The sequence below is a fragment of the Methylobacterium phyllosphaerae genome, from assembly GCF_001936175.1.
GTDB classification, from domain to species: domain Bacteria; phylum Pseudomonadota; class Alphaproteobacteria; order Rhizobiales; family Beijerinckiaceae; genus Methylobacterium; species Methylobacterium fujisawaense.
The window spans coordinates 2,771,597-2,821,741 of the sequence record NZ_CP015367.1; the positions used below are offsets into that span (position 1 = coordinate 2,771,597).

The window sequence follows — 50,145 nt, forward strand, 5'->3', positions numbered from 1 at the left end:
CGCGCCGCCCGGCGAGCAGCAGATCACCGTCGACCTCGCGCCGCTCATGACGGATGCGACCACCGAAGCTCCGGCGGAGCAGCAGATGAGCCAGGAGGCCCCGCCGGAGACGAAGCCGGTGGACGCGCCGCCCGACGAGGCCGTCCAGCCCCCGCCGCCGACCGAGATGACCGAGGTCAAGCCGGAGGACACCCAGCCGGTCGAAGCGCCGGCGGAGGCTCAGCCCGTCGAGGCGCAGAACCAAGTGATCACCTCCACGTCGGAGGCGGCCGAGCCGCTGGCGGCGCCGCCCACCGAGGTCGCCAAGACCGAGGAACCGCCGAAGCCCACACCGGACCCCGCCAAGCTCAAGGCGGAACGGGAGGCCAAGCTGCGGAAGATCCGCGAGGAGAAGCTCCGCGAGCAGAAGCGCGAAGAGGCGCGTCAGGAGCGCCTGGAGGAGATCCGCGAGGCGAAAGCCAAGGCCGCGCGCGAGGCGAAGGCGCGTGAGGCCAAGGCCCGGGCGGGCGCCGAGCGGAGTTCGGCCTCGGCCTCGCGTCAGAATGCGGTCGGCCGGGCCGCCGCAGGCAACGATCCGAGCGCCATGCGGCAATGGCAGGGCGCGATCAGCGCAGCGATCCACAGCCGGATGAACGTGAACGCGGCCGTCGGAACCGGGGGCGGGACCGCGGTGGTGCGCTTCACCGTGATGCGCTCGGGCCAGGTGACGGGCGCGGGCCTGGCCCGCTCAAGCGGGATCGGCCAGATCGACAGCGCCGCCCTCGCGGCGGTGCGCGGCAGCATGCCGGCGGCGCCGCCCGGTGTTACGCTGTCGAACCTGACGGTCTCCATCCCGCTTCGGTTCGGCGTGCGCTGATCGAACGACGATCGGGGCCGACATCTCTCGTCAGAACGCGGACCCGGGCCGCATGGACAGGTGGACCCGCACGAAGGGTGTGCGCGGCCAGTCCCGACCGTCGATCCGGATTCGCCATCGGCGTCGCGGGCATGCTAAAGCCTTCGCGAAGCTGCTCTCCTTGCGCGCCTGACGGCGGTGCGGGAGGGCGAATGATCCGGCCTTGCCCTCCGCCCGTCGAACAGGCCGGACCCGCTCAGACACCGTCTCGCGCAGGATGCGTCGGGTCGGATCCGTCGAGCCGGGGTGAAAGGGACAGGATGAGCGACGAGACTGAGTTTGACCTCGACGAGGTGAATGCCGTCCGCGACGCGGAAGCGGAAGCGAAGACGCGTGCCGAGAATCGCGCCGAGCGTGCGGAACGTGCGGAGCGCATGGCGCGCGAAGGCGCCCAGGCGATGGCGGAGCATCACGCGGCCATCAAGGCTGTGGATGAGCGGACGCTTCGGTTGCGCTCGCTGCGCCTCGCCAAGGAGGCCGCAGACGCGCAGGCCAAGGCGGCCGAGAAGGAAGCCAAGGCGGCCGCCAAAGGCTCCGCGAAGAAGGCCGTGAAGAAGGCGGCACCGAAGAAGACGACCGCGAAGGATTAGGGGTCGATGGCCGAGGACCGCAACCGCCGCCGCTTCACCGATCCGCGCGCGACCGCCGAGGCGGCTTTCCGGGCCGCCACGACCCCGAAGCCGGCTGCCCCGCCGCCGCAACCGGCCGCACGGCCGACGACGATCCCCGGCTCGCGGGAGGTGGTGAGCTTGCGTCTCGACAGCGCCGTGCTCGCGCATTTCCAGAAGGACGGGCCGGGCTGGCAGGACCGCATCAACGAGGCGCTCAGAAGCCTCGTCCCGGCGGACGACGCCTGAATCGTCCATTTGATCGGAGGGCGGCCGGGTCTCAGCCCGGCTTCGGCCGGTCACGCAGGATCCGGTTCACCGCCCGGTCAAGGGCGGACAGAAAGGCCGATCGGTCTGCGCGCGAGAACGGCTTCGGCCCGCCCGTGATGGTTCCGGCTTCGCGCAACGATTGCATCAGGTCGCGTGTGGCGAGCGCGAGGCCGATCCCGGACTCGCTGAACGGCTTACCGGTGAAGGCCAGAACCGTGGCGCCGGCTTTCACGCAGCGCGCAGCCAGCGGAACGTCGGCGGTGAGCACGATGCTCCCGGGCCCCGCCCGCGCGGCGATCCAGTCATCGGCGGCGTCGAGTTCCGAACCGACCACCACGCGCTCGATCCAGGGCTCGCGCGGGAGATTCAGCACGCTGTTGGCGACGACGTGGACGGTGAGGCCGTAGCGTGCGGCCACCCGGTAGGTCTCGTCCTTCACCGGGCATGCATCGGCGTCGAGATAGATCGCCGGGCCGGTCGGGGTGGCACGCGTCGGGTCGCTCGTGGCAGCGCTCATGACCGGGGCACGACCTTCGAGATGAAGCCCGCCAAAATCAGAAGCACACCCAGGCCGAACTGCCAGCGCTCGATATCGCCGCCCACCGACAGCACGATGGCGCGGCCGAAGACCACGACCCCGATCAGCGGCAGGCCAAAACGGAGCGCCATCTTGACGGCGATCAAGGTATTGGCGCGGGCGGCGCTGACACGGGCCATCAGCGGGCGACCGCAGCGCGGCGCGGCGCCAGATCCGCCACGGCGGCACTCTCGACAGGACCACGCTCCAGCGTCGCCACGGACAACGGCGCGCCGCGGCCGCGGAGGGCATGGGCGCCGAGAGAGCGCGCCCGGACGCCGGCTGGCAGGCGCGGAAGACGGCCGAGGAGATCCTGCGAGATCAGGATGCCGACCCCGAGCGGGCGGCACAGGGCCTCGATCCGCGACGTCACGTTCACGGCGTCGCCGAAATACGCGATCTTGTGGCGGTCGACTCCGACTTCGGCCGTGACCACCGAGCCGCCATGCAGCGCCGCCCGCAGCCGCGGCACCGTCCCGAATCGGGTGGTCCAGGCCGCGGCATCCGCCTCGATCCGGTCGAGCACGTCGAACAGGCAGGTGATGCAGCGCGCGTCCTTGAGGCCGCGGGCCATCGGCCAGGTCACCATGGCGAGATCGCCGACATAGTCGTCCACGGATCCGCCGTTGCGCCGCACCGGCTCGGCCAGCGTCGCGAACACGGCCCCGAGATACTCCTGGGCGCGCAGGTCCCCGTGCGCCTCCGCGAAGGCGGTGGAGCCGACGACGTCGAGGAACAGGAAGATCCGCTCCTCCGCCACCGGCTTGTGGTAGCGGCCGATCATGAAGTTCACGAACACCTCGCCGCCGATCAGATCGCGCATCCGGATCACGAAGACGAGGAGGCCGGACACGGCCAAGGCGTAGGCGAGGACCCGCGCGGTCATCCGGGTCGCGGTCGTCAGATCGTCCGGTGTCAGGGCGAAGGCCCAGACGACCAAGCCGCCGAGGGCGTTGCCCGCCATGATCATCAGGACGTAGGCGAGTTCCGCGGCCAGCACGTAGAGCCACGCCGGCAGGCGGCGGATCCGCGTCTGCAGGCCGGCCAGGATCAGCCCGCGGTCGAAAGCCAGCACCGTGGCACCCATGCAGAGGCCGTAGGTGAATCCGGCGAGGGGAGAGGCGCCAGCCGCGAAGATGATGTTGTAGAGCAACCCCGCGCCGGCCGCCGCCAGCAGGATCAGACCCCAGAATATCCGATGGGCCGGCAGCATCGACACATCTCCAGCATGGCCACTGACGGACCGGGTGTCGTGTGGCCGGGCGCGGCGGCGCCCTGCGGGAGGCGCAGGCTCGGCATACCCGCGCCGCCTGACCTCGAGCCTGGGCCTAAAGTTTAGCGTCGCGGAAGGCCGCCAGCCATTGCTCAACGCCCCAAGATGGCGCGAGTAAGGCGTGCCGGGGAGTTGAACGGCGGACCCATGACACGTCGGCGGCCCGATCCCGACCGGATCGCCGTCAGCAACCCCTGTGACAGCGAAAAGGGAGCGCTGCCATGTATGCCAGGAGCTTCGGCGCGATGCGCGTCTCGGTCCCGGTCATCGGCCAGGGCACGTGGCACATCGACAGTTCGGACCGGACGGATGCGATCCGCGCGTTGCGGGCCGGAATCGACGCCGGCATGACCCATATCGACACCGCGGAGATGTACGGCGACGCGGAGGCAATCGTCGCCGCCGCCATCGCGGATTGCCGCGAGGAGGTCTTCCTCGTTTCGAAGGTGGTCCCTGGCAACGCGACGCGCCGCGGCGTGGCGCGGGCCTGCGAGGCTTCGCTCCGACGCCTGCGGACGGATCGGCTGGACAGCTATCTGCTGCACTGGCCGGGCCAGCACCCCCTCGAGGAGACGATCGCGGGCTTCGAGGATCTGCGCCGGGCGGGCAAGATTCTGTCCTGGGGTGTCAGCAATTTCGACGTCGAGGATCTCGACCGCGCCCTCGCCATTGCGGGGCCGGACCGGATCGCCTGCAATCAGGTCCTCTACCACCTGAACGAGCGGGCCATCGAGCATGCCGTGCTGCCCTGGTGCGAGAAGCACGGCGTCGCGATGGTCGGCTACTCGCCCTTCGGCAGCGGCGACTTTCCCGATCCGGCCAGTGCTGGCGGCCGCGTCCTGGCGGGCATCGCGCAGAGCCATGGGACGACGCCCTACGCCGTGGCCCTCGCCTTCCTGACCCGGCTGCCCGGCACCTTTACGATTCCGAAGACCGGTCGCCCGGACCGGGCCATCGAGAATGCTGGCGCGGCGGACCTGCATCTCGGTGCGGCCGAGATTGCCCTGATCGACGCGCATTTCCCTCGGGGGCCACGCCCCCGGATCCTGCCCATGCTCTGAGCCGCGGGCCGGCTCAGGCCCGCATCGCGAGGGTCGGGGGTGCGCGCGGCGGTGCGGCCCGCACCCGATTGCGGCCGGCCTTCTTGGCGGCATAGAGGGCCGCGTCCGCCGCCGTGAAGAGGCCATCGGGCGGATCCCCGCTGGCCGGATCGGCGGAGGCCACGCCGATGCTGACCGTGGCGCTGCCGCCGACGTCCGGAGCATGGGGGATCCCGAGGCTCACCACCGCGCGGCGGATGCGCTCCGCCGCCGCCCCCGCCGCCGTCGCATCGAGTCCCGGCAGCAGCGCGACGAATTCCTCGCCGCCGATCCGGAAGCTCAGCCCGCCGGTATCGAGCGTCTGCTGCAGACACAGCGCCACCGCCTTGAGCACCTCGTCGCCGCGCTGGTGGCCGAAGCGGTCGTTGAACTGCTTGAAGTGGTCGGCATCGACGATCATCAGGGCCAAAGGAGTCCGCAGTCGCGCGGCACGGGTCCACTCCACGGCGAAGTGTTCGTCGTAGCTGCGCCGGTTCGGCAGCCCGGTTAAGCCGTCGGTCCGGGCGAGCACCGCGAGTGCAGCATTCGCTTCGCGCGTGGAGGCCTCCGCGGCCGCCCGGCGACCCACCTCCCGGTGAAGCAGAACCGTCAGCCCGAAGGTGAGGACGCAGAGACTGAGGATCAGGATACCGACGATCGCCGCCTTATAGATCCAGACCTCACGGATGCTGTCGACATCCGTAGCCACCGTCACGATCAGCGGCAGGTCGTCGAGATTCGCGAAGCTGTAGACCCGGTCAACGCCGTCCAAGGCCGACCGTCCCTGAAACTCGCCGCGGGCATGCGCCTGATAGAACGCATGGGCCGGACTTGCACGGATGCTCTGCCCGAGCAGTTGCGGCCGGGCCGGCGCGCGGATCAGGAGCGTCCCGTCCCGATGGAACACGTTCAGGGCGATACCGTCATCGAAGCGCAGCCGGTCGAAGAGCGCCCGGAAATGCGCGAGTCTGATCGATCCGTACACGATCCCCGCGAAGGAACCGTCTGCCGTCTGGATCCGCCGGGTCATGCGGATAATGCTCTCCCCGGTCAGACGGGACTGAGTCGGTCCAGTAAGGATCAGACCCGCATCGGGATTGGACTTATGGATCTGGAATTCCGGCAGCGTGCTCAGGTTGGGCCGGTTCTGCAGGTTGGGATCGCTCGTCAGTTGGACATCACCCGCCGCATCCGTGACGGTGATCGGACCGAGACCGGAGCCCGCGACGGCGGTGTCGAACACGGCCAAGCGTCTGAGTTCCGGGTCCAGAATTATGATATCCGCGCGGTGCGCCAAGCGCGCGGAACTCTGCAGGGAGAGATCGTAAACCCGCAGGCTGTGGCCGACCCCCTCCTCGATCACGGCCAGAAGGTTCGCAGCGTTGCGGCGCGCATTGTGCCAAGCGACATCGCGCAGATCGAGGCAGAGATAGACCCCGAGCAGCGTCAGGCAGAGCAGCAGGCACGTGCCCCCCAGCGCGATCAGACGCGAGGCGCGATCGGCGAGGTGGACTCGGATCGCTGTGGCAGTCGCGCGCGGGACCATGGGCTCGATCGGGTTGCCGCCGGCCCCGGCAACCGGAGAGCGGACTTGCTATCGACCCGAATTCTGAGTCCCGAATATTGAAAAAGGAGTTATTTTAGGAATTAAGAAGCGTCCGATTTGCGCCAATATAGATCAATCGGCACCAGGTCTGTAAGTGCTGCCGCGTCAAGTCAGCGGTCAGCCGGATTTCGAGCACCGTCGATCAGGCCCGCGATGGGGTGGCGAGCGCCGGGCCGTCACCGATCGGCGGGGTCAGTCGCCGATCCCGAACAGCTTTTCGATGAAGTTGCGGTCATCCTTCTGAGCGCGCCGCGCCGGGGCGGACTGGCGCGGCGCGGGTGCCTCCGGTTCGCCCAGAATCTGCCCGAGGAGCCCGCCCGGTGCAGGCGGCGCGGCACTCGCCACCGAGGCGGTCGTCTCCGGCTGCCTGCGCCAGCGGTTGAGGCCGGGGAGCGGGACCGGAGTCTGCCCCTTCAGCGCCTGGGTCATATACGACTTCCAGATCTCCGCCGGCAGATTGCCGCCGGTGACCTTCTTGGTCAGCTCGCCGTCGTCGTTGCCGAGCCAGACCCCGGTGACGAGGCTGCCCGAGAAGCCGATAAACCAAGCATCGCGGTAGTCCTGCGTGGTGCCGCTCTTGCCCGCCAGGTCCCAGCCCGGGATGTCCGCCTTCTTGCCGGTGCCGCTGACGAAGACCTCGTGCATCATCGCATTCATCATGCCGTCGGCATTGGCATCGATGACCCGGCCGAGACCGTTGTCGGAGCGCTTGTACAGGACCTTGCCGCCCTGGCTCTTCACGGCGGTCACCACGTAGGGGATCACGCCGGTGCCGCCGTTGGCGAAGGCCCCGTAGGCGCCGACCATCTCCAGCAGCGTCACTTCGGACGTGCCCAGGGCGATGGAGCCGTTGGCCTGGAGCGGCGAGGTGATGCCGAGCCGCTGGGCGGTCTGCACCACGGTCTTCGGGCCGACCTCCTGGCCGAGCCGCACCGCGACGGTATTGAGCGAATGGGCGAGCGCCGTCCGCAGGGTGACAGGCCCCTCGTACCGGTGCGAGTAGTTCTCCGGGGCCCAGTTGCCGATCCGGACCGGCGCGTCCTCGCGGACCGTGTCGGGCGTGGCGCCGTGCTCCACGGCAGCGAGGTACACGAAGGGCTTGAACGAGGAGCCGGGCTGGCGCTTCGCGGTCGTGGCACGGTTGAACTGGCTCTGGGCGTAGTCGCGCCCGCCGATCAGCGCCCGGATCGCGCCGTCGGGCCGCATCGAGACCAGCGCGCCCTGGCCGACATTGAAGCGCGCGCCCTTGGCGTTGAGCTCGTCGGTGAGCACCTTCTCGGCGGCGGCCTGGAGGACGGGATCGACGGTCGTCTGGACCGTGATGTCGGTGTCGAACTTGCCGACGTAGTCGTCGAGCACGTCCATCACGAGGTCTGCGACGTAATTGGCCGAACCGCCGCCGCGGGCATTGGTGGGCTTCGCCGGCTGGGCGAGCGCCACCTTCACGTCCTGCGGCGCGGCGAAGCCGAGTTCCTGCATCGCGGCGAGCACCTGGGCGGCGCGGGCCTGGGCGGCCGGGAGGTTGCGGTTCGGAGCGAGCCGCGACGGCGCCTGAACGAGGCCGCCGAGCATCGCGGCCTGCGCAAGGCTCACCTCCTTGGCGGGCTTGCCGAAATAGCGCTGCGCGGCCGCCTCGACGCCGTAGGCGCCGGCGCCGAAATAGACACGGTTCAGGTAGAGCTCGAGGATCTCGTCCTTGGTGTACTTGTGCTCCAGCCAGAGCGCGAGGATCGCCTCCTGGATCTTGCGCGAGGCGGTCCGCTCCTGCGTCAGGAACAGATTCTTGGCGAGCTGCTGCGTCAAGGTCGAGCCGCCCTGCGCGACGCCGCGCCGGGTCAGGTTCTGACCGATGGCGCGCAGGATGCCGACCGGATCGACGCCGAAATGCTGGTAGAAGCGCCGATCCTCGATCGCCACGAAGGCGCGCGGCAAGTAGGGCGGCAATTCCTTGATCGAGACCACCCGGCCGCCGGTCTCGCCGCGATTGGCGAGCAGCGAGCCGTCGCTTGCCAGGATGGCGATGTTGGGCGGCCGCTTCGGCACCGCGAGCTGGTCGATCGGCGGCAATTGCGACGCGTGGTAGGCGATGAGCCCGGCAAGCCCGATCACCCCCCAGAGACCGAGGACGACGGTGCCGTAGACGATGCGGCCGAGCCAGGACCGCCGGCGTCGGCCGCGACCCGAGGCCTTCGCCCGCCCGGTGGTCCGCGCCGGCGCCTTGTTCGGCTGCCGCGCTCCTCCGCCGCCCGATCGCTTCGCCACGCCGTCTCCTGCCCCCCCGGGACGGTCCTCCCGGGACAGGCGCAGATCGAGTTCGCCGCGATCCCGGACACGCCCCTCGGGCACGTCGAAGTTCGGCTCAATCCTGCCCCGACCCTTGGCCATGCATCCCGTCTACGAATGTTCCGCCGCAGCGCGTCTGTCGGGCGCGCCGCAGGACGGTTTCCGCACGCTAAATGCGGCGGTTTAAGGGGCCGTTATCGAAGCGTTCGGCGCCCGTTCCCCATCCCGCGCGCCGATACGCCCTAGCGTTGGGCAGGAGGCTGGACGGCCGGCGCGCCGAGCACCCGTCGGGCCTCCGCGAGCAGCACGGAATGGCGAGCCGATTGCGGACCTGAATCCGGCGTCTCGCGGCCCAGCCGGGCGATGCGCGACCGGAACAGGCGTCGGCGCAGGCCGAACCAGCCGATGCTCATCAGCAGCGCCTGAAGCACGAGACGGACGGCCTCCGTCCGCTCGCGCTCCTCGGCGACCACAGCCGAGAGCGCCGCCTCGCGGCGAAGGGCAGCCTCCAGCTCCTCCCGGACGGCGGCGCGGGCCGCCTCGTCCTTGCGCGCCGCGTCGAGCTGGATCCGGCATTCCTGCAGCGCGCTGAGCAACAGAAGCTCCTGCGCGGACGCATCCCTCATTAAGGCCTCCTGGGGCGCCCTATCCCGTTCGACCACGGGTGGCTCCGCCCGATCATCGTCATGGCGGTGCCAAAACAGCCCGCACAGATCCGTGCGCGACGCCATAGCGAGCGCGGCCGCTGGCCGGAAGCCGCCGACCGGATTATTCGGCACGCGGACCGCGACGCAATGGGGAATCGGGGACGTGCAGATTCGGATCGCTCTGGCCTTCGGAGCCATCATGCTGGGAGCCGGCACGGTGATGCCCGCGCCGGCCCGGGCCTATCAGCTCGACACGGTGTATCTGGTCGGCTGCGCCCAGGAAGGCGGCGTCTGCCGGATGCCCTACGCGACCAACGTCTATTACGGCGTGCCCGGCCGGACCAACGGTCGGCCGTTTCCTCAGGGCGGCGCCGTGCCCTGCAACAGCCAGACCTTCGGCGATCCCGCACCGGGCCAGGCGAAGAGCTGCTGGTACGCACCGCGCATCACTGCAGGCGGCTCTGGCGGTGGCGGCTACGGCGGTGGCGGCTACGGCGGTGGCGGGTACCGGAGCGACGATTACGACGACCGGCGCGACGCCTATCGCTATGGCCGCGACTACGACCGGCCGCGCGCACGCCGCTCGTACGACGACGATTATGGGCCTGGGCCGCGCCGCTACAGGGATGATCCGGACGACTATTGATCTCGATCTGAGAGCGCAGGCAAGGGATCGTATTTGCCCTGTTAACCCCCATCCGGCATCGTCCCGGACCGCGGAGATCGTCTCCGCGGGCCCGCGGGTGCGGATGGGGGAGTCGATGAGGGAGAATCGCCGCGGCGTCTTCCGGAAGAACGCCTTCACCTTCGGCGCGGTCCTGCTCGACGGCGGCGAAGTCAGTTGCCTGGTCTGGGACGCGACCGAGGTCGGCGCCCAGATCGAGGTCGACGGCGATCATGTGGTGCCGGACCGCTTCCCGCTCCGCGTGAGCGCCGGCGCCGAGCCGCGCGCGGCGGCCGTTGCATGGCGGCGCAGCCGCCGGATCGGCATCGCCTTCGAGGGCTGAAGCCGCCCGTCTCAGGTCGCCTGCAGGACCGGGCGGGTCCGGGACTCCGACCCCACGAGCCGGCACCAGCGCGGCCGCACGAACAGCAGATCGAGCGCCGTGCCGCGAACCAGCCGCTCCAGGACCAGCGGCAGCAGCACCGCCACGGTCATGACGATGAGGCTTGCAAGTCCGATATCGGCGATGGCTCCGGTGCGCACGAGAATCTCCCGGGTCGCCGCCATGGGTAGCGAAAAGGCGAGATAGATCACGATCGAGCGCTGCCCGCAGGTTCGGACCGCCTCGGCGATCGGCCCCCCGACGCGGCCAAGGAGCGACGCCGCCACCACGATCGCGAGCGCACCGGCGGCGCCGAGAGCGAGGCTCACCAGCGGCAGGCTGGCGAGGGTCGGGTGATTCGGAAGGCCCGACGGAGTCAGCGCGAGCCAACCTTCCACGAACGCCCATGCGGCGAGGCCGCACAGGGCGAGCCGGACCCGGTGCCGGGCCGCGTCCGCGAGGGCGAAGATGCGGCCGGCGAACAGATAGCCGGCGACGAAGAAGACATATCGGGCGCAGAACTCCTCGATGAGGGTCGACTCGCTGCGGATGTCGGCAATCTGCAGCACGGCGGCACCGGCGAGCAGCACGGCGTCGGGCACGCGGCGCAGAGCCTTGGTGACGACCGAGAACACCGCGAGCAGATAGATGAACCACAGCGTCGAGTAGGGTTCGATCAGGGCATGGGCGAGATGCGCCGCGAAGGCCGTGGGGCCGTCATCGCCGGCGATCTTGCCGTATCTGGCGGCCGACTGGATCACGAGCCAGAGCAGGTAGAAATAGGCGAAATGGACCACCCGGCGGTCGGAGAACAGGCGCCAGTCGCGGTCGATCACCCGCCCCATGAACAGGCCGGACAGAAGGAAGAAGTCCGGAATCCGGAACGGCTTCGCGAAGGCCACGACCGGATGGAGGAAACCTTCCCCGCCCATGGCGTCGCCGGTGCCCGTGACGGAATGCATCATGACCACCAGGAGGATGCAGATCCCCTTGGCGATATCGACCCAGGCGAGCCGATCACCCGTATCCCCGACCCCGGCCATCGTCCCACCCTCGCGATCGGAGGGATCCTGGACCGATTTGGGTTGACGGCGATGAACGTGATCGCCGCAACCTGCGGATGTGACGAACGGTCGGTAAACGCCGGCGGTCAGACCTTGCGCCGCGCCGACCGCCGCGCGCGGGTCATACGCGTCGCGGCGTGAAAATCGTCCGGCCGGCCGCGCACCCAGGCGAGGAAGCGGGCTATCTCCGGATCGGTCCGCAGGGCTTCGAGATCGGCCAGGCGCTTGGCGATCTCGGCCTCACTGTAGCGTGCATGGATCGCCGAGTGGCAGATCTGGTGCAGGCGGACGGTACCGCGATGGGTTCCGCCCTTCAGCTTCGGGGTGAGGTGATGGAGGCTGGAGCGAGCGCCGTGCGGAATCGGGCGCTCACAGAGCGGGCAGACCGGCTCGGGCCGGCCCTGCGCACCCGGTGCGTCCGGATCTTCGGCGCTCCAGCGCTGCGAGCGCCGTCCGACCACGCGCCCCCCTCTCCTATCCTTGCTGATCGACCGGCTGCGGGCAGGTCGGACCGACACGCTCTCTGAACAACGCCTCGGCCTCTCGGTCCCGGCCCCCCAGGATGGACACGTGGTCGCCCGGGATCACGGCGATCCGCGCCCGAGGGCCGGCTGCTGCGGCGAGGCTTTGCGCCAACTTGAGCGGCACCACCGTGTCGTCGCGTCCCTGCACGATCAGAACCGGCGCAGTTCCGCCACGGATGCGCGTGTCCGAGCGGTATGTGTCGCGCAGGAGCCAGATGGGGACTAGCGGGACATGCAGCCGCACGGTGTGGATCATCGAGTCGAACGGGGCCTCCAAGTAAAGCCCGATCGTCGGCACCCGTTCGGCGACTGCGACCGCGACGGCCGCCCCCAGCGAATGGCCGTGCAGCAGGATCGGCGCATCGGGCGCCTGTGCTCGCGCGGCGTTCACGGCCGCCAGGCCGTCGCGGATCAGGCCGTCTTCGCTGGGGCTGCCGGTCGAGCCGGGATAGCCGCGATAGGCCACGGTCAGCAGACCCCAGCCGCGCGCCCGCCACGGCTCCGCGGCGAAGCGCTCCGCGTGCGGTTCCGGGCGGGATCCATTGCCGTGGAAACTGACGATGACGCCGCAGCCCGGCCGCGGCGGCCGCCACAGTCCGTGCAGGGTCTCGCCATCCGAGGTCGCGACCGTGATCGTCGCGACCCCGGGCGGCACCGGCCAGGGTGTCGGCGGGCTGAAGGCGCCCGGATAGAGGAAGCGGCGCTGTCCGAGGGCGAGCGCGGCGCAGGCCAACCCGCAGAGCAGGAGCACGGCGAGCAGGAGGCCGGCGAGGAGTCGCATGCGATGCGGGGGAGGCCGTGGGGTTGAGAAGCGGATACGTTCGATCGAACGGTTTTCGGGATGTGTTTTCTAGGGCGCCCGGTCAGCATTGACAAAGCCGTCCGCGCGCCTGAGTCTGGAACCGTTCCGAGGGGAGCCCCGCAGGGGGCTGAGATTGGGCACGCTGCCCTGACCCTTGAACCTGATCCGGCTCATACCGGCGGAGGGACGGGAACCTGCGGTCGCATGTCGCGCGGCCCCATCTCATCTCGGCCATCGCGTGGACCGGACTGCTCCAGCACGAGGAGAGGCCCACGATGAACGCACCCGTTCTCCCCAAGGATGTGAAAGGCAGCCCGGAGACCGTGACCACGGGTCCGGTGACCGGATCGCGCAAGGCCTATGCGAGCCCGGCCGGACGGCCGGACATCCGCGTCCCCTACCGCGAGATCGTCCTCTCCGATCCGAAGGAGGAACCGGTGCGGGTCTACGACCCGTCGGGCCCCTACACCGAGACCGACGCGCGGATCGACCTCAATGCCGGCCTCCCCGGCGTGCGCGAGCCCTGGATCGCGGCCCGCGGTTACGCGGCCGTCGCCCCGCGGGCGGTGAAGCCCGAGGATAACGGCTTCGCGGGCGACAAGCTCGTGGCCCCCTGCCCCGCCGAGCGGACCATCCGCAAGGCGGCCCCGGGCCAGAGGGTGACCCAGTACGAGTTCGCCCGCGCGGGGATCATCACCGAGGAGATGATCTACGTCGCCCATCGCGAGAACGTCTGCCGCGAGAAGATGCTCGCGGGCGCCGAGGCCGCACTCGCCGACGGCCAGAGCTTCGGGGCCTCGGTCCCGCCCTTCATCACCCCCGAATTCGTGCGCGACGAGATCGCCCGCGGCCGAGCGATCATCCCGGCCAACATCAACCACACCGAGCTGGAGCCGATGGCGATCGGCCGGAACTTCCTGGTCAAGATCAACGCCAACATCGGCAACTCGGCCGTGACGTCCTCGGCCGCCGACGAGGTCGAGAAGCTCGTCTGGTCGATCCGCTGGGGCGCCGACACGGTCATGGACCTGTCCACCGGCCGCAACATCCACAACATCCGCTCGTGGATCATCCGGAACAGCCCGGTCCCGATCGGCACGGTGCCGATCTATCAGGCGCTGGAGAAGGTCGGCGGCGACCCGCTCAAGCTCGACTGGGAGGTCTTCAAGGACACGCTGATCGAGCAGGCCGAGCAGGGCATCGACTACTTCACCATCCATGCCGGCGTGCGGCTGGCCCACGTGCCGCTGACCGCCCGGCGCGTCACCGGCATCGTCTCCCGCGGCGGCTCGATCATGGCGCGCTGGTGCCTGGCCGGGCACCGGGAATCGTTCCTCTACGAGCGGTTCGACGAGATCTGCGACATCATGCGGGCCTACGACGTGTCGTTCTCGCTGGGCGACGGCCTGCGCCCGGGCTCGATCGCCGACGCCAACGACGCCGCCCAGTTCGGCGAGCTGGAGACGCTGGGCGAGCTGACCAAGGTCGCCTGGGACAAGGGCTGCCAGGTGATGATCGAGGGCCCCGGCCACGTGCCGATGCACAAGATCAAGGTCAACATGGAGAAGCAGCTGAAGGAGTGCGGCGAGGCGCCGTTCTACACCCTCGGCCCGCTGACCACCGACATCGCCCCCGGCTACGACCATATCACCTCGGGCATCGGCGCCGCGATGATCGGCTGGTTCGGCACCGCGATGCTCTGCTACGTCACCCCGAAGGAGCATCTCGGCCTGCCCGACCGGGACGACGTGAAGACCGGCGTGATCACCTACAAGATCGCCGCCCACGCCGCCGACCTCGCCAAAGGCCACCCGGCCGCGCAGCTGCGCGACGACGCGCTCAGCCGCGCCCGGTTCGACTTCCGCTGGGAGGACCAGTTCAACCTGGGCCTCGATCCGGATACGGCCCGCCGCTACCACGACGAGACCCTGCCGAAGGACGCCCACAAGGTCGCGCATTTCTGCTCGATGTGCGGGCCGAAATTCTGCTCGATGAAGATCACGCAGGATCTGCGCGCCGAGGTGCTGGCGATGGAGGAAGCCGGCGAAGTCGTGGGCGCGTCGCCCGCGATGTCCAAGGCCGAGGCCGAAGCCGGCATGCGGGCCAAGTCGGAGGAGTTCCTGGCCGAGGGCGGCAAGCTCTACGTCGACGCCGCCGAGTGAGGCCAAGGCACGCCCGGTCCGATCCGGATGCGGGCGTGCCGCCGTTCCGCCCCGGCGTTCCACCGCACGGGGCCTCAATGTCGAGGACCGCTCCGGGTCGGGCGCCATTGGTACCGCGCATCGCCTCACGCATCTGATCCGCGGCGATGCCGACGGCGCGCGGGGTGCCCAGTTCGACGATCGGGGCGCAAATCCTTCTCTGATCCGCCTGGACAGAGCGGAGCGCTTCCAGTCGCAGGCGCTTCCTGTCAGGTGCCCCGTAGCCGCCCGACGCAGCCTTGCTGAGCAAGCGGGTATCCCGAGCCTGAAAATGGGCACCGGATGCAGCACTGCGGCTGCGCATGCGATCACGATGATGCGGGCGCGTCCGACGTCGACCGGTGCGCGCCCGTGGATGGCATGGAGCCGCGCAACGATCTTGCAGCGAGGCTTGCGGACAAACGGGTCACGCTTCCCCGATCGTCTCCGGTCGCCTGCACGGCGAGCACCCGCCTCGCGATGGCGAGCATCGGAAGATACCTGCCTGAACCGCACTCCGGACGACACGGGATGGCCCGCGGTACCGTGGCGACTGAATGGATCAGATGCCCGACGAGCCGCCTCTCGGGGAGAAAGCCGCACGGATTTGTGTCGCAACGCTAACGGGATGTTCATCGCATCTCGGACCGCGAGCCACCATCCGGTGGATCGCCTGCTGCTGTTAACCGCTGGTTAGGCAGCCGCCCGTCTCAATCCTTCGATCACAGGATCGCAGGAGACCGGCCATGGAGATCCGTCCGCTGACACCCCCGACGTCGGGGCCGCAGGGCCTCGACGCCCTAGGCGCGACGGCCGCCGCCGCCGTGACGCAGGAGGCCCCCGTGCCCCAGAGCACATCCGCGCCCCTCGAACCCGCGGTGAAGCTCGACATCGGCGCAAACGGCGGTAAGGCGCGCTACATTCAGGATCCGGACACGAGCACGATCGTCTTCCAGGTGGTTGATCCTGCGTCCGGCAACGTGATCGATCAACTCCCCAGCGAAACCGCTCTGCGCAATCGCGCTTACGATACCGCCCGCGGCACGCAGGGGGCACAGACAGGCAGCCTCTCCCGCGTCGCCTGAACGCCGTCGGTCAGACGCGTAGCCAGCGGCCCGACGCAGCGGGCGGGGCCCGGGCTGAACCGCGCCAGGGACAGGAGAGCCACCAGAGCAAGCCGCCACGCGACGAGGAGGCTGTTCTCGACAGGCGGCGCCGGGGCCGGGATTCCGATCGACCGGCTTCGAGACAACGAGCTCACTGCCGTCCAAGGCACACAGAAATCGCGCTGATTCGCGCGCACGGCCATGCAGGGGTCGGATGCCGGGCCGCGAAATCGGGGATCCAGGTCAGCGCCTCCACCGGATCGCAAGGCGTATCCGAACCCGTCGCGCCTTCGCCGGGCAGCACAAGGAAGATCGCCCTCGGAACCGTGATCCTTTTATGTGCCGCGGACAGTTCGCGTGAGATTTTTCGGGCCTCGTAGCCGCTTTGAGAGGTTCCCATGCGTTTGACGCCATCGCCGTCGAACTGCTAAACGGTCGGCGCACATGAGGGCTTGGGACCGGTCGCATCGACCGTCGTCAACGCCGGATCCGGACCAGTCATGTGGGCGGGCGTAGTTCAGTGGTAGAACGTCAGCTTCCCAAGCTGAATGTCGTCGGTTCGATCCCGATCGCCCGCTCCAACTAACGCGCTGAAGCATCAGCCTTTCTGACAGTCTACCGCTGATCTCGCGTCCCCCATCGTCCCCCATCGCGTCCCTTATGGTTGTTCGGTGCCCGTTCCGGCTTTCCGGTGCGCCGCGCGCAGCGTCGCGACCGCGCGGGATTTGCCGACGGCGCCCCGCGAGTAGCGCAGGGTCGTGGCGAGCTGCGCGTGCGCGGCCGACGAGCGGATGGCGTCGAGATCGGCGCCCGCGTCCTCGGCCTCGGTGATGGCGCCGGCGCGCGCATCCATGTTCCAGACGCCGTCCGGCACGCCGGCCGCGCGCGCCACGATCCGCCACTCCCGTCCGTAGGCCGATTCGGCGTAGGGGCGCCCGGCGATCTCGTCGACGATAAGCGGGCCGACGCGCTGTGCCGGCGGCACCCGCGCCAGCAGCGCGGTCACGAGGGGCGAGAGCTTAAGATCGTGCGCGGCATAGGCACCCGTCTTCGTGGTCGCTTTCCGGAGCACGAGATCCGCGGCGAGATCCGACCACGTCAGGCCGTTCTTCCAGCGTCGCCCGTTGAGGACGATGCCGGTAGTCCCCTCGCCTTTCGGGATCGGCTCCCATTCGCCGATCACGTCCTTCTGGCGCAGCACCGCTTCGAACTGGATCGCGGTGCCGAGCGCCAGCGACAGACGGTTCATCTCCAGAGCCGTCGCGACGAAGGCCTCGACGTGGGCAAGCTCCATCGCGATTCTGCGCCGCGCCGGCTGCTTGAAGCGGGCGCGCGCCAGAATCTCGTAGAGCCGCGCGCACTCGGGTAGCTCGGCCATGATCCCGAACGCGAACAGCTCGCGCAGCTTCTTGATGATGCCGTAGGCGCGACGCACCCGCTCCGGAGCGCCCGGCGCCTTCGGTTTCTTGGCCGCGTCATACCACCGATAGAAGTCGCCGATCTTGAGGGCGGCCAGCGAACGGGTGCCGAAGGCCTTCTCGATCAGTGTCAGGGTGTAGACGTCCTTATGCTGCGTGTTGTGCTTGAGCCGTTTGAACGGGCTCGCCTCGTCGGTTTGGTAGCGGCGCGACAGGCCGAGGATCGTGCCGTCGAACCGCGCGTCGGGCTGTCCGCGGTTGGCCGACCACTGCAGCATCTCAGCCTGGAGCCTGAGGCAGGCGGCCTCGATCAGGAGGCGGTCCGCCGGGTCGTCGAGGCTGTAGGGCAGACGTACGTTCTCCGGGCGGTAGCCGGCTTTCACCAAGTCGCTGCGGGCGCTCCAGTACAGGCGCCGGCTCCCGTCGCGATTCGGCTTCGATTTGAAGCCGGGAGCGTTGAGGTCAGAGGGCATCGAGGTTCTCCACCCCGTCGAGGGCGGACGCCTCGACGGTGGTGAGACCGTAGCGCTTGCGCCAGAAAGCATCGACCGCCGGCCAGAAGCGCCCGCCCATGACGGGATCGATCCTGGGCAGGCCGGCGCGCTCCAGCACCAAGGCCTTGGCGGCCCACTCGGACGGCGACTGACTGAGGCGGCGCGCGACCTCAGCCTCGCAAGGGAACAGGCCCTGGCGGCGGTGCGCGGCGGTGCGAGCGGCAGCTTGTGCCATGGTCTACCGCCCTCCCCTCTCGATCAGGCGCTCATCCGCGAGGTGCGGCCGACGCGCCAGGATCGCGGCCGGCGAGCGCCAGGACCGGCGCCCGGCGCGCTCGGCCACGTCCTCGGCCCGGAACCCGGCCGCGAGACGATTGAGCAGCCGCCAGACCTTGAAGCGGGTGGCCGTCACCCGGTCGTGGCGCAGGGCCATGAACAGGTCGTACAGCTCGGCCCCACGCTTGGCCCGGCGGTTGTTGAACGCCATGCGGCAGCGGTCGGAGCAGAACTCGGCCTCGGCGTTGGCGCTCGTGTGGAGCGTGCCGCACTCCAGACAGGCGCGGGGCTCCGGCGTGGGGGCGAGCTGATCGACGGACGCCTCCGGCGCAGCGTTCAAACGGACGGCGATCATGGCTGCGCCTCGCCGTTTAATCGGCCCGGCGGCGACAGGATCAGCCGCGTGCCTTCCCAGGTCAGGCGCACGCCGCCGGCCGGCTCGGCGAGCCGCGCGATGCGGGCGGCCTCGCGCTTCGACACCGCGGTGCGCACCGGCTCAGCCACGCCGGCGTAGGCCGGATCGAGGTGGAGGCAGATGAGATCCGCGCGGTCGATCGCGCGCGCGATGACGTCACGCACAGCGCGCCTCCATCTCGGCCTCGACGTAGAATCCGCGCTCCTGAAACCAGCGCAGCATTCGCGCCGCCTGCTTGCGGGCGCTGGCGTCGCGCGCTTGAACCGCGAAGCCGTGCTCCATCATCGGCAGGAGCAGCGTCACGGCCTCCGCCATAGAGCTGCCCTCGGCAAGGCTCAGGACGTCGCGCGCGAGCAGGTCTTCGAGCCAGTAGTAGTAGACCATGCCGAACTTGACCGAGGACTGATCCTCGAAGCCCATGGCGCGGATGCAGGACTGGCAGAGATCGGCGGTCCGGCGCAGCAGGCGCGAGCGGGGGCCGATGGCCAGCCCTACGAACGGTTCGCTGCATCCGGCGATGATGAGGTCGCGGAGCTGCTTCGTCTTGGCCGCGATCTCGGCCTGCGCCTCTACCGGATCCGGCGCATCCGGATCGGGTCCGAACACGTCGGCGAAGACGAGAGCGCCAACGAGCGTCGCTGGGATCGCGAAGGCCATACGGTCGCAATCGGTGAGGTACGCGGGCGGGACGTAGCCGGCCGCGATGCGGCGCTTGCGCTCACCCATGTCCCGCCTCCGCGTGCTTCCCATCGTCGACGTCGGTGCAAGCCGGGCAAAGGTGCTCGCCGGCCTCAGTGACGGACGGGCTGTCGAAGGTCACGACCTCGCGCGGGGCGATGTACAGCTCGCCACCGCGCACGGCGTCGGCAGCTAGATCGTCGAGATCCCAACCGTTCGGGATCGGATCGCCGCGTTCCATGACGACGCGGAAGTCCTTGCGGCAGCGGTCGCACTCGAAATGCGCGAGGACATGCTTGAGGGTCATTCCGCCACCTCGTCCGCATCAGGATCGCCGTAGAGGCGCAGAGCACGGCTGAAGTCGCGACGGCCCGAGCGCTTGAGATCGCGCAGCCACTGGCGGTGTTCGTCGTCACTCGCGGCCTTCGCCAGCTCGAAGTCGGAGATCTTCGCCTCGCCTGGCGGCCAGCCGAGCCAGGACAGGTAGCCGGTCTCCGGATCAGCCCAGGCGCAGACCCAGGTCTCACCGGACGGCTTGTGCAGGAGGGCGTCGCCTGTGCGGAATGGCGGCTTCTCAGCCATGACTCTCGCGCTCCTCGCGCACGGTGACGATCTCGGCTCCGGGGAAGCGCGCCAGGACCTCGCGGACGAACGGCTCGTCGGTGACCCGGCGCTTGCGGCGGTCCTGATCGGACCAAACCCGCGCGCGGCTGCACCACTTCGGGGAGCAGCGGTGGGGCTGGAGCGGGTCGCCGCACTGCTCGCAGCGGGCTTTCAAACGGGTGCTCATCGCGACACCTCCCCACGGGGAAGGTGGCAGCGGCGCTCGATCTCCGGCAGCGACCGGTCCGCGTCGCGATGGTCGCGGCGCATCACAGCCTGCCAGTCGCGCACGGAAGTGCAGAACCACCCGCTCGACGGGCCGTAGGCTTCTACCTCGATCGGGCCGAGAGCCGGTGTCGTCGCGATGGCGAGGGCGGTGCAGGCGAGAGCGGCGCGGACGATCACAGGAGCGCTCCCTCGGACACGGCCGGGGGCCTGATGATCCCGTCGACTGGCTTGCCGGCCTTGATTCGGATCTCTTCAATCGAGGCGACGATCTGCACGCGACCGCGCTGCTGCGCATCGAAGTAGCTGGCGCCGTAGCGATCGGTCTCGACCGCGCCAGCTTGGATCGCCAGAGCGCGCTTGCTCTTGACGATGTCGAAGTGGATCCACGAAGCGTCGCGGTGCTTGCCGAACGACAGGGTCGGATGACCCTGGATCCATTTCCGGGCGACGCCGATGCGGTCGACCATGGCCAGCAGATCATCGAGGCTGTCGGCCCAGAGATGGCACATCATCATTCGGCCGAACGGGAAGATCGGCTGGTCGACGTAGCAGGCCATCAGATGAGCCTCGCTACGGTGAGAATGACGCCGCCCCAGCCGTTCGATAAACGCCACGGGCGCCCGTCCGCGGCGAGATCCGCGTCCGCTTTTTCAAGGCTGCGAGCGAGGCGGCTCTCGCATTCCTCGCGGTACTCCCGCATCTCCTGAGCGCGCTTGGCGACCCACTCGGGCGACCAGCCGCGCACCGTCTCGGTCGAGCTGGCAGCCACCTCATCAAGCCAGGACGCCAGCATCGCCGGGAGCTTGGAACGGTCGAGCGTGGCAACCACGTTCGTCGTGCCGTTCTCCTCGTGGTCGCCGAGGAAGTAGACGTAGGTGGGCGGCGGCGCGCTCATGCGATCCGCGCCCCCGCCACCTCGATCGCCGGCACTTGGTAGCCGCTCTCCCGCCGCGCCCGGATCGCCTGGGCCTGCGCCACCAGCATCCGCCCCTCGACCCGGCCGGGCGGCAGGATCTCGGGCACGTGGTCGAGGCCGCCGATCAGGCGCCGCGCATCGTCGCGGTAGGCCTCGATCTCGGCCTCGGCAAATCCCGCCGCGCAGAGATCCGCGTAGGTGCAGGCGCCGGAGGACGCCTCCTGGCGCTGCATCACCTCGGCCATCAGCAGCACGCGGGTGATGCGGTTCTCCGCGGCTCTGGCGGCGCGAACCTGGGACGGGGACGGCATGGACAAGGACTCCAGGATGACGAGATCAGGGGAGGACAGGACGGCCGGCCGTCAGAACGGGATGTCGTCGTCCATCTCTTAGCCGGGGCGGTTCGGGCTGCCGGCCGGGATCGCGGGGCGAGATGCGCCGCCGGACTGGACGGAGCCGGGCGCGCTCTCGCGCGAGCGGGTCGTGCCGTAGCTGTCGGGATCGGGCGCGGGCCGGCGCTCGCTGTCGTCCAGCAGCGTCATCTCGCCGGCAAATCGGCGCAGTACGATCTCAAAGGCGGTGCGCTCGACGCCGTCGTTGCCCTGGTACTTGCGGCTCTGGATCTGACCTTCGAGGTAGACCTTCGAGCCCTTCTTCAAATACTGCTCGGCGATCTTGCCGAGCCCGTCGTTGAAGATGACGATGTTGTGCCACTCGGTGCGCTCCTTGCGCTCGCCGATGGTCTTGTCCTTCCAGCGCTCGGAGGTGGCGAGGCCGAAGCTGACGACGCGATCGCCGGCTGTCGTGTGGCGGACTTCGGGATCGCGGCCGAGCCGGCCGATGAGCGTGACCTTGTTGAGCATGGCGCGGTCTTTCGGTCAGTGCGCGTCGGGCGGCAGCGTGAAATCCAGGGCGGCCTGGGCGCGCTCGATCGCGCAGATCAGGTCGAGAAAGGCATTGGCGTCCCGCATCGCGCGGACGCGCTCGGAGGCTGTGCCGAGCAGCTCGTGGGCGAGCGCGACGAGCTGCACGGGCGAACAGGCGACGTCGCTGATCTGCACGCCGACGGCGCTCGCGTCGGGCTCGACCTCGGCCGTGGCGACGACGAAGCCGGCGGCCGGGCGATCCGCGATGCGGGTGTGGAACAGCGACAGGATCTCGGCTTCCTCGGCGGGACAGCGGTGCATCGCGCGGGCTCGTGGAGAATCGGGCGGGAAAGTGCGGGCGCCCGCAGCGTGAGCGCCCGCAGATGGCGTCAGGTCCGCTCGGGCTGGCCCTCGAAGGTCGGCAGCTCGGTCGCCTCACCGGCCTGTGCGAGGTCCTGACTGACCCGGTTCTGCAGCTCGTCTTCCCACCGGTAGAGCTGGTAGGACCACACGATCGCGCCACCCTGGACGCGGTAGCGCAGGCGCACCGGAATCCGGACCGGGCCGCCGTCGCGGAAGGCGCGCAACTGCACCATGAAGATGCCCGGCACCGCGATCTTCTCGCCGGACCGGTTCGTGTGCTCCTCGGCGAAGGTGATCTCGCCCTCACCCGAGGAGAGCCGGACCGAGTTCTTCACGCTTTGCCCGACGTGGATCTCCAGCGAGCGGGAGAGGTCGATCAGCTCGTTGGGCGCGGCAAAGGTCGCCTTGAACAGGCGCTCGAACTCGACGACCTCGGCGTCGAACGGCGAGGACAGTTCGGCCGCGTGATCCTCAAGGAACTGGGCGAAGACCGCCTGCTCCATCTTCTGGCCGTTGCCGTCGATCCACGCCTGGAACTCGACCGTGACCGGGAAGGCGTAGTGCACGCGGTGCTCGCCGTGGCGCGGCGCGTTCTTGTCGTCGTGGTAGTCGATCACGGCCGTGAGCGCGGGCTTCGGCCAATCGGTCTTGGCGAAGATCACAGAGCCCGCATCCTTGTGGCGGTTCACGAGGTCGATGAAGGCCGCGAGCGTGGTGACGGTCGCGACGCCCTTCCGACGCTCCGGACCGGTGCGGTACTGCTCCAGAAGCGGCTTGATGCCGGTGGCCGATTCGTAAGTGCCGGGCTTCATCAGCACCGGCACCTTCTCGGGTAGACCGTGGCCGAGGCCGCTCGTGTCGATCAACACGATCTCGGCTTTTTGCCCGGCCTTGGTCAGCTCGGCGATCGCAGTGATCGCCGCCGCTTCGCCGGCGACGCCGTGCGGCGCGCCTTCGCGGGACGTGGACGTGGAAGCCCCCATAGTGGTCTCTCTCCTGTTGGACCGGTTGCTGGGATCGGGTCAGGCCTGCTCACGGTCGCGCTCGGGCGCGGGCCGGGGGCCTGAGAACATGTCGACCTGGGAGGGATGCTGGACGGAGAAGCCGCCGTCGGCCGCCCAGAACGGCGTGCCGGTGAAGCCCTTCTCCTCGGGCAGCTTCGACTTGACGGAGGGCGTCACCTCCAGTCGGCCGTCCTGGTAGGCGACGTTGAGCGTCAGCGTGATCGTCGCCTTGCCCTGACCCTCGGGCAGCGCTTCGAGCGTCTCCAGGGTCTTGGACAGGTGCTCGTCGCACTTCTCGACGAAGCGGCCGCGGCTGAGCACGGGCAGGAGGTCGTTTAAACGGCGGATGGGTCGGGACACGGGACTGCTCTCCGGTGAAGGCTCAGGACGCGCGGCGCCCGCTCTGGAGCGCCGGCAGGTGGGTGCGGAAGGCGCTGATCAGCCGGTCGGTGACCTCGGCCGGCGGCAGCCAGCGCCAGACCTTCGGGCTGGGCTGGATCGCGGGCGCCATCGCGTCGATCGCCCACGGCCGGGGCGCGGGCCCGCGCCGGTAGAAGTCCCGTCGCTCAGTGGCGAGCGCGCGCAGGTCCACCAGCTTGACCGCCTGGGCCGTGAGCGCGTCGGGGCGCTGCAGGCCGGCGGCGGCGTAGATCACCGCATCGTGGCGCGCCTCCAGCTCGCGGCGCACCGTGTCGATCGCGTCGGCCACATCGGTCCCGCGCTCGCCGCCGAAAAGATCGCAGGCGATCCAGCGCGTGGCCTCCTTCATCGGCGTGGTGACGTCGCCGAGCCGTGCCTCGTGGCAGTCGTGCAGGAGCCAGTGCGCGGCGACCGATGCCGTCGGGCACAAGTTGAGGCCGATCAGCGTGTGCAGGCCGACCGACACCGGGGTCAGGCTGTTGCCGGACGAGCGGTTGAGGTGGGACAACGCGTGGGCGATCTCGGCGAAGTCGACCTGGATTGGAGACGGGGTTGCCAGCTCGACGGGCAGGCCGTTGCAGGAGGGCATCCAGGTCATCACGCGACCTCCTGGGCGAGCTGCCGGGCCCGCATCGCTTCAGCCGCCGCGTAGAGCGCCTCGATCCGCGGCTCGAAGCGGCGCGCGATCGGGGTCGGCCAGAGGTGGATAGAGCGAGTCACGGCGATGAGGGCGCGCTGCGCCTCCGCGGCCATGCCCGCGTCGAGGAACTCGCGCGCCAGCCGACAACTGGCCCAGGCCATCAGCGCGCCCTGCGCGGTGTCGCTGAGCGGCACGTGGTCGAGCGCGCCGAACATGAAGTCCTGATCAAGGACAGGGCGTCCGGACAGGCGCACCGTGCCGACGGCGGCGAACAGGATCTCACGCGTTTGCCCGGCGGGGTGCAGCAGGACCTCGACCAGCGCGGCGGTCGGGAGCGGCGCGACCCAGGCCGCGAGATCGCCGCCGGGCACGCGAGCGCCGCGCAGGTTTGCGGCCAGCCGTTCGAGGAAGCGAGCGCGTAGGGTATCGACGAAGGCGACGGCGTTCATGGGTGCGGGCTCCCGCGCGAGGGGACGGAGCGGCGGTGGTGCGCGCGGGATTGATCCCGCAGGCGGTGGCGGAGATGCGCGTGGGCGAGCCAGGCGGCGCACAGGGTGAGGATCAGCCAGCCGTGCATCAGCGCATCCTCCGCAGACGATGCGCGGCGATGGCGGCAGTGTCGGATGCGGGAATAACGCTGACGGTGAGGCCGGCGGCGGGGTCGCTGTGCGTGCCGCAGGCGATCAGATCGGCGAGCAGGATCCGCTTCTCGGCTTTGCTCAGGCCGTTCTGGTCGAGGCAGAACCGCTCGAATGGGATCGCCGCGCCGCCGTTGACGGAGACCAGTGTGCGACGCCCGACGTGGTAGCCGCCGTGGCCGTTGCGCTCGGCGCGCAAGCTCGGGCCGTCCGCGATCGGACTGTCGAGCGGGACCAGAACAACGCGGACGAACGGGTCATCGCTGACCTGCAAAGCGTCCAGGATTTCACGGCGCGGAACAGCGGTCGGTGCGAGGCCGGCGGGATCGAGCATAGCGGGCTCCATCGCGGAAAGGCGATGGCCGCAAGTTGTCACCGATATGGTGACGAGTCAACTCATTCGTCACCAAAAAGGTGACGCGCAGCGCGCCAAGGCGCATTACAACTTTGTGGAAAGATCAGCGTCCATCCACAGCCTAAGCGTGAGGCCGGTGTGGTGATGGCCCACACGACCGAATCTTCTGCTCGGGCGGCGGCAGACTGGCCATATTATGAGCCATATCGAGGTGTCCTTAGGATCCGCAGCGCCAGATGTAGTTGCGGCCATCTTCCGCCATTGAGGCGTTGCAATTTCTCGTCATTTCGCCCAGCAGCTTGTGATGCAAGCGTACATAGCCGGTCAGCCTGGTCGCGCTTTCCTTGATCAGCACCACTTCGTCAACGGAATAATTCTTATCGGCGTTGAATTTGTCACGGATGCTGTTTTTGATCTGTTGGACATCCGCCTCGGAAAATCCAGACGGCGAACAGCAGGACAAGGCGATCGTCGCGCAGACAGCGGCGAGCAAGCGGCGCATTCTCAAAGCCTCTACTTTGATACTGAAATTTGTGAGCGCTGAAGAAGCGGTAGATCGGCTATTTCAAAGCGGCTGACCTTTCGGCAAGCCATCTCCGCTTCTCGGCGCTTCAGGGCCGCCGTTCTGTTTCTTCGCTAGCTCAGCTCGCGCAGTGACGACGGCACTGATCATCTTGTTCCGCATCTCAGCGACCTTACGGTTCACGATCTCAGACGCCTGTTCACGCGTCATATCGAAAGCGGCCACGCCGATCGCGATCCGACGCTCGGCGAGTTTGCTACACCGATCCAGCGCCACGTCCACAATCGTGGGTGCACTCTCCGCCGAATAGGGAGTGATATCGACAAGCGCTGCCGCAAGGCAGTTCTCATGTGCCTCGACTGCCTCGGTGACGAGCTTCTTTTTCGCGTCGAGAGTGTCCGAGTCCTGATTTGCACTGCTTGCGGCAGGAGGTGTGGGTGTCGGTCCAAGCGCAGCCAACGCCTGTGTCGCTTCAGCATCCCCGGGCTGGCGAACAAGATAAGCCAGGAGATCCGACCGCGCGGCCGCTGGCTCGCCGTAGCGCGCCAGAAGCAGGCCGCGATCCTTCAAGAGGCCGGCGTTAGATGGGTCGAGGGAGATCGCTGTGGTGAGATCGCTGTAGGCGTCGTCTAGCCGCGAGATTTTTGCAAAAATCTTGGCACGATCAGCACGGAGGCCCGCATCTTTGGAGTCCAGGTTGATGGCGCGTGTAAAATCCGCAAGTGCAAGATCGAAGCGGCCCATGGCGTCGTATACGAGCGCACGGCCGCGCAGGACGAATGTGTATCCGGGGGCCAGCCGCACGGCCGCATCGGCGTCTCGAAGCGCCTCTGGGAGTCGGCCGAGCTGACGCAAGGCATTCTGCCGGTTGTCGTAGTATCCCGCGACGTCAGGGTTCAGCCGTATAACCGCGGAGAAATCGCGGATCGCTTCGGCATATTGGCCCAGCTCGACGTTAGCTAATCCGCGTCGGTTGTAGGCCCGTAGCAAGGCGGCCCGATCGTTCACGCGCGCGATCACGTGGCTGCACGCAGCGATCTTGCCAGCCGCAGAAGCGGCCCTGCAGTCCCGTGTAGCCTCATCAAGCGCGCCAGCTTGGGCCTGCCCGACAAAGTACAGTAGAGCGACGCCGGTTGCGAGACCAGGCAGGAGCCGACCAACCTTCATCGCGTCGCTACCTCGCTATACGCTGCGCCGCCTCTGCGACGGCTTCTTCAGGCGCGCGCCGTTGGCAGCTTCCACTTGGATGCGCCGTTCAATGATGCGCCATTCATCGGCTGGGATGATCGCTGCGATGCGAGCAACCCATTCGACCTTGACGTCGCGCATGGTCGGATATGCCTGGTTGAGGCTGATCAGATCGAACAGGTCTGACCTTGATCCCTGGTGCAGGATCTTGAGCTGACGCCCATGCTCGACGGTGCCGACGGCCACGCGCCGGCCGATGTGCTGGGCGACGTCTTGAGTGTGCGCCCGGCAAATGATCACGGTGTCCGGTTCGAAGATCGGCAGCATGGAATCGCCGACGACTTGATAGGCGATAGAAGCGTCCGGGACTTGAACCATGGTCTCGACTTCATATTGTACGCTCGGTTCGGACTGATCGGTGGAAGTATCGATCGCACCACCTGCGCCAATCCGACCGCCAAGAAAGACACGCGTCGGCGCGGCCTCAGTCAACAACAGCAGCGCTGCGGCCGATGTGTTGAGAATAGGTGCAGCGATATTCGCAACTTCAGGCGGCAAGCGACGCTCTCCCTTTGCCCAACGCGAAACATCTTGCTTCGTCTGATTGAGACGACGGGCAAGCTCAGTGGGGCCCATTCCGGCGCGCTCCATCGCGACGGCCAGCCCATTGGGGAATTTCTCAGTCACGCGAGAGAGCATGTCGCCAAGGCGGTGACGCTGCGAGCATCCAAAATGGTGACCGCCTCTTGCAAGGTCACCGATTTGGTGACACTCTGGCCGCCATGAAGCTGTCGGCCTACCTCGGTGAGCACGCCATCTCCGATTCTGCATTTGCGGAGCGGATCGGCGTCACGCGCCAGTCGCTTTGGCGATACAAGTCCGGCGAGCGCCGACCTGATTGGGACGTGCTGGAGCGGATCGCACAAGAGACTGCAGGTCACGTCACCCCTAACGACTTTCTCGATGAGGCGCCGCCGGTAGTTCCTGACGCGCATGCTTCGGATTCCACACCCCACCCCCACCCCGAGGGAGTGCGGGTGTGATGGAACACCTTTCAGCGATCGCTCAAATGCGCGCCGCCGAGCGGAGCGGAACTGTTACTTTGACCGGGACGGTGATCGTGTTCGGCTCGCCGGCATCCCAGCGGCCATGCAGAACCACTTCGACTGCAAGTCGGACTTGCTGCTTGCTCATTGACCCATGCATGGTGGCCACTGGTTCAATCGTGAGCACTCGGTCGCTTACCTGCGGCGTCGGAGCATCGGTTGCATCGATGCGCCAATCAAAGCCGATTGTTGTGCCTCTCCCCCGGATTTGGAGCGCGTCTGGACTGGAAGACGGAATGAAGCGCCATCCGTTTGGCGCTCGGAGTTCTGCCCAATCCAAGAGCAGTGCCCGGTCCCGCGCATTGTTCACAGCGATGGTCAGTAGAAGCCCGGCGGGCGTTATGCCGTCGCCGGTCCACTCTGCGCTCATGGTGGCCCAAGGATTCGACCGCCGACGCTCCTCAGCATCTTTCTTCCGTGCGTCGAGCCAATTTAGGAATGATACAGCAGCGCTGAATGTTGAAACGACAGCGGCATACAACGCGATTGCTTGCGTTATCCAGTTTGGCATTAGTGCGCTTTCTAACATGCACTCGTTTCGGACCCCCCATCCCGAGGGAGTGAGGGCGTGAGCCGCTTCTCAATGTTCCTTCGCGATCTGCTGGGTCCTGGCCTCGCGGATCACGTTGAAGCCTTCGCGGCCCTCGCGCAGGGTGGCATCGATCACCGCTCTGGCGTCGAATTCTGGAAATTCGTGTGCGCTCTCCAGCGCGCCGGCCATCAGGTCGATGGCCTGCCGCTCAATCTGGGCGATGTCATGCTCGGTAAGGCGCTTACGCCGACTGGCGGCGGTGATGTCGCCGTACACGCGCGTCCAGAAGGCATGCGTCAGGAAGCTGTACATCTCCTCGGGGGTCTTCGGTCGCATCCGCGGTTCCTCGCTGCCCTGTTGGCGCTCCTGACGCCCGAGGCTTCGTTAGCACTTCGCCCTCAACCCGAGGGAGTGCAGACGTGAACCACAGCGATACTCCCATCCTCATCTCTTCGCCCGCCGACCTTCCCGAGGTCTCCTCAGTCGGCGGCGAGGCGGCGACCGGGGCGATCCCCTCACGATCCCCGGCCGCCCGTCTGATCCCTGATCCGTTCGGTACCTCGACGCCCGATGGAGCCTTGCGCCTGTCGGTGTTCCGTCCGTTCGGCCAGCGCACGCTGCGCATCGAACTCGGCGGCGTCGCGTACGACGCCCTCGTTGACGACGACACGCGCGATTGTCTGATCACCCTCCTGACCGAGGGCGCGCGATGACGCGCCCGGTCGACCAAGCTCCGCTGGCATCTTCCCTGGCAGCGGAGGCGCCAGTTCGGCGCGCGAGACTCGAGACTGGCCGGAGCCGGGGGGCTCCGGTCCTTTTCGGGGATCCGCCCAGCCGCCGCGCCTTGCTCGTCGGTCTGCTCGCCACCGCCGTCGCGCCCGCTCTTCCGGCACCGCTCGGATCGTCCGTTCCGCGCGTCGCCTCCGGCTCGACCCTGTCCCGCGTGACAGCCGAGGGCGATGCGTGGCTCTCCTATCGACGCGCCCTGCTGCGCGAGATCTGCGACGTCCTGCAGATCGATTGCGCCGCTTTCACGCGTGACCACAGCGAGGCGACGGCGGCTTGCCTCCGCGTGAGGCTCGCCGCCGCCTGTTCTCAATCCCCGATCGCGTCGGCGGGAGCCCGCCAAGGTCTGCCGACCGCGATCATCAAGCCCGGAGCCGCGTCCTGAGATGGCCGCCAGCTCCGTCATCGCCTCTCCTTTCCGGTCCGCTGCTTCTCCGATGCACACAGCATCGGAGAAGCCTGTGCGACAGTCACACGGAAATATCGGACAGTTGTCCGGTTTGGATCAGACAATTGTCGCAGAACGTGTGGTCGCGTTCCTCAGGCAGCGGCACCCGCACAGCACCGCCAAGCACGTGGCGCGCGACCTCGACATCTCCCGCGAGACCGTCGCGAAGTGGATCGAGCGCGGCTCGGCGCCGAACGCCGAGGGCATCCTCAAGCTGATTGCGGTCTATAAGACCGACCTGCTGATCGCGCTGCTCGGTGGCGCGGAGCAGTGGCTTGCCGTCGCTGCGTGGCACGAGCGCCGCGCCCGGTTCGAGGCCGAGCAGGCGGCGTTCGTCGCCGAGATGGGCCCGCTGCTGCTCGGGGAGGATCGGCCGTGATCCGCCCCCTCACCTGGCTCTGGCATCAGGCCCGCGGCAACCGTTGGATGCGCCGCGCCGAGCGCATGGCGCGTCTGTCGCGCGAAGCCTTCATCGATAACCGGATCAGCGCCGAGCGCGCCCGGGCGCACTTCACCCGCGCCGACGAGCTGTATCCGCCGCCGGCCCGCGGACCGCCCGATCTCGTCGAACTGGCGGACGGCGATCGAGCCGCCGCCCAACGCGACGGGCCACAGATCCGCTGAGCGGACGGGCCGACGTCTCCCGCCACGTCAGCGCGGGATCGATGACCTCGGGGGCTGATCCGAGACACGCATCGCACGACCCGCGGCCCGAACTGGCCGGCGGTCGGCTTCGCTGTGTCCGGTGACCTCCCGAGGTTCCCCGCAACCCCGCACGGGCGCACGCCATGGCCAAGAGACGGTCCGAATCCGAACCTCGCCCCGCTCGCATCGTCGACGCGCGCCGCCGTCGCGAGCGAGCGTTGGATGCCCGCGCCGAGCGCTCTCGCGCAGTCAAGGCCGGCGCGGAGGCCGAGACCGCGCCGCTTCCGCCGACGCGTGCGGAATACCAGAGAACCCAGCACGCGCTCCACGTTGCCAAGGGCGTGATCCAGCGCCTGACCGTCGAGCTGCGCGAGGCCCGCGCGGCGTGCCACGCAGTGGACCTCGCCCGCGCCGACGTGACCGTCAGCCTCGACCGCCTGCATGGGCGTTACGCCGATTCGCTCGACCGCCTGCTCGCTGCCAACGCTCGCATCGCGGCGCTGGAGGCGCAGAACGCGAACCTTCGGACCCGAGCCGGCCGCGGGGGCGCCCATGGCTGATCTGGCCCAATCCGTCGCCTTCGACGCCTGGATCGACGAGGCGCGCGCCGTCGACCTCGTGGGCTACGCCCGCGCCCGGTCGCCCGACCTGCGCCGCCAGGGCTCCGAGTGGGTCGGACCGTGCCCGGCCTGCGGGGGTCGCGACCGCTTCTCCGTGGCGCCGCGCAAGGGCGTGTTCCACTGCCGCGCCGCCGGCCGCGGCGGCGACGTGATCGCGCTCGCGCAGTACGTCGAGGGCCTGGACTTCCTCGGCGCGGTCGCGAGCCTGACCGGTCGGCCCGCGCCGGGCCGCGACATCGCCGAGACGCCCGAGGACCGCGCCCGGCGGCAGGCCGCCCAGGAGGCGCGCCAAGCGGCGGTCGCGGCCGAGGCGCACGCGCGTAAGGTCGCCGAGGACAGCTTCCGGATGGCGGAGATCAAGCGCGCCCGGAAGTTCTGGGTCGCGGCCGGCCCGGTCGTGCTCGGTTCCGCCGCGGCCGCCTACCTGCGTCAGCGCGGCGAGCTGATGGCGCCGCCGGGCGCGCATCTGCGCTTTTCGCCCGCACACCCCTACGTCCAGCCCGGCCACGGCGGACGCCCGCACCGGGTGCTCCACGTCGGCCCTGCCCTGCTCGCCGGCCTGACCGGCGCCGACGGGCGGTTCTGCGGCGTGCACCAGACCTGGATCGACCTCACCCGCGCTGACGGCAAGGCGGTCGTCCCCGACCCGGACACCGGCGAGATCCTGCCCGCCAAGAAGGTTCGCGGCTCGGTCCACGGCGCCCGCATCGAGCTGGTGCGGGTCGCTGAGCCGCACACCCTGATCCTCGGCGAGGGAATCGAGACCTGCCTGTCGGTCTATCAGGCGCTCAGGGCCCGGGATCTGCCGCTCTGGCGCGAGGCCGCCGTGTGGTCGAGCGTCAGCCTCGGCAACCTGTCGGGCCGGGCGCTCGACCGCGTGCGCCACCCGAGCCGTTTCGACGCGCGCGGCCGGCCGGCGCTGACCCGTGGCCCGACGCCGGATCTGGACAGCCAGTGTCTGGCCATCCCCGACGCCGTCGACCTCGTGATCCTGCTGGGCGACGGCGACAGCGATCCCTTCGACACCGAGATGGCGCTCACCCGCGCGCGCGCCCGCCTCGCCCGCCCCGGCCGGCACGTCGGGATCGCCTGGGCCGAGCCCGGCCACGACTTCAACGACATGCTCCGGAGCGCCGCCTGACATGGGTGCCCACGTCATGATCCTGCCGCCGATGAACCCGGAGATCCGGGCGGGCGGCCTGCCGATCCGGCTGCTCGCCGAGGACGCGATCCGGCGCGCCAAAGCAGCGATGGCCAAGCACGCCGCACCCGCACCGGTGCCGGCCGCCCCGGTCGAGCCCCCCGAGCTACCGCCCACCGAGGAGGTGGCCGAGCCGCCGCCCACGATCACGCCGCTCACCGTCGTCGCGGTGGTCGCGGTCGCCGCACCCGTCGTCCCCGTGGTCGCTCTGGAGCGCACGCTGCGTGGCTTCACGATCCTCGACCTCTACGTCGAGGCGCGGCGCACCGCGATCGACCTCGCCATCGAGGCCGAGCACCTGGAAGGTCTGGCCGCCGGACGCACCTACGGCGACCGCTCGCTGCTGCCGGGCTTCACCACCCCTGAGAGCTACCGGATCGCCGCCTTCGAGGCCAAGCGCCGGGCCGAGATGGCCGGGGCCACCGCCGACTTCCTGCGCGGCATGCTGGGGCACGAGGGCGCGCTGACAGACCTCTTGTCCGGACGCTCCGATGTTTGAGCGATACACAGGTCAGACAGATGCATTCTTAAGCTTCCTTGCTGTCCAATGCTTTGTTAGCGAGTTCAACAGCTTGGTCATGAAAGGCGATCGCAGCTGTGCGAAAGCTACTTACAGCCCGTTCAGCCTCAACCTCGACCTCCCGGTCTCTTTTTGGCCGGCGCTCCTGTGCCGTAATCACGAGATTAACGCTGATTTGGCTTGCCATGTTTGCGTTTTTGGACTGCAAGAAATTAATGAACTCGCCACAGCTTCTTATGTAAAGATCGGCATAGTCTGCGAATTTATTGAACGGTCCCTCAATTTTCGTATGAAATCTCAGGCTGGAGGCCATAGAAGTACCCCTGTCGAGCGCCTCTTGAAGATAGTTTTTCGTGATACTTTTAGATGTAATTATTTTCTCGACCTTATTAGTTGTGTTTCCAGCGACAACATCTTGCTGAAGGTTTGGATCAGCAGCAATAGCAGCCATCGCTTCGATCGCTTCCCCATTCCAGATTGTTGCTTCGTTAATCGCACGGGTGATCTCAAGGTACGCCAAGTTCAATTTTTCGGCTGCATCGACCTGAGATCGCAATTTGTCCAGATTATCGAATGCAATCTGCGAGCGTGTAAGCGTGATTTGTTTCTCCGTACGAGAAATCTGCTGCCAGACCAACTTTCCTGCATACAAGGCAGCGAAGATTGCCGCGAAGGCACTCAGAAGTGTCTGGTAGCGATTGAGCCAAAACTCTGTACATGCAAGGCCGCCTTGAGCGAGCGGCCGCATGCCCGGCTCTTTATCTGCCGTCAGTGCCGCTCCGCACAGGTGCGCCCCGCCCAGCAGGAACAGCATCAGGAGCACAAGCGCGACCGCACCCCAGCGCAACCTATTATGAATTGTCATCTTTTAGGTCGCCTACATCTCTGCCGTGCGGGCGGCATCATCGTCGCCGCCTGTCGCGCCCTCCACCGACCCCGGCCGATAGGCATCCAGCGCCACGTAAGCTTCCGTATCGGTCAGCCCGACCCGCTCCATGTCGGTCAGAAGCGCGAGAATATCGCCATCGACCGGCTCGCCGGCCTCTTTGCGCGCGATGAGGCCGTTGACCATCACCAGGTCGGTGTTCGGCTCGTCGGTGAGGTCGGTCGTCGTGGGAATGGGCATGGCCACTCTCTCGGAGGATGGCCCCGGGACCTAGAGCGGCGCCGCATCTCCGACCACTCGCGGGCCGGAACGCTAGCCGAAATCCGCGTCGTCGAGGTGGATCCACCCGTCCGTGGCCCCCTCGCGCTCGTGCTTCTCAGCCGCCGCGTCCTCCACCACGAGGCGGTAGCGGCGGAAAAGGTCGAGCGGATCGAAGGGCTGCCCCTCGACGGCGAACAGGTGGTGCAGCGCCTCGAACGTCACCCGACAGGGGACCAGAGCGTCGCCATCGAGCATGGCGAACCGGACATGCGCCCCGGTCTCTCGGTCGATAACCGCCGAACTGGATGCCGCGTAACTCTCCAGCGCCATCGGTCGCCTCCCGCGTTCGAGGCGACGAGCAAGCCGACCTCTTTGCCGATCAACCGGCGCCCGCACGCCCGTATCCAGTGAGCCCGCCGTGAGCGCCGACGACCCCACTGACCGCATCGCCCGCATCATCGCGGACGCCGCCGAGCCTGAGCTCGACGCCGTCGATGACGTTGGCGCGCCCTTCGACGATGTCGCCGAGGGTGATTCCGACGCCCCCGTTCCGGATGAGGACGGCGACGCGCCCCTGGTTCCGCGCGCCATGGGCTTCGACGTCGAGCGCATGAACCAGGAGTTCGCGCTCGTGCTGATGGGTTCGAAAGCCGTGATCATGCAGCAGCAGAGCGAAGGGCCGATCGAGGATCGGGTCAAGCTTCTTACGCTCGACGCCTTCCGCGCGTGGTTCATGAACCGGCCGACCGAGCATCTCGACAAGGACGGCAAGATCAAGCGCACGACCTGGGCGGCCGCGTGGCTCGTCGCCCGGTCGCGCCGCCAGTATCGCGGGATCGAGTTCTTTCCCGATCCGGACAATGCGCCGAACACGGAAGGCTACTTCAACCTGTGGCAGGGCTTCACGGTCACGCCACGCGCGAAATCCGGCGGATACTCGATCTTCTACGATCACCTGCTCACGAACGTCTGCGGCGGCTCGAAGACGCTGGCAACCTGGGTATTCGGGTGGTTCGCCCACATCGTGCAGCGCCCGCGCGAGCGGATTGGCACGGCCCTCGTCTTCCGGGGCAAGATGGGCACCGGCAAGTCGACGATCGGCGAGGTGATGGGCTCGCTGATCGCCAGCCACTACTTCCTGGTCGACGATCCCCGCTATCTCGTGGGCCAGTTCAACGCCCACATGGCGAGCTGCCTCCTGCTCCAGGCCGACGAGGGCTTCTGGGCCGGCGACAAGGCCGCCGAGGGGCGCCTCAAGGGCCTCGTGACGGCCGAGACCCAAATGATCGAGAGCAAGGGCGTCGACCCGATCCGGCTCAAGAACTACGTGCGCCTCCTGATCACCTCCAACAACGACTGGGTCATCCCGGCCGGCAAGGACGAGCGGCGGTTCGGCGTGATCGACGTCGGCGACGGATGCGCGCAGAACGGGGAGTATTTCGCGGAGCTGCACAAGCAGCTCGCCGACGGGGGCCGCGAGGCGCTGCTGCACGACCTGCTGCACTTCGACTTGACCAGCGTGAACCTGCGCCAGATCCCGAAGACGGAGGCGCTGCTCGAACAGAAGCTGCGCTCGCTCGACGCGGTCGAGAGCTGGTGGTTCGAGCGGCTGGCCGCCGGCACGCCCACAGCCAAGATGGAGTACTGGCGCTGCGACATGCCGATCGACGAGATGTTCGATGACTACATTGCCTCTGCTGACAAGATTGGGATCAAGCGCAAGTCCGAGATCACGAGCTTCGGCATCAAGATGCGCCGTCTCGTTCCGGGGTTAAAGCGCGAGCGCCTCAGCGTAAGCGACGGCCACGTTGGTCTCAAACGCCTGTGGTGCTACGTGCTGCCGCCGCTCGATGACGCCCGCGCCCTGTTCGAGACCGAACTGTCTCAAGCTGTGGCTTGGGATGACGATCCGAAGCCTGGAGAGACCGGGAGCTAAGGGGGGAATCGCCCCATCCCGGTCGCCGCTGTCCCACGTCGAGGTAGGACAGCCGAGGGAGGTGGGTCAGGCTAAGCCATTGATTTAATTGGTCGCGTCCTACCTGTCCTACCTGTCCTACCTTTTTCGCGCCCGCGCGCGCGAGATGCGTTCACCCCTTCCCCCCCCGGTCTCCCGCGGCGTCGATCCGGCGCGATCAAACTTGATTCACGGGAGAAATAGGTGGGACAGGTGGGACAGGTAGGACGCGACCAATGAAATAAGCGGGTTAGCCTGTCCCACCTTCTTTTTTGATCTTCGAGAGGTAGGACAAGGTAGGACAGAACCGCCGCGACCGAAGCGGCTAAGCTTCTGAAAGCCTTCGATAATCTTCCCGTTTTACGCTCGTATCACGGTCCGCGCCGCAACCCGCCCGCGCCGAACCGAGCGAGGCTCACCATGCGCAAGCGGATCGGGATCGAGGCGTTCTTCAAGTGGGCCTACCGCGACGAATTGCCGAAGGCACAGTGCGAGGAAGGTGACGTCGGGCCCGCCGGGTTCGGTTCCGGCATGGGCGGCGTCATCGCGATGGCCGAGGTCGGCGCGCTCGTCGACTACGCCCGCGAGAACGCCTGGGGCGTGATCCCCGACCGCTACGCCAAGGACGATCCACACCCGGACGCGATCCGTGCCGCAGTGGCCATGGCGAGCCTGGATGATCTGGAGCTATGCCTGCCCGACGACTGGAATCCGATCACGGATCTGGGCGACGTCGGACTGATCCACCGGGTCGACTTGGATGCCGGCCGGCTCGGCCGCGCGGCGGTCGATGAGGCGCTAGCCGATCTCACGACGGTCGACGCGAAGGGCAACCGGCTGCTCAAGGGCGGGGTGCGCCGCCTCGTGATGCGGTTCGCTGTGCTCAACGGCGAGCCGGGCTGGGAGATCGAACGGCCGTGGGTCAAGTTCGTCTGCGTCGGCAAGGGCCGGCCGGGCTGGTTCCGACGCGAGATCGTCCAGGGCGCGGACGGTCCCTACGAGATCGAGGTCGACGGTTTCGACCGCAAGCGGCGCATGCCGCACCCGGACGCCTACAGGAAGCCCTACCTCCACCCGAACCCCGTTGAGGGGATCTACGACCGCGGCCTGCACGAGGTGTACGTGGCTGCGCTCCACCTCCTGCACGCTGAGCTTGTGGATAAGCTCACGGGCTACGCCCTCGAACTGCCGAGCCGGCCCGCGCGGCCGTGGGTCGACGACGCGCCGTGCGAGCCCCGCATTCTGCTCGGCGCAAAGCCTACTCCGCTCTTGGAGCGCGTGGACGATACCCCCATGCCAGAGACCGATTTTGCCGCGCCTGCAGGCCTCCCCCGCGCCCACGCGCGGCCCATCCGCAAAAATTCGCCCGTTCGGCGCGTGGCGGTAGCTTGACAGTTCGACAGATGTTTTGATAGCAACGGGCTAGGGTCTTCATGACCTGAACAACCCCGTCGGTTCGCCCGGCGGGGTTTTTCGTTGCGCGGGAGGCCCGCCATGAGCTGCCGCTGCGGCGAGCGCCGGGTCGCTCTCAAGGGGATCGCCCGCGCGGTGGTCCGCGCCGACGCGAGCACCGCAGCGCAGAGCGCGCACACCATCGCCCGCACCCTCAACCGGGATGCGCAGGATCTGGCGGCCCGCCTGACGCGCCGCCGGCCCTGACCCAGAGACATTCGAGACGCCAGCCAACGGCCTCCTCACGCTGACAGCGGAGGCGCACGGCTGCGCCCCTCGGCCGCCCGATCCACGGGCGGCCGAGGGTTCAACACCCCCACCCGGGGCCCCTCCGGGCGTTGCGGGCGCGCAACTCTGTTGCAGCATTGTTGCAACCCCCCCCTTCGCGGGTCCCTCCCCCCTCGGTCGGCCACACGGCCATTAGAGGCGCGGGCCCTTTCCAGTGAGGCAGATCAGAAATCAGGGCTAACGATGCTAACGGACGGACCTAACGGGGCTAACAGCCCTCCGCGGGCCGTCATGCTCACGATCGCCGAGCTGGCGGCCCGTGATGGCGTGTCGAAGCCCACCGTGTCGATCGCGGTCAAGAAGCTGATCGAGCGTGCCGGTCTCACGGTCGAGCGCGATGCGCAGGGCCGCGTCGCCCGGGTGAACGCCGCCGAGTACGACCACCTCCGGGGCCGCTACGGCGACCCCTCGAAGGCCCAGGCTCCGGCTCGCGCCGACGCGCCGGCTGCCGACCCGCCGCCCACGGCGCCGATCAAGGCCGCCGACGGCTACGACGAGGCGCTGCGGCAGAAGACCTGGATCGATGCCGAGACCCGGCGCCTCGACCTCAACGAGAAGCGCGGCAACCTCGTCCGGCGCGACCGGGTCACCGAGGCGGTGGGCGCCGGGATCATGATGCCGATCAACTTAGTGCCCGGCACCGCTGGCGGTGGCGGGGGCGGTGGCGGCGGACTGATCCAGCGCGCGAGCTTCGGCGGCGGCGAGGGTGGCCTCGACGGCATGATCCGTCGCGGCGGCCTCGGCGGCGGCGAGGGTGGCGGCGGTGGCGGCGGTGGCGGCCTTGGCGGCGTCCGTATCGGCGGCGGTAGCGGTCGAGGCGGCGGCGGCTTCGGCGGCGGTGCCTACGACGGCAACTATACCGGCAACGACGGGCGCCGCGCGGCGCGCGGGCGGATGTCGGCAGACGGTGCGGCCAACGTCGCGTCTTGGATGGAGTTCTTCCGTCGCCCGGTCGATCAGGGCGGCATGGGCTACACCGAGGAGCAGGCGCGCGGTCAGATTGCCATGATGCAGGGCGAGTCGGGGCTCAACCTCGACCCGGCCTCGAAGGGCGATCACAATCGGGCCGGCGTCCCGCAGTCGTTCGGAACGGTGCAGTGGAACCGGGCGGCTGGACGCTTCGGAAAACTTCAGGCCCTCGCCCAGAGCATGGGCAAGGACTGGACCGACCGCGGCGTGCAGCAGCAGATGTACCGCCAGGAGATGATGGGCGCCTATCGAGGCGTCTATGATCGGATCCGTCGGGCGCAGACCGGAGAGCAGTCTCTCGGGGCCGGCATTTCGGGCTACGAGAACCCGAAGCACCACGACCTCGCCTACGCCATCCGCAAGCCGTTCCTCGACCGCCTTCGGCGCGGCGGCGTAACCGCGGCCAAGCCGGGCGACGGTGAGCCTCGCCTCGTGAAGGGCCTCGACGGCAAGGAGGGGCTCGACCTCGGCAACGGCACCATGAAGATGCCGGACGGGTCGATCCGCTCGATCATCCCGGCGGCGCCAGTTGGCGGGATCGGGGGTGGCGGCGGGCGCGCCGGCCTGCAGGCCGCGGCCGACCGGATGCACGCGGCGGCCGAGCGGTTCGAGCAGGCGAGCTTTCACGGTCAGATCGAAGTCGTGGCCTCCGGCGGCATGCGCCCCCGGGGAATGCGGATCAAGAGCCGTGGAGCTGTGACGGCCGACATGGGCGTCTCCATGCCGGGCGCCAAGGAGAGCGACGACGATTGGACCTGAGGGAGGCCGGCTGTGCTGAACATCACCGCTCAGTCGGCCGGCCTCGGCGCGATGAAGCCGCTGGAGGCGTTCGGCGCCCGCTTGCCGAACGCACAGGCCAACGTGCTCAACCGCGTCCTGACCCGCACTCGCAACGTGGTGGTGCCCGCGATGGTGCGCCAGACCGGTCTGTCCAAGCGCATCATCGCCAAGGCGGTCCGCACCTACCGGGCCTCGCCGCAGAACCCGAGCGTGGTGCTGCTCACCCGCGGCGGCGAGGTGTCGTTTCGCTTCTTCGGCGCCCATGAGGTCGCGGGCGGCGTCGAGGCGACCGTCAAGGGGCACAAGGACTTCGTCGAGGGCGGCTTCCGGCGCTCCGGCCCGAAGGGCGGCCGGCGCATGGTCGCGAAGCTCAATCGGCAGGTCTACGTCAACGTCGATGGCAAGCGCTGGCGCGGCCAGATCCGTAAGGAAAAGACCGGCGTGTTCATCCCCTATGAGTTCGTTGCGGGGGAGACGGCCAAGGCGTTCTGGCGGATCGTCGACAGCGACCTTCCCGTCGAGGTCGAGGCCGAGCTGATGAAGCTCATGGGCCAAGGGGGGCGGTGAATGGGGCGCGACTGGACGCAGACCATCCCGGGCGCCTCGTTCAAGGGCTTCCCGTTCCACGTCGAGGACGAGGGCACCGACGGCGCCGGCCGCCTCGTCGCCCTGCACGGCTACGCCAAGGCCGAGACGCATGGCACTGAGGACATGGGCCGAAAGGCCCGGACCTTCCGCGTCGCCGCCTACATCGTCGGCGACGATGCCGACGTGCGGGCGCAGGCCTTCATCGAGCGGTGCTCGACGCCCGGCCCCGGCCTGCTCGTCCTGCCGATCACGCCGAGCCAGATGGTTCGGTGCGTCGGTTGCGCGACGAACAACCGTAAGACCGAGATGGGCAAGGTCGCCCTCGACCTCAAGTTTCTGGAGCTGGGCTCCGAAGCCGGCGGGCCGCCCGCGATCCCGCTGGGCGACCGCATCGCGCAAGGTCTGCTCGACGATCTCGCCGACACCGTCGCAGACGCGATCAGCGCTTTCGTGCCCGACGAACTCGCCGGGCTGCTGCCGTTCTAGCCGCCAGGAGTTCCGATGGCCTCGCCCCCGTCCTCGGCCGTGGCCGGTGCGTCCGTGGCCGCGACTGCGCTCGCCGACGTGCTCGCCGGTCTCAGCCGCACCCTGCCCGTACCCGCGGAGTCGGCGCGGGCCGGGCTGTCCACCGCCCGCCGGATCGGCCTGATCTGGGCGCCGCGGCTGCTCACCTTGCGCGACGCCGCACAGATCGGTGCGGCTCTGGTGTCGGCGACGCAGGCGCTCGCCCGCGACGCGGCGCCCGGCGATGCGGCGGCGTCCCTGTACGCCGCTGCGCTCGCGACGCGATCCTGTGCGCCGTCCTCGGCGTCGCCGGCCCTGACGCGAGCCTACGGCCTCGCGCGCGCCCTGTGTGTATCCTTGGAGGCCGCCTGCCTCGGCGAGGCGTTCCTCGCGGAGGCGCGCTCCGATTTCGGGGATCGTCAGGCCGCGAGCGCCGCACGCGACCGCATCACGGCGGCACTTGACGCCGCAGTCGACCGCGTCGCCGCGGCGCTGGGGCAGCCGGCCGCCTTCCTGCTCACCTCCGCGGCCGGGCACCCGATCTCGCCAACGACCGGATGACGCTCGCGATCGCTCTCTACGGGCGCGATGGCGGGCGCGTCTTCGCCGAACGGTTCGACCTGCTCTGGAAACTCGCGATGGGGGTCGCCTGATGGCGGGCTACACGGTTCGCTCCCTCGGCCAGCTCGCGGCCGAGGCGAAAGGCGCATTCACCCAGGCCGTCCAGGGAACGGCCGCCAAGCTGCTCCCGAGCGTCTGGCGGGTCGAGGCCAAGGTACTCGCCCTCCTCGGCTTCGAGTTGGAGCAGCGCCGCGCGTGGCTCGTGCGCCAGATCTTCGCCTCGACGGCCGACCGGCTGTGGCTGATCCGGCACGGGTTCGAGCTGGACCTCCAGCCGTTCCCGGCCAACACGGCGCTCGGCTCGGCGACCTTCCCGGCCGCGGTGGGCGTGCCTGTCCCGGCCGGCCTGCAGTTCTCCCGCGCCGACGGGGCGACCTACACCAGCGTGGCGGCCGTGACGCCGACGGGCGCCACCGTGTCCCTGCCGATCGAGGCCGATGCGCCGGGCGCTGCCGGAAACTGTGACGGCGGCACCGCGCTCACCCTGGTCGATGTCGACGACGCGCCGGACGGTTTTGGGGGCGCGGGTGCGGTCGATACGGCCGCCGACGGATCCGGCCTCGCCGGGGGCGCCGACGCCGAGGAGACCGAGGCTTTCCGCGCCCGGGTGCTGGCGCGCAAGCGCCGGCTCGCGCAGGGCGGCAACGCGGGCGATTGGGAGGAGTGGGTCCGCGAGGCGCTGGGCTCCACCGTCGACCGCGTGTTCGTCGACAGCTTCCAGAACGACGCCCGCGCGGTGTGGGTCGCCTTCACGGTGACCGATCAGCCGAACGGCATCCCGACGCTGGCGCAGATCGCGATCGTCCAGGCCTATATCGGCGATCCGGTGCGCCGGCCGGTTCAGGCACGGGCCTTCGCGGTGCCGCTCACCCCCGTGCCGGTGCCGGTGGCGATCGGCAGCCTGAAGCCGGACGCCCCGGCGATCCGCGCCTCGATCGCGGCCGAGCTCGCCGCCGTCTTCGCCGACCGCGCCGAGCCGGGGCGCCCGTCGCAGTCGTTCATCCTGTCGCGCTCCTGGCTCGACGAGGCGGTGAGCCGCGCCACCGGCGAGGACAGCCACATCCTGAACCTGCCGGCCGGCGACCCCGTGTTCACCGCCGGGCAGATGCCGGTCTACGCCGACCCCGTCTACTCGTGAGGCTGCCCCCGTGACAGGCCTGACCGGCGACAGCACCCGCATCACCGCGGACACGACCCACGCGACCGCCGACGGGCGGCTCGTGCCCATGACCTGTGCGGGGCTGGGGATCGCCCCGCCGTCCGTGGCCGACCGCGAGGCGCAGCCCACGGCCGACGACCTGCTGCCCCAGATCCTGCAGCTCACCCCGCGCGGGGCCGCCTGGGGCACGGACGAGGTCGGCGACGGACGCGGGGCCTCGCCGGTGCAGCGGCGGGTCTGGCGGGCGCTCGCCGCGTTCGTGGCCGACCACCTCGGCCGGGATTGGCTCGCCGCGACCCAGGCGCTGCCCTCGGCCGTGACCTACACCCTGCCGGATTGGGAGGCCGATCTCGGCCTGCCGGACGCCTGCCTGCCGGCGGGCACCGATGCGCAGCGGATCGCTGCGGTTCGGTCGCGCCACGGCGGGCTCGGCCCGGTCACCCCCAACGATTTCCGGTGCTACGCCGCCGGCCTCGGCTACGTGGTTCGGATCGAGGAGCCGCGCCAGTTCCGCTGCTCGGAGAGCGCGTGCGTCGGGCCGGGGCTCGTGGAGACGGCGTTCCTCTGCGGCGACGCGGACAGCGTCTGCGGCGCCACCCCAGTGACGGGCTACGCGCTGCCGGCGCCCACCGACATCGGCGACCAGTGTGCCGGCGGCGCCATCCCGGAGACGGCTTTCCGCTGTGGCGACGGTGACAGCGTGTGCGGGGAGACGCCGGTGACCGGGTTCGGTGAGCGCGATCCCGCCGGCACCGTGTCGAAGTTCATGGTCGTCCACCTCGCTTCCGGCGGGGACACCGCCTTCGCCTGTGGCGACCTCGACAGCCAGTGCGGCTTCACGCCCGTGACCGGGTTCAAGAACGCGGCTGCGCTTGAATGCGCGATCCGCGCTGTGACGCCGGAGTACCTGATCCCGGTGTTCGACTACCGCGGCTAGGTCGCCGAGCCCGCCGCCCGCCTCTTCCTTCGCCCCCTCGTTCGTCACCCACCCGCGGCGCCGCCGCCGGGTGCGGTGTCATGCGCCCAGGAGATAGCCCGCATGGTCGCCTACACCCCGCCTACCGGCGCCACGGACCCGAACGCCCATTACGTCGACAAGAACCTCGCGGCCGGCATCCAGGGCTCCTCGATCCCCGCCGCCGTGCCGGAGAACCTGCAGCGCGAGCAGGTCGCCGTGGTGGTCGAGGCCGGCCTCGTCCCGACCAACGTCGACCTCGCGCAAGTCATGCGCGCGGTGCGCTCCGGCGGCCTGATGACCTATGCCGACCAGGGCGTGCAGAGCAACGCGATCATCCTGTCCTCGCGCAACATCAAGCACACCGTTTACGTTCCGGGCCAGGCGCTGTGCATCAAGCTCGCCAACGCGATCACCGGCTCGACCACGATCAATCTCGACGGGTTGGGCGTGCTCTCGGCGGTCTACCCCGGCGGCACGCCGCTGCAGCGCTACGATTTCCTGGCCGGCGACCTTCTGGTCGGGCGCGTCAACGCCGCCGGCACGGCCTTCATCGTGCTGTCGCCGATCAGCCAGCCGATCATCGACACCGGTGTGGTCAAGTCGGTTCACGGCACGGGCGCCGACTTCCCCGACCTCAACGCGGCGATCGCCTGGGCCAACCGCCGCCGTATCGCGGCGACCGGCTCGCTCACCTTCCAGCTCGCCGCCGGCGTCAACACCGGCCGGTACAGCTACAGCCAGAGCATCAACTTCTTCCACCCCGACGGCGCGCGCATCTTCATCCAGGGCCAGCCGATCACCGCTGCGCTCCCGGCGGGCTCGGCCCTCCAGGTCAACGGCACCAGTTCGGCCAACCGGCTCGCCGACACGACCCAGAACCTCGCCACCCTGCGCAACGTCTTCGCCACGGAGATCACCTTCACGGGCGGGGCCAGCATCAAGGGTCAGGGTGCAATCGGCGGCATCCAGGACCTGCTCATCACCAGCGACGGCACCGGCCCCGACGGCATCGCGTGGCAGTCCGGCACCCTGCCGCTCACCCGGGTCGCGACTTTCGGCTTCGGCGGCTGCGGCGTGCAGGTCAACAACGCCACCCTGCTCATGTCGGGGACCTGCTACGCGATCGGCAACACCCAGGCCGGGTTCCAGGCCGCGGCCGGCGGCTTCATCCTGACCACGCTCAACGCCGTGGCGGTGAGCCTGAGCAATACGACCCTTGGCTTCGGGGTGTTCGGCGGCGTCATCGCCTCCACGGCGCTCGGCGGCCTCGCGACGCTGCACGCCCGCGGCAACGGTTCCGACGGCGTCCAGGCGAGTGGCGGTCGGGTGACCGCATCGTCCGCCTCGGTGTCCTCCTCGAACGGCGGCCATGGCTGGAACTTCACCGCCAACGCCAACGGCTACTTCGTCGGCGCTGCGGCGGCCAGCAATGCAGGGTCCGGCGTGATCGCGCAGTTCTCGGCCTCGGTGAATGCCCAAAACACCACCGGCGCGGGCAACGGAACCTACGCCTACCTCGCCACCGACGGCGGCTACATCAGCCGCTCCGGCGGCACGGTGGCGGGTGCCAGCGGCACCAGCCCGGCGGTCGGCAACGCCGGCAACAGCAACGGCTACATCTCCTGAGGGTCCCATGCAGCTCTTTTGCAAACCGGCCGGCGACGGCCTGATCGTGCTCGCCGTCCACGCGGACGGCGACACCACCCCGCTCGCCGCCTACCCCGGCGCCACGGTGGTGCTGCCCTACGCGGGCGAGGTGCGCCCGGCCGACATGCTCGGAAAGGCGCCGCCCGCGATCGACCTCTCGGCTTATGCCGCGGCCAAGCGCTTCGCGGTCGAGACCGGCGGCATCGTGGTCGCCGGCGCTCCGGTCGCCACCGATCGCGGCAGCCAAGCTATGATCGCCAACGCCTTGAGCTACGTGCAGGCGTCGGGCGCTGCGTCCGTGTCGTACAAGTCGCCGGCCGGGTTCGTGACGCTGACTGCCGAGCAGATCAAGGCGGTGGGCCTCGCCGTCGGCGCGCACGTCCAGGCCTGCTTCCAGGCCGAGGATTCGGTCGACGCCGGGCTTCACGCCTCCCCGCCGACCATCACCACGTTCGCGCAGGTCGATGCGGCCTTCGCCGGCCTCGGGGCCTGACATCGCGTCTCGTCGTCCGATCCGATCATCGCGCCGCCTCTGGGCGGCTTTTGTTTGTCCGGAGCCTCGCGCCCATGTCCGTCCCGCCGCCCCCGGCCCCGGTCTCGATCAATCTCGGCTTCGCCCCCGATGACGGCAACGGCGCCGGGGTGCGCCTAGTCTTCGAGGCGCTGTTGTCGGCGCTCAATGCCCGCGACGCCTACGCTGCAGCCCTTGCGCAGGCAATCGTGGATGCCGCGACGCTCGCGGCCGGCAAAGCCACGTCCTCCGACCTAGCCGGCAAGCTCGATGCGACGGACGCGGCAACCGGCCTCTCCGGAGCCGTCCGCCGCATCGCTGGCAAGACCGGGGCGGATCTCAGCCTCGACGACATCGGGGCGGTGAAGGCGGCCCGGACCATCGCGCCCGGCGCCGGCATGGCGGGCGGCGGCGATCTCAGTGCGGATCGGACCCTCGGACTTGCGCCGGCCCCGGCCTACACGCTCAAGGCGAACCTGCTGGCCTCGACCGCCAGCCCGGCCGATGTCGGCCTCTCGGCAATGATCGACGCCGTGTTCGGCAACAACCGCGGCGCCCTGCTGCGCCGCGGTGCCTCGGGTTGGGGGCTGTTGCCGCTCGGCGCTTCCGGCACCGTCGTGCAGTCAGACGGCACCGATGTGATGTTCGGCGCGGTCTCCCCGGGCACGGGCGCGCTGCGCTATGACGCGGTGCAGGGTCTTACGGCCGCGCAGAGGAAGACTGGCCGAGCTAACCTCGGGATCTCATGGGGGACCGGCTACCTCGCGAACGCCGTGACGCTCACGGCGAGCAACGCGGGTTGTGAATACCTCGTCTCCGCCAGCGCCGTCATTACACTGCCTGATATCTCTACCTTGGCAGACGGCGATTTCTACCTGTTGGTTGGCTGGGACGGGGGCGGCGCCTCAGCAACGATCCAAGTGCCCTCCGGATCCACTACAAAAATCGACCTCAACGGCGTGCAAGTCAGTTCGATGCTGCTGCGGTCGGGCGGTCAGACGGCGCGGCTTTCGGTTTGGCAGGGCGCGTGGCTCGTCTCGGCTTATGCGGCACCGTTTGGGACGACGGTCAGCGCCGTGGAGGCGCAGTCATTCACGGCCGCGCAGCGCATGCAGGCCAAATCTAACCTTGGAGCGCTCGGCGCGGGTCAGGTATCCTCGGCCGCAAATGCGACAGTGAATGTTACTGCGGCACAGATGGGCAGCGAATTCTATAGCTACGGCGGATCGCAGATATTTAACCTTCCGGCTCTTTCGGCCATTAAGGCGGGTGATATCGTCGCTTTCACAAACTTGGCGCCGGCCGGGTATCCGCCGAGCACAGTCAATGTCAATGGCAGTGACACATTGGTGTTGATGGGCACCATGTCGAGCGTAAAGGTGTATCCGGGGCAAACGCTCATACTTCACGCATGGGCGAGCGAATGGAACGTGCTTCAGTATTCGATGCCGTTCTTTTCCGGTGTCAATGTCGACCTCGCCCAATCGCTCTCGGCCGGACAGCAGGCGCAGGCGCGGACGAACATCGGAGCCGGCACGGCCTCGATCGTCGCGTCGAGCGGAAACGCGGCCGCCGGCTATCGCAAGTGGTCGGACGGCTTTATCGAGCAATGGTTCCTCTCCTCGGTGAACGGGGATGCTACCCTCACGTTTCCGATCGCTTTCGCGAGCGCTTGCCGATACGTCGGCGGGACGCCCGTCACGCCGTACAATGGCAATGCTCTGACTGTGCAGACGGGAAGCATAACGACAAATAATTTCAGCACCGGTGCTCGACAGATAAGCTCCGGGGCCGTAGCGACAATCAATATTCCCGTCTATTTCTACGCGTGCGGATACTGAACATGAGCGTGCGATGCTACGCGCTGATCGGCACTGATGGGGTGCCGCGCGGTTTCTGGCCGGATGACGCCTATCCCGACGTCGTGGTGTACGGGCCGGACCCGAATTTCATCTCGGGGCCGGTCGAGGATCCCGACGCGATTACGGGCCCGGCCGAGGTACCGGAAATCGAGCTGTCCCGGACCCGCAATCCGGCGGTCCCGGCCGACGCGGTCGAGATCGCGGTCGCGGACTGGCTCGCCTTCCTCGAAGATCAGGCCGGGCACCGGTTCGTTGACGGCAAGCTCACCGCCTACACGCCGCCCCCGCCGATCGTCGATCTCGCCGCCTACGCCAAGCGCCGCCGCGACGAGGCCGAGGCCGCCGGGATCACGATCGCCGGCCTCGCCGTCGCCAGCGATCCCGACAGTCAAACCCGCGTGTCCAACGCTTACGCGGGGATGCAGGTCACGGGCGCCGCCTCGATCCGGTTCAAGGCGTCGGCCGGGTTCGTCGTGCTGACCCTCGATCAGGTCAAGGCGGTCGGCTCGGCGCTGTTCGCGCACACGCAGGCCTGTTTCGACGCCGAGGGCGAAGCCCTCGCCGGCCTGTCGGCGGGCCCGCCCACGATTACGACGACGGCCGAGGTCGACGCCGTCTTCGCCGCGGTCCCGACCGCCTACTAGGCCGCGCCGACCAGCGCTCCTCACTCGGCGATCTCGACGCCCCTGCAGCGCCTCGCGCTGCGGGGTCTTGCCGATTGTGCGCGGTCCTGGGTCACCCCCTGAAAGTCTGGAGATCCCCGATGCAGCGCCTTATCGCGTGGCTCGTCGCGAACCCGTGCGCGTCGCACGCCGTCATTGCCGCCCTGGAGACCGTCGCCCTCACCCTCGCCGGCCAGCTCGTCGGCCTGGCACACCCGGCCTGTATCGCCGCCCTCGTCGTGTCGACGTTCTACTACGGCCGCGAGGCTGGCCAGCGTGAGCACGACCTCAAACACGCCACCTCGCCCACTACGCCTCTGATCGCCTTCCTGGGCGCGGAGTACGGGTTCCGCTGGGGCGTCGACAACCTTAAGCAATGGCTGGCTGCGGCCATCTCCGCGACGCTGGTGGGCGCGGCCCTGGTGTTGCTGCTCTCCGCCCCGGCCAAGGCGTTTGATGGCCGGGTATCGTGGTACGGCTCCGAGCATGGGCAGGCCCGACGCAACGTCGCCTGCCCGGGGGTCGGCCGGTTCGATCCCGCCGGCATGACGGCTGCGCACTGGACCCTGCCGTGCGGTAGCCGCGTGCGCGTGACCGACCTCGCCACCGGCCGGAGCGTCGAGGTCAGGATCACCGACCGCGGCCCTCATCCGCGCCTGCGCCGTGCCCTCGACCTCGCGCGCGGCGCCGCCGATGCCCTCGGCATCCGCCGACGCGGCGTCATCCGCGCCCGCCTCACCGTGCTCGGTCCTGGTGTCGGGCGCCTGCGCCTCGCCGTCCGCTGACCTGCCCTCACCCTCGGAGTTCACCCATGGTCGCCCTCCCCGGCGCCGGCCTGCTCGACCGCGTGTGCGCGGCCCTGCGGGCGCGGTTTCCGCTGCACGACAACTGGCGCCAGCTCGTGCGCTACGCGTGGTCGGTGCGCTTCGCGCTCGCGGCCGCGCTGTTCGACGGCCTCGCGATGTTCGCCGGGTTCTTCACCGACGCGCCCGAGCGGGTGCGCCCGTGGATCGCCGCCCTCGGCTTCTCCGCGACCCTGCTCGCCGCCGTCGCCCGGCTGATGCCGCAGGCCACCCTGCCCCCCACCGCCCCGCCGACCGAGGACGCGTGATGCCGTTCCGTCTGTTCGCCAAGGCCGCGCCCGCGGTCGCTGCCGCCCTGCCCAAGGGGGCTAAGAGCCGCCTCGTCGCGGGCTCCGCGCTCGCCGCCCTCGCCTGCGGCACCGTCACGGGCTTCGAGGGCCTGCGCACCACGGCCTACCGCGATGTGGTCGGGATCCCGACCGCGTGCGTCGGGGAGACGAAGGGCATCCGCATGGGGATGACCTTCACCAAGCCGCAGTGCGAGGCGATGCTGCTCCAGCGGCTTTCCGAGGACTTCGCCCCGGCGGTCGAGCGCTGCGCCCGCCAGCCGATGGGCGACGATCTCTACGCCGCCCATCTGTCGCTGGCCTACAACATCGGCGTCGGCGCCTACTGCAAGTCGAGCGTCGTGCGTCTGTGGAACGCAGGCGAGCGCCGGGCGAGCTGCAACGCCTTCATGATGTGGGACAAGGCTGGCGGACGTGTGGTCGCGGGCCTCGTCAAGCGGCGCGAGGCCGAGCGGGCCATGTGCCTGAAGGGGGTGTGACGTGGTCCACCTCCTCGCCACCTTCGCCAACGGCTGGGCCGCGTTCTCCCTGCTCGCCACGATCAGCGGGCTCGGCGGCATCGCGCTGATCGCCGCCGCGCTCGTGTTCGGCGCCTACCTGCCCGCCGGGATCCGCCACGCCCTGGTCGGCGCTGGCCTCGGCGTCTTGGTCGGTGCCGCGCTGTTCCAAGCCGGACAGGCCCGGGGTGCGCATAACCAGCTCGCCCTCGACGCGGACCGCGCGATCGAGGCCGAACGCGTCCGCCGCGTGGCGGCCGAGGCCGTCTCCTCGGCCATCGCCGAGCAGGCGACCCGCGATCTCGCGGCCGAGCAGGCCGACACCGCCAAGCTGAAGGGCCTCCTCGATGACCTGCGCTCGCATCCGGATGCTTCTGGCGCTTGCCTGCCTCGCGACCTCGCTCGCCGCCTGCGCGCACTCTGACGGGCTGCCCGCTGTCGACCCGCTGGCCCCGGGCCTGCGCGTGACGCTGCCGGCCGCGCCCGAGGGGGTCGCGCCCTGCCTGCAGCGCGCCTTCCCGGAGATCCCGGACCGGGCGCTCACTCGGGCCGA

Annotated in this window: 69 protein-coding genes, 1 tRNA gene and 1 riboswitch (2 of these 71 only partly in view); of the genes, 34 read left to right on the plus strand and 36 right to left on the minus strand. The window is 68.9% G+C overall.

Annotated elements, in window-relative coordinates; translation table 11 throughout:
• The 3 genes from MCBMB27_RS12435 to MCBMB27_RS12445 form a co-directional block, all read left to right on the plus strand.
• Nucleotides 1–856: the 3' portion of an energy transducer TonB family protein gene (locus tag MCBMB27_RS12435; RefSeq protein ID WP_043354908.1), read on the plus strand. Its footprint begins 140 nt before the window's first position; only the last 856 of its 996 coding nucleotides appear in the window; the start codon falls outside the window, past its left edge; the stop codon is at nt 854–856.
• Between the two features lie 299 nt (nt 857–1,155).
• Nucleotides 1,156–1,485 (plus strand): hypothetical protein, encoded by a 330-nt coding sequence (locus tag MCBMB27_RS12440; RefSeq protein WP_052083634.1) that lies wholly within the window; start codon nt 1,156–1,158, stop codon nt 1,483–1,485.
• Nucleotides 1,486–1,491: 6 nt separating this feature from the next.
• Complete coding sequence (locus MCBMB27_RS12445; RefSeq protein ID WP_043378655.1) at nt 1,492–1,752, plus strand: BrnA antitoxin family protein; 261 nt, start codon at nt 1,492–1,494, stop codon at nt 1,750–1,752.
• A 31-nt stretch (nt 1,753–1,783) separates the two neighbouring features.
• On the opposite strand, the gene MCBMB27_RS12450 is transcribed toward MCBMB27_RS12445, so the two are convergent.
• From MCBMB27_RS12450 to MCBMB27_RS12460, 3 genes are read right to left on the minus strand one after another with little or no spacing between them, the layout of a single operon-like run.
• Nucleotides 1,784–2,290: a YaiI/YqxD family protein gene (locus MCBMB27_RS12450; RefSeq protein ID WP_043354907.1), complete on the minus strand. Its 507-nt coding sequence runs from the start codon at nt 2,288–2,290 to the stop codon at nt 1,784–1,786.
• On the minus strand, nt 2,287–2,490 hold the full coding sequence (locus MCBMB27_RS12455; RefSeq protein ID WP_043378658.1) for a hypothetical protein: 204 nt from the start codon (nt 2,488–2,490) through the stop codon (nt 2,287–2,289). The genes MCBMB27_RS12450 and MCBMB27_RS12455 overlap by 4 nt, the downstream gene beginning before the upstream one ends.
• Nucleotides 2,490–3,563, minus strand: coding sequence for an adenylate/guanylate cyclase domain-containing protein (locus tag MCBMB27_RS12460; RefSeq protein WP_075380534.1), 1,074 nt, complete (start codon nt 3,561–3,563; stop codon nt 2,490–2,492). Before MCBMB27_RS12460 ends, MCBMB27_RS12455 begins: the two co-directional genes overlap by 1 nt.
• A 281-nt stretch (nt 3,564–3,844) precedes the next feature.
• Here MCBMB27_RS12460 and MCBMB27_RS12465 point away from each other — a divergent pair, with 281 nt between their 5' ends.
• Nucleotides 3,845–4,684, plus strand: coding sequence for an aldo/keto reductase (locus MCBMB27_RS12465; protein WP_075380535.1), 840 nt, complete (start codon nt 3,845–3,847; stop codon nt 4,682–4,684).
• 13 nt (nt 4,685–4,697) lie between these two features.
• On the opposite strand, the gene MCBMB27_RS12470 is transcribed toward MCBMB27_RS12465, so the two are convergent.
• From MCBMB27_RS12470 to MCBMB27_RS12480, 3 genes are all read right to left on the minus strand, one after another.
• Complete coding sequence (locus MCBMB27_RS12470) at nt 4,698–6,248, minus strand: sensor domain-containing diguanylate cyclase (RefSeq protein WP_075380536.1); 1,551 nt, start codon at nt 6,246–6,248, stop codon at nt 4,698–4,700.
• Nucleotides 6,249–6,500: 252 nt separating this feature from the next.
• Nucleotides 6,501–8,693 carry a transglycosylase domain-containing protein gene (locus MCBMB27_RS12475; protein WP_043352424.1) on the minus strand — a complete coding sequence of 731 codons (2,193 nt, stop codon included), beginning with the start codon at nt 8,691–8,693 and terminating at the stop codon, nt 6,501–6,503.
• 140 nt (nt 8,694–8,833) lie between these two features.
• Nucleotides 8,834–9,217: a hypothetical protein gene (locus MCBMB27_RS12480; RefSeq protein WP_043758447.1), complete on the minus strand. Its 384-nt coding sequence runs from the start codon at nt 9,215–9,217 to the stop codon at nt 8,834–8,836.
• Nucleotides 9,218–9,401: 184 nt separating this feature from the next.
• Between MCBMB27_RS12480 and MCBMB27_RS12485 the strand changes: the two genes are divergently transcribed.
• A complete protein-coding gene (locus tag MCBMB27_RS12485; RefSeq protein ID WP_075380537.1) occupies nt 9,402–9,884 on the plus strand; it encodes a hypothetical protein in 483 nt (160 codons plus the stop codon).
• 115 nt (nt 9,885–9,999) lie between these two features.
• Entirely contained in the window at nt 10,000–10,245 is a 246-nt protein-coding gene (locus MCBMB27_RS12490; protein ID WP_043352457.1) for a hypothetical protein, read from the plus strand.
• Between the two features lie 11 nt (nt 10,246–10,256).
• Here the strand turns inward: MCBMB27_RS12490 and MCBMB27_RS12495 are convergent, their stop codons facing one another.
• The 3 genes from MCBMB27_RS12495 to MCBMB27_RS12505 all read right to left on the minus strand — a co-directional run bounded on the left by MCBMB27_RS12495 (nt 10,257) and on the right by MCBMB27_RS12505 (nt 12,653).
• Nucleotides 10,257–11,327, minus strand: coding sequence for an acyltransferase family protein (locus MCBMB27_RS12495; protein WP_075380538.1), 1,071 nt, complete (start codon nt 11,325–11,327; stop codon nt 10,257–10,259).
• A gap of 107 nt (nt 11,328–11,434) precedes the next feature.
• Nucleotides 11,435–11,809, minus strand: a complete 375-nt coding sequence (locus MCBMB27_RS12500; protein ID WP_043758453.1) for an HNH endonuclease family protein — start codon at nt 11,807–11,809, stop codon at nt 11,435–11,437.
• Nucleotides 11,810–11,822: 13 nt separating this feature from the next.
• Nucleotides 11,823–12,653, minus strand: a complete 831-nt coding sequence (locus MCBMB27_RS12505; RefSeq protein WP_043758455.1) for an alpha/beta hydrolase — start codon at nt 12,651–12,653, stop codon at nt 11,823–11,825.
• Between the two features lie 119 nt (nt 12,654–12,772).
• Nucleotides 12,773–12,878: riboswitch (TPP riboswitch) on the plus strand.
• Nucleotides 12,879–12,949: 71 nt separating this feature from the next.
• Here MCBMB27_RS12505 and thiC point away from each other — a divergent pair.
• The 3 genes from thiC (at nt 12,950) to MCBMB27_RS12520 (ending at nt 16,541) form a co-directional block, all read left to right on the plus strand.
• Entirely contained in the window at nt 12,950–14,836 is a 1,887-nt protein-coding gene (thiC, locus tag MCBMB27_RS12510) for a phosphomethylpyrimidine synthase ThiC (protein ID WP_043352437.1), read from the plus strand.
• Between the two features lie 764 nt (nt 14,837–15,600).
• The gene (locus MCBMB27_RS12515) at nt 15,601–15,939 is read left to right on the plus strand and encodes a FlaG family protein (protein WP_075380539.1); all 339 of its coding nucleotides are present in this window, start codon (nt 15,601–15,603) and stop codon (nt 15,937–15,939) included.
• A 527-nt stretch (nt 15,940–16,466) separates the two neighbouring features.
• A tRNA-Gly gene (locus tag MCBMB27_RS12520) sits at nt 16,467–16,541 on the plus strand.
• A gap of 77 nt (nt 16,542–16,618) precedes the next feature.
• Here MCBMB27_RS12520 and MCBMB27_RS12525 read toward each other — a convergent pair.
• The 22 genes from MCBMB27_RS12525 to MCBMB27_RS29565 all read right to left on the minus strand — a co-directional run bounded on the left by MCBMB27_RS12525 (nt 16,619) and on the right by MCBMB27_RS29565 (nt 27,672).
• Nucleotides 16,619–17,851: an integrase gene (locus tag MCBMB27_RS12525; RefSeq protein ID WP_075380540.1), complete on the minus strand. Its 1,233-nt coding sequence runs from the start codon at nt 17,849–17,851 to the stop codon at nt 16,619–16,621.
• Nucleotides 17,841–18,107, minus strand: coding sequence for a hypothetical protein (locus tag MCBMB27_RS12530; protein WP_075380541.1), 267 nt, complete (start codon nt 18,105–18,107; stop codon nt 17,841–17,843). Before MCBMB27_RS12530 ends, MCBMB27_RS12525 begins: the two co-directional genes overlap by 11 nt.
• A 3-nt stretch (nt 18,108–18,110) precedes the next feature.
• A complete protein-coding gene (locus MCBMB27_RS12535; RefSeq protein ID WP_236952959.1) occupies nt 18,111–18,503 on the minus strand; it encodes a DUF2116 family Zn-ribbon domain-containing protein in 393 nt (130 codons plus the stop codon).
• Nucleotides 18,500–18,727 (minus strand): hypothetical protein, encoded by a 228-nt coding sequence (locus MCBMB27_RS12540; protein WP_075380542.1) that lies wholly within the window; start codon nt 18,725–18,727, stop codon nt 18,500–18,502. Before MCBMB27_RS12540 ends, MCBMB27_RS12535 begins: the two co-directional genes overlap by 4 nt.
• Nucleotides 18,720–19,289, minus strand: a complete 570-nt coding sequence (locus MCBMB27_RS12545; RefSeq protein ID WP_083683492.1) for a hypothetical protein — start codon at nt 19,287–19,289, stop codon at nt 18,720–18,722. The genes MCBMB27_RS12540 and MCBMB27_RS12545 overlap by 8 nt, the downstream gene beginning before the upstream one ends.
• Entirely contained in the window at nt 19,282–19,548 is a 267-nt protein-coding gene (locus MCBMB27_RS12550) for a hypothetical protein (RefSeq protein WP_075380543.1), read from the minus strand. The genes MCBMB27_RS12545 and MCBMB27_RS12550 overlap by 8 nt, the downstream gene beginning before the upstream one ends.
• Entirely contained in the window at nt 19,545–19,823 is a 279-nt protein-coding gene (locus MCBMB27_RS12555; RefSeq protein ID WP_075380544.1) for a hypothetical protein, read from the minus strand. The genes MCBMB27_RS12550 and MCBMB27_RS12555 overlap by 4 nt, the downstream gene beginning before the upstream one ends.
• A complete protein-coding gene (locus MCBMB27_RS12560) occupies nt 19,816–20,031 on the minus strand; it encodes a hypothetical protein (RefSeq protein ID WP_075380545.1) in 216 nt (71 codons plus the stop codon). Before MCBMB27_RS12560 ends, MCBMB27_RS12555 begins: the two co-directional genes overlap by 8 nt.
• Entirely contained in the window at nt 20,028–20,249 is a 222-nt protein-coding gene (locus tag MCBMB27_RS12565) for a hypothetical protein (protein ID WP_075380546.1), read from the minus strand. The genes MCBMB27_RS12560 and MCBMB27_RS12565 overlap by 4 nt, the downstream gene beginning before the upstream one ends.
• On the minus strand, nt 20,246–20,686 hold the full coding sequence (locus MCBMB27_RS12570; RefSeq protein WP_236952960.1) for a DUF4031 domain-containing protein: 441 nt from the start codon (nt 20,684–20,686) through the stop codon (nt 20,246–20,248). Before MCBMB27_RS12570 ends, MCBMB27_RS12565 begins: the two co-directional genes overlap by 4 nt.
• On the minus strand, nt 20,629–20,967 hold the full coding sequence (locus MCBMB27_RS12575; protein ID WP_075380548.1) for a hypothetical protein: 339 nt from the start codon (nt 20,965–20,967) through the stop codon (nt 20,629–20,631). The genes MCBMB27_RS12570 and MCBMB27_RS12575 overlap by 58 nt, the downstream gene beginning before the upstream one ends.
• Entirely contained in the window at nt 20,964–21,299 is a 336-nt protein-coding gene (locus MCBMB27_RS12580; protein WP_075380549.1) for a hypothetical protein, read from the minus strand. Before MCBMB27_RS12580 ends, MCBMB27_RS12575 begins: the two co-directional genes overlap by 4 nt.
• A 78-nt stretch (nt 21,300–21,377) precedes the next feature.
• On the minus strand, nt 21,378–21,851 hold the full coding sequence (locus MCBMB27_RS12585) for a single-stranded DNA-binding protein (protein ID WP_075380550.1): 474 nt from the start codon (nt 21,849–21,851) through the stop codon (nt 21,378–21,380).
• A gap of 15 nt (nt 21,852–21,866) precedes the next feature.
• Nucleotides 21,867–22,175 carry a hypothetical protein gene (locus tag MCBMB27_RS12590; protein WP_075380551.1) on the minus strand — a complete coding sequence of 103 codons (309 nt, stop codon included), beginning with the start codon at nt 22,173–22,175 and terminating at the stop codon, nt 21,867–21,869.
• Between the two features lie 68 nt (nt 22,176–22,243).
• Nucleotides 22,244–23,200 carry a DUF2303 family protein gene (locus tag MCBMB27_RS12595; protein WP_075380552.1) on the minus strand — a complete coding sequence of 319 codons (957 nt, stop codon included), beginning with the start codon at nt 23,198–23,200 and terminating at the stop codon, nt 22,244–22,246.
• 39 nt (nt 23,201–23,239) lie between these two features.
• Nucleotides 23,240–23,581 (minus strand): hypothetical protein, encoded by a 342-nt coding sequence (locus tag MCBMB27_RS12600; protein WP_075380553.1) that lies wholly within the window; start codon nt 23,579–23,581, stop codon nt 23,240–23,242.
• Between the two features lie 22 nt (nt 23,582–23,603).
• Entirely contained in the window at nt 23,604–24,239 is a 636-nt protein-coding gene (locus MCBMB27_RS12605; protein ID WP_075380554.1) for a hypothetical protein, read from the minus strand.
• Nucleotides 24,239–24,730: a hypothetical protein gene (locus MCBMB27_RS12610; protein WP_075380555.1), complete on the minus strand. Its 492-nt coding sequence runs from the start codon at nt 24,728–24,730 to the stop codon at nt 24,239–24,241. The genes MCBMB27_RS12605 and MCBMB27_RS12610 overlap by 1 nt, the downstream gene beginning before the upstream one ends.
• 127 nt (nt 24,731–24,857) lie before the next feature.
• Entirely contained in the window at nt 24,858–25,253 is a 396-nt protein-coding gene (locus MCBMB27_RS12615) for a hypothetical protein (RefSeq protein WP_075380556.1), read from the minus strand.
• 238 nt (nt 25,254–25,491) lie between these two features.
• Nucleotides 25,492–25,776 (minus strand): hypothetical protein, encoded by a 285-nt coding sequence (locus MCBMB27_RS12620; RefSeq protein WP_075380557.1) that lies wholly within the window; start codon nt 25,774–25,776, stop codon nt 25,492–25,494.
• A 63-nt stretch (nt 25,777–25,839) separates the two neighbouring features.
• A complete protein-coding gene (locus MCBMB27_RS12625) occupies nt 25,840–26,805 on the minus strand; it encodes a tetratricopeptide repeat protein (RefSeq protein WP_159020330.1) in 966 nt (321 codons plus the stop codon).
• A 174-nt stretch (nt 26,806–26,979) separates the two neighbouring features.
• On the minus strand, nt 26,980–27,672 hold the full coding sequence (locus tag MCBMB27_RS29565) for a S24 family peptidase (RefSeq protein WP_139231595.1): 693 nt from the start codon (nt 27,670–27,672) through the stop codon (nt 26,980–26,982).
• Nucleotides 27,673–27,731: 59 nt separating this feature from the next.
• On the opposite strand from MCBMB27_RS29565, the gene MCBMB27_RS12635 reads away from it, so the two are divergent.
• The gene (locus MCBMB27_RS12635; protein ID WP_335633092.1) at nt 27,732–28,028 is read left to right on the plus strand and encodes a helix-turn-helix domain-containing protein; all 297 of its coding nucleotides are present in this window, start codon (nt 27,732–27,734) and stop codon (nt 28,026–28,028) included.
• Between the two features lie 22 nt (nt 28,029–28,050).
• Here the strand turns inward: MCBMB27_RS12635 and MCBMB27_RS29570 are convergent, their stop codons facing one another.
• Both MCBMB27_RS29570 and MCBMB27_RS12640 read right to left on the minus strand, forming a co-directional pair.
• A complete protein-coding gene (locus tag MCBMB27_RS29570; protein WP_139231594.1) occupies nt 28,051–28,620 on the minus strand; it encodes a hypothetical protein in 570 nt (189 codons plus the stop codon).
• Between the two features lie 51 nt (nt 28,621–28,671).
• Complete coding sequence (locus tag MCBMB27_RS12640; protein ID WP_075380561.1) at nt 28,672–28,959, minus strand: hypothetical protein; 288 nt, start codon at nt 28,957–28,959, stop codon at nt 28,672–28,674.
• An 83-nt stretch (nt 28,960–29,042) separates the two neighbouring features.
• Between MCBMB27_RS12640 and MCBMB27_RS12645 the strand changes: the two genes are divergently transcribed.
• From MCBMB27_RS12645 to MCBMB27_RS12675, 6 genes are all read left to right on the plus strand, one after another.
• Nucleotides 29,043–29,336 carry a hypothetical protein gene (locus tag MCBMB27_RS12645; RefSeq protein ID WP_075380562.1) on the plus strand — a complete coding sequence of 98 codons (294 nt, stop codon included), beginning with the start codon at nt 29,043–29,045 and terminating at the stop codon, nt 29,334–29,336.
• Between the two features lie 459 nt (nt 29,337–29,795).
• Entirely contained in the window at nt 29,796–30,236 is a 441-nt protein-coding gene (locus MCBMB27_RS12655; RefSeq protein WP_139231593.1) for a hypothetical protein, read from the plus strand.
• Nucleotides 30,233–30,481: a hypothetical protein gene (locus MCBMB27_RS12660; protein WP_075380565.1), complete on the plus strand. Its 249-nt coding sequence runs from the start codon at nt 30,233–30,235 to the stop codon at nt 30,479–30,481. Before MCBMB27_RS12655 ends, MCBMB27_RS12660 begins: the two co-directional genes overlap by 4 nt.
• A 239-nt stretch (nt 30,482–30,720) precedes the next feature.
• On the plus strand, nt 30,721–31,062 hold the full coding sequence (locus MCBMB27_RS12665) for a hypothetical protein (RefSeq protein ID WP_075380566.1): 342 nt from the start codon (nt 30,721–30,723) through the stop codon (nt 31,060–31,062).
• Nucleotides 31,055–32,263 carry a DUF7146 domain-containing protein gene (locus MCBMB27_RS12670; RefSeq protein ID WP_075380567.1) on the plus strand — a complete coding sequence of 403 codons (1,209 nt, stop codon included), beginning with the start codon at nt 31,055–31,057 and terminating at the stop codon, nt 32,261–32,263. The genes MCBMB27_RS12665 and MCBMB27_RS12670 overlap by 8 nt, the downstream gene beginning before the upstream one ends.
• Before the next feature lies 1 nt (nt 32,264).
• Entirely contained in the window at nt 32,265–32,822 is a 558-nt protein-coding gene (locus MCBMB27_RS12675; RefSeq protein ID WP_075380568.1) for a hypothetical protein, read from the plus strand.
• Nucleotides 32,823–32,850: 28 nt separating this feature from the next.
• Here MCBMB27_RS12675 and MCBMB27_RS29575 read toward each other — a convergent pair whose 3' ends face one another.
• The 3 genes from MCBMB27_RS29575 to MCBMB27_RS12685 form a co-directional block, all read right to left on the minus strand.
• On the minus strand, nt 32,851–33,657 hold the full coding sequence (locus tag MCBMB27_RS29575) for a hypothetical protein (protein ID WP_139231592.1): 807 nt from the start codon (nt 33,655–33,657) through the stop codon (nt 32,851–32,853).
• Between the two features lie 63 nt (nt 33,658–33,720).
• A complete protein-coding gene (locus MCBMB27_RS12680) occupies nt 33,721–33,969 on the minus strand; it encodes a hypothetical protein (RefSeq protein ID WP_075380569.1) in 249 nt (82 codons plus the stop codon).
• A gap of 72 nt (nt 33,970–34,041) precedes the next feature.
• Nucleotides 34,042–34,320 carry a DUF1488 family protein gene (locus tag MCBMB27_RS12685; RefSeq protein ID WP_075380570.1) on the minus strand — a complete coding sequence of 93 codons (279 nt, stop codon included), beginning with the start codon at nt 34,318–34,320 and terminating at the stop codon, nt 34,042–34,044.
• A gap of 88 nt (nt 34,321–34,408) precedes the next feature.
• On the opposite strand from MCBMB27_RS12685, the gene MCBMB27_RS12690 reads away from it, so the two are divergent.
• The 18 genes from MCBMB27_RS12690 to MCBMB27_RS12770 all read left to right on the plus strand — a co-directional run.
• Nucleotides 34,409–35,926 (plus strand): primase-helicase family protein, encoded by a 1,518-nt coding sequence (locus MCBMB27_RS12690; protein WP_075380571.1) that lies wholly within the window; start codon nt 34,409–34,411, stop codon nt 35,924–35,926.
• A gap of 438 nt (nt 35,927–36,364) precedes the next feature.
• Nucleotides 36,365–37,336, plus strand: a complete 972-nt coding sequence (locus tag MCBMB27_RS12695) for a hypothetical protein (protein ID WP_075380572.1) — start codon at nt 36,365–36,367, stop codon at nt 37,334–37,336.
• Nucleotides 37,337–37,438: 102 nt separating this feature from the next.
• Nucleotides 37,439–37,603, plus strand: a complete 165-nt coding sequence (locus MCBMB27_RS29580) for a hypothetical protein (protein WP_159020332.1) — start codon at nt 37,439–37,441, stop codon at nt 37,601–37,603.
• Nucleotides 37,604–37,915: 312 nt separating this feature from the next.
• Nucleotides 37,916–39,412 carry a phage tail tip lysozyme gene (locus MCBMB27_RS30925; protein ID WP_075380573.1) on the plus strand — a complete coding sequence of 499 codons (1,497 nt, stop codon included), beginning with the start codon at nt 37,916–37,918 and terminating at the stop codon, nt 39,410–39,412.
• A 12-nt stretch (nt 39,413–39,424) separates the two neighbouring features.
• Nucleotides 39,425–40,000 (plus strand): hypothetical protein, encoded by a 576-nt coding sequence (locus MCBMB27_RS12705; protein WP_075380574.1) that lies wholly within the window; start codon nt 39,425–39,427, stop codon nt 39,998–40,000.
• Nucleotides 40,001–40,507 carry a DNA circularization N-terminal domain-containing protein gene (locus MCBMB27_RS12710; protein ID WP_075380575.1) on the plus strand — a complete coding sequence of 169 codons (507 nt, stop codon included), beginning with the start codon at nt 40,001–40,003 and terminating at the stop codon, nt 40,505–40,507.
• A 15-nt stretch (nt 40,508–40,522) separates the two neighbouring features.
• A complete protein-coding gene (locus MCBMB27_RS12715) occupies nt 40,523–41,086 on the plus strand; it encodes a hypothetical protein (RefSeq protein WP_075380576.1) in 564 nt (187 codons plus the stop codon).
• A 91-nt stretch (nt 41,087–41,177) separates the two neighbouring features.
• Nucleotides 41,178–42,284: a baseplate J/gp47 family protein gene (locus tag MCBMB27_RS12720; protein WP_075380577.1), complete on the plus strand. Its 1,107-nt coding sequence runs from the start codon at nt 41,178–41,180 to the stop codon at nt 42,282–42,284.
• A 10-nt stretch (nt 42,285–42,294) separates the two neighbouring features.
• Nucleotides 42,295–43,242, plus strand: coding sequence for a DUF2313 domain-containing protein (locus MCBMB27_RS12725; protein WP_075380578.1), 948 nt, complete (start codon nt 42,295–42,297; stop codon nt 43,240–43,242).
• Between the two features lie 102 nt (nt 43,243–43,344).
• A complete protein-coding gene (locus MCBMB27_RS29125) occupies nt 43,345–44,889 on the plus strand; it encodes a hypothetical protein (RefSeq protein ID WP_075380579.1) in 1,545 nt (514 codons plus the stop codon).
• A 7-nt stretch (nt 44,890–44,896) separates the two neighbouring features.
• On the plus strand, nt 44,897–45,403 hold the full coding sequence (locus tag MCBMB27_RS29130; RefSeq protein WP_075380580.1) for a DUF4376 domain-containing protein: 507 nt from the start codon (nt 44,897–44,899) through the stop codon (nt 45,401–45,403).
• Nucleotides 45,404–45,477: 74 nt separating this feature from the next.
• Entirely contained in the window at nt 45,478–47,262 is a 1,785-nt protein-coding gene (locus MCBMB27_RS12740) for a gp53-like domain-containing protein (RefSeq protein ID WP_075380581.1), read from the plus strand.
• 2 nt (nt 47,263–47,264) lie between these two features.
• Nucleotides 47,265–47,927 carry a DUF4376 domain-containing protein gene (locus tag MCBMB27_RS12745; protein WP_075380582.1) on the plus strand — a complete coding sequence of 221 codons (663 nt, stop codon included), beginning with the start codon at nt 47,265–47,267 and terminating at the stop codon, nt 47,925–47,927.
• Between the two features lie 119 nt (nt 47,928–48,046).
• Entirely contained in the window at nt 48,047–48,730 is a 684-nt protein-coding gene (locus MCBMB27_RS28830; protein WP_083683501.1) for a septal ring lytic transglycosylase RlpA family protein, read from the plus strand.
• Between the two features lie 26 nt (nt 48,731–48,756).
• On the plus strand, nt 48,757–49,056 hold the full coding sequence (locus tag MCBMB27_RS12755) for a DUF7940 domain-containing protein (protein WP_075380583.1): 300 nt from the start codon (nt 48,757–48,759) through the stop codon (nt 49,054–49,056).
• Nucleotides 49,056–49,574 (plus strand): lysozyme, encoded by a 519-nt coding sequence (locus MCBMB27_RS12760; RefSeq protein WP_083683504.1) that lies wholly within the window; start codon nt 49,056–49,058, stop codon nt 49,572–49,574. Before MCBMB27_RS12755 ends, MCBMB27_RS12760 begins: the two co-directional genes overlap by 1 nt.
• Nucleotide 49,575: 1 nt before the next feature.
• Nucleotides 49,576–50,016, plus strand: coding sequence for a hypothetical protein (locus MCBMB27_RS12765; RefSeq protein ID WP_075380584.1), 441 nt, complete (start codon nt 49,576–49,578; stop codon nt 50,014–50,016).
• Between the two features lie 40 nt (nt 50,017–50,056).
• Nucleotides 50,057–50,145, plus strand: partial view of a hypothetical protein gene (locus MCBMB27_RS12770; protein ID WP_159020334.1) — the beginning only. The gene runs 112 nt beyond the window's last position; the window shows 89 of its 201 coding nt (coding positions 1–89); its start codon is at nt 50,057–50,059; its stop codon lies off the right edge, out of view.

Excerpts from the sequence above, each read along its gene's own strand:
- MCBMB27_RS12440 (WP_052083634.1), top strand. The coding sequence starts at position 1,156 with ATGAGCGACGAGACTGAGTTTGACCTCGACGAGGTGAATGCCGTCCGC.
- MCBMB27_RS12445 (WP_043378655.1), top strand. The coding sequence starts at position 1,492 with ATGGCCGAGGACCGCAACCGCCGCCGCTTCACCGATCCGCGCGCGACC.
- MCBMB27_RS12450 (WP_043354907.1), bottom strand. The coding sequence starts at position 2,290 with ATGAGCGCTGCCACGAGCGACCCGACGCGTGCCACCCCGACCGGCCCG.
- MCBMB27_RS12455 (WP_043378658.1), bottom strand. The coding sequence starts at position 2,490 with ATGGCCCGTGTCAGCGCCGCCCGCGCCAATACCTTGATCGCCGTCAAG.
- MCBMB27_RS12460 (WP_075380534.1), bottom strand. The coding sequence starts at position 3,563 with ATGCTGCCGGCCCATCGGATATTCTGGGGTCTGATCCTGCTGGCGGCG.
- MCBMB27_RS12465 (WP_075380535.1), top strand. The coding sequence starts at position 3,845 with ATGTATGCCAGGAGCTTCGGCGCGATGCGCGTCTCGGTCCCGGTCATC.
- MCBMB27_RS12470 (WP_075380536.1), bottom strand. The coding sequence starts at position 6,248 with ATGGTCCCGCGCGCGACTGCCACAGCGATCCGAGTCCACCTCGCCGAT.
- MCBMB27_RS12475 (WP_043352424.1), bottom strand. The coding sequence starts at position 8,693 with ATGGCCAAGGGTCGGGGCAGGATTGAGCCGAACTTCGACGTGCCCGAG.
- MCBMB27_RS12480 (WP_043758447.1), bottom strand. The coding sequence starts at position 9,217 with ATGAGGGATGCGTCCGCGCAGGAGCTTCTGTTGCTCAGCGCGCTGCAG.
- MCBMB27_RS12490 (WP_043352457.1), top strand. The coding sequence starts at position 10,000 with ATGAGGGAGAATCGCCGCGGCGTCTTCCGGAAGAACGCCTTCACCTTC.
- MCBMB27_RS12495 (WP_075380538.1), bottom strand. The coding sequence starts at position 11,327 with ATGGCCGGGGTCGGGGATACGGGTGATCGGCTCGCCTGGGTCGATATC.
- MCBMB27_RS12505 (WP_043758455.1), bottom strand. The coding sequence starts at position 12,653 with ATGCGACTCCTCGCCGGCCTCCTGCTCGCCGTGCTCCTGCTCTGCGGG.
- thiC (WP_043352437.1), top strand. The coding sequence starts at position 12,950 with ATGAACGCACCCGTTCTCCCCAAGGATGTGAAAGGCAGCCCGGAGACC.
- MCBMB27_RS12515 (WP_075380539.1), top strand. The coding sequence starts at position 15,601 with ATGGAGATCCGTCCGCTGACACCCCCGACGTCGGGGCCGCAGGGCCTC.
- MCBMB27_RS12525 (WP_075380540.1), bottom strand. The coding sequence starts at position 17,851 with ATGCCCTCTGACCTCAACGCTCCCGGCTTCAAATCGAAGCCGAATCGC.
- MCBMB27_RS12530 (WP_075380541.1), bottom strand. The coding sequence starts at position 18,107 with ATGGCACAAGCTGCCGCTCGCACCGCCGCGCACCGCCGCCAGGGCCTG.
- MCBMB27_RS12535 (WP_236952959.1), bottom strand. The coding sequence starts at position 18,503 with ATGATCGCCGTCCGTTTGAACGCTGCGCCGGAGGCGTCCGTCGATCAG.
- MCBMB27_RS12545 (WP_083683492.1), bottom strand. The coding sequence starts at position 19,289 with ATGGGTGAGCGCAAGCGCCGCATCGCGGCCGGCTACGTCCCGCCCGCG.
- MCBMB27_RS12550 (WP_075380543.1), bottom strand. The coding sequence starts at position 19,548 with ATGACCCTCAAGCATGTCCTCGCGCATTTCGAGTGCGACCGCTGCCGC.
- MCBMB27_RS12555 (WP_075380544.1), bottom strand. The coding sequence starts at position 19,823 with ATGGCTGAGAAGCCGCCATTCCGCACAGGCGACGCCCTCCTGCACAAG.
- MCBMB27_RS12560 (WP_075380545.1), bottom strand. The coding sequence starts at position 20,031 with ATGAGCACCCGTTTGAAAGCCCGCTGCGAGCAGTGCGGCGACCCGCTC.
- MCBMB27_RS12575 (WP_075380548.1), bottom strand. The coding sequence starts at position 20,967 with ATGAGCGCGCCGCCGCCCACCTACGTCTACTTCCTCGGCGACCACGAG.
- MCBMB27_RS12580 (WP_075380549.1), bottom strand. The coding sequence starts at position 21,299 with ATGCCGTCCCCGTCCCAGGTTCGCGCCGCCAGAGCCGCGGAGAACCGC.
- MCBMB27_RS12585 (WP_075380550.1), bottom strand. The coding sequence starts at position 21,851 with ATGCTCAACAAGGTCACGCTCATCGGCCGGCTCGGCCGCGATCCCGAA.
- MCBMB27_RS12590 (WP_075380551.1), bottom strand. The coding sequence starts at position 22,175 with ATGCACCGCTGTCCCGCCGAGGAAGCCGAGATCCTGTCGCTGTTCCAC.
- MCBMB27_RS12595 (WP_075380552.1), bottom strand. The coding sequence starts at position 23,200 with ATGGGGGCTTCCACGTCCACGTCCCGCGAAGGCGCGCCGCACGGCGTC.
- MCBMB27_RS12605 (WP_075380554.1), bottom strand. The coding sequence starts at position 24,239 with ATGACCTGGATGCCCTCCTGCAACGGCCTGCCCGTCGAGCTGGCAACC.
- MCBMB27_RS12610 (WP_075380555.1), bottom strand. The coding sequence starts at position 24,730 with ATGAACGCCGTCGCCTTCGTCGATACCCTACGCGCTCGCTTCCTCGAA.
- MCBMB27_RS12615 (WP_075380556.1), bottom strand. The coding sequence starts at position 25,253 with ATGCTCGATCCCGCCGGCCTCGCACCGACCGCTGTTCCGCGCCGTGAA.
- MCBMB27_RS12620 (WP_075380557.1), bottom strand. The coding sequence starts at position 25,776 with ATGCGCCGCTTGCTCGCCGCTGTCTGCGCGACGATCGCCTTGTCCTGC.
- MCBMB27_RS29570 (WP_139231594.1), bottom strand. The coding sequence starts at position 28,620 with ATGTTAGAAAGCGCACTAATGCCAAACTGGATAACGCAAGCAATCGCG.
- MCBMB27_RS12640 (WP_075380561.1), bottom strand. The coding sequence starts at position 28,959 with ATGCGACCGAAGACCCCCGAGGAGATGTACAGCTTCCTGACGCATGCC.
- MCBMB27_RS12655 (WP_139231593.1), top strand. The coding sequence starts at position 29,796 with ATGGCCGCCAGCTCCGTCATCGCCTCTCCTTTCCGGTCCGCTGCTTCT.
- MCBMB27_RS12670 (WP_075380567.1), top strand. The coding sequence starts at position 31,055 with ATGGCTGATCTGGCCCAATCCGTCGCCTTCGACGCCTGGATCGACGAG.
- MCBMB27_RS12675 (WP_075380568.1), top strand. The coding sequence starts at position 32,265 with ATGGGTGCCCACGTCATGATCCTGCCGCCGATGAACCCGGAGATCCGG.
- MCBMB27_RS29575 (WP_139231592.1), bottom strand. The coding sequence starts at position 33,657 with ATGCTGTTCCTGCTGGGCGGGGCGCACCTGTGCGGAGCGGCACTGACG.
- MCBMB27_RS12680 (WP_075380569.1), bottom strand. The coding sequence starts at position 33,969 with ATGCCCATTCCCACGACGACCGACCTCACCGACGAGCCGAACACCGAC.
- MCBMB27_RS12685 (WP_075380570.1), bottom strand. The coding sequence starts at position 34,320 with ATGGCGCTGGAGAGTTACGCGGCATCCAGTTCGGCGGTTATCGACCGA.
- MCBMB27_RS12695 (WP_075380572.1), top strand. The coding sequence starts at position 36,365 with ATGCGCAAGCGGATCGGGATCGAGGCGTTCTTCAAGTGGGCCTACCGC.
- MCBMB27_RS29580 (WP_159020332.1), top strand. The coding sequence starts at position 37,439 with ATGAGCTGCCGCTGCGGCGAGCGCCGGGTCGCTCTCAAGGGGATCGCC.
- MCBMB27_RS30925 (WP_075380573.1), top strand. The coding sequence starts at position 37,916 with ATGCTCACGATCGCCGAGCTGGCGGCCCGTGATGGCGTGTCGAAGCCC.
- MCBMB27_RS12710 (WP_075380575.1), top strand. The coding sequence starts at position 40,001 with ATGGGGCGCGACTGGACGCAGACCATCCCGGGCGCCTCGTTCAAGGGC.
- MCBMB27_RS12715 (WP_075380576.1), top strand. The coding sequence starts at position 40,523 with ATGGCCTCGCCCCCGTCCTCGGCCGTGGCCGGTGCGTCCGTGGCCGCG.
- MCBMB27_RS12720 (WP_075380577.1), top strand. The coding sequence starts at position 41,178 with ATGGCGGGCTACACGGTTCGCTCCCTCGGCCAGCTCGCGGCCGAGGCG.
- MCBMB27_RS29125 (WP_075380579.1), top strand. The coding sequence starts at position 43,345 with ATGGTCGCCTACACCCCGCCTACCGGCGCCACGGACCCGAACGCCCAT.
- MCBMB27_RS29130 (WP_075380580.1), top strand. The coding sequence starts at position 44,897 with ATGCAGCTCTTTTGCAAACCGGCCGGCGACGGCCTGATCGTGCTCGCC.
- MCBMB27_RS12740 (WP_075380581.1), top strand. The coding sequence starts at position 45,478 with ATGTCCGTCCCGCCGCCCCCGGCCCCGGTCTCGATCAATCTCGGCTTC.
- MCBMB27_RS12745 (WP_075380582.1), top strand. The coding sequence starts at position 47,265 with ATGAGCGTGCGATGCTACGCGCTGATCGGCACTGATGGGGTGCCGCGC.
- MCBMB27_RS28830 (WP_083683501.1), top strand. The coding sequence starts at position 48,047 with ATGCAGCGCCTTATCGCGTGGCTCGTCGCGAACCCGTGCGCGTCGCAC.
- MCBMB27_RS12755 (WP_075380583.1), top strand. The coding sequence starts at position 48,757 with ATGGTCGCCCTCCCCGGCGCCGGCCTGCTCGACCGCGTGTGCGCGGCC.
- MCBMB27_RS12760 (WP_083683504.1), top strand. The coding sequence starts at position 49,056 with ATGCCGTTCCGTCTGTTCGCCAAGGCCGCGCCCGCGGTCGCTGCCGCC.